The sequence below is a fragment of the Aliivibrio sp. S10_S31 genome (assembly GCF_014694495.1).
Classification (GTDB): Bacteria; Pseudomonadota; Gammaproteobacteria; order Enterobacterales; family Vibrionaceae; genus Aliivibrio; species Aliivibrio fischeri.
Genome location: NZ_JAAUWR010000005.1, coordinates 1 through 57,671, shown reverse-complemented (window position 1 = coordinate 57,671; position 57,671 = coordinate 1). Strand labels below are relative to the sequence as shown.

Sequence of the window (57,671 nt, the reverse complement as noted above, 5' to 3'; positions counted from 1 at the left end):
GGATTTCAGTACCTTTAGATTCTACATCTTGTGAATCTACATACTTAATAGTGACGTTTAGACGGTTTTTCAAGCCCGCATGTTTTAATGCTTCATTTACTGACTTGTAAGCGTCTGGTAATTCAATGTATTTACCAACCATACCGATAACAACATCACCAGTTGGGTTAGCTTCTTCATAAATTACTTGTTCCCACTCAGAAAGATCAGCTTCAGGAGCTGTAATACCAAAGCGTTGACATACTAAATCATCAGTACCTTGTGCTTTAATAAGTTGTGGGATCTTGTAGATTGAATCTACGTCTTTCATTGAGATAACTGCTTTTTCTTGTACGTTACAGAAAAGAGCAATTTTCTTACGTTCGTTTGCTGGAATAACACGGTCAGAACGACAAACTAAGATATCAGGTTGGATACCGATAGAAAGCAGTTCTTTTACTGAGTGTTGAGTTGGTTTAGTTTTTAGCTCACCAGCAGCACCTAGGTAAGGTACCAGTGTTAGGTGCATGAACATTGCACGCTCACGGCCTAATTCTACTGCTAGTTGACGAATCGCTTCCATGAACGGTAGAGATTCAATATCACCAACTGTACCACCAACTTCTACGATTGCGATATCGTGGCCTTCAGCGCCAGAGATAACACGTTCTTTAATCGCATTAGTAATGTGAGGGATAACTTGGATAGTAGCACCTAAGTAATCGCCGCGACGTTCTTTACGTAGAACATCTGCGTATACTCGACCAGCGGTAAAATTGTTACGCTTAGTCATCTTGGTGCGGATGAAGCGCTCGTAGTGACCTAAGTCTAGATCCGTTTCTGCGCCGTCTTCCGTGACGAATACTTCACCGTGTTGAGTAGGGCTCATTGTGCCTGGATCAACGTTGATGTATGGGTCAAGCTTCATCATAGTGACTTTTAAGCCACGAGCTTCAAGAATAGCTGCTAATGATGCTGCTGCAATACCTTTACCTAGTGAGGATACAACCCCGCCAGTTACAAAAATGTAATTCGTCGTCATACGTTACCTGAAATTGGTGTAATGAGGAATAAAAATGGATTTCATCTGGACGGGAAGTGAATATACCAGAACCGCTTTATCGCCACAACGTGAAAAGTATCACAGTTAATTGATTTATTTTTTGCTCCAAATCAATTCCGCTCACTTCGCTTAATTTTTTCCCACTCAGAATCTAGCTCATTTAAATCACATTGCTCTATTTTTTTACCTTTTTTGGCGACGTTCGCTTCAATTTGACGAAAACGACGCTCAAATTTGTTATTTGCTTTGCTTAAAGCTTGCTCTGGATTTTTTTCTAAATGACGCACTAGATTTACCGTAGCAAAAAGTAGATCGCCTAATTCTTCTTCTACTTTTTCTTCATTTCTGGGTACTTTATAGACTTCTTCTAGCACTTCTGCCACTTCTTCATTTACTTTATTTGCAACAGGTTGTAACTCATCCCAATCAAAGCCGACTTTGGCGCACTGCTTTTGTATTTTATTTGCTCTTAGTAAGCTTGGTAAAGCCGTTGGAATTGTATCTAAGATGCTTTCTTGAACTGGTGTTTGTTGATTGTTTTTCTCTTTATCTAAACGTTCTTGTTGTTTTACTTTATCCCAATTGGCTGCAATTTCAGCATCAGATGAAAAATTATCTTCGCCAAAAACATGTGGATGACGGCGAACCAATTTTTCATTTAAAGTTTCTAGTACGTCATTAAAATCGAACAATTGCTCTTCTTTAGCGATTTGCGCGTAGAAAACCACTTGAAACAGTAAATCTCCCAACTCTTCTTTTAAATTGCTCCAGTCCTTTTTATGAATCGCACCCACCACTTCGTATGTTTCTTCTATGGTGTGTGGAACAATAGAATCAAAGGTTTGTTTTTTATCCCAAGGGCACCCTTTCTTTTCGTCTCTTAGTTGAGCCATGATAGAGAGTAACTGTTCAATATTATTTGGGGTGGTCATATTTATTCCCTGTGATTGGTATAAAAACAAAAAAGCTGTGACCATTATAGTCACAGCTTTCTTAATCTCGATGAATTTTAATTTTTTGACAAATTAGCCTAATAGACTTACTGCCGCATTTGGCGCTTGTTTAGCTTGTGCCAAAATAGATGAGCTTGATTGGCTTAAGATCTGGCTCTTAGTTAAATTTGTTGTTTCTTTAGCGAAATCCGTATCTTTAATCTGGCTATTAGAGTCAGAGATATTTTCGTTGATGTTCGTTAAGTTTTTAATTGCACTATCAAAACGGTTTTGAATTGCACCTAATGAAGCACGGTTACTATCTACGTATTCTAGAGCTGCATCGATAACGTCAATTGAACGCTGTGCGCCGCCAACAGTAGTTAAATCCATTGATGCTACTGTATCATCAGATTCGCCACCCATTTTTAGTTCATTAGCTAATGAACCGCTAAATTCTAATGGAGAAGAGATCGTCTCACCTGACATGAATACTTGAAGTACACCATCTTCAGTAACAGATGCGCTTAGCTCATTTGTTTGACCGTTAATGTAAGTTGCTAACTCTTCAATATCATCACCTGTTTTTGCTGTGATATTAATTTCTTGAGCATTACCATTCTTATCATTGTAAGACACATTGAATTGCGTATTCTCTGCACCTACTTTCCAGTTAATGTCACGACCTTCTTCAGCAAAGTAAGATTTACCGCCCATTGTCGCTTCATCAGCACGCATGCTATTAAGTGTTACTGCAACGGCTTCACCAGAATCTGCACCAATTTGGAATGATTTAGTACCAAATTCGCCGTTAATTAAGCGTGTACCCGCAAAAGATGTTGTTTCAGCAATACGGTTTAATTCATCAGTTAATGAACTTGCTTCTTCTTGCATTGCAGCACGATCAGCATCAGTGTTTGAACCGTTCGCAGATTGAAGAGATAAGTCACGTAGGCGTTGAAGAACGTTAGTTGTTTCCTTCATTGCACCTTCAGCAGTTTGCGTAATAGACATACCTTCATGTGCATTTCGTACTGCCACGTTTAGACCACGACTTTGCGCAGTCATACGGTTTGAAATTTGTAGACCAGAAGCATCATCAGCAGCACTGTTAATTTTCGAACCTGAAGACAATTTTTCCATTGAATCAGTTTGGGCAGCAGTTGCATTGTTCATATAACGTTGTGCTGTCATTGCCGAGATATTTGTATTTACTGAAATTGCCATTGTATTTGCTCCGGTCAGGCTTCATTTATTGTTATAGGGTTGAAGCCTATAATTCATCGTTGATACACATATTTACGGCCTACAATTTCAGAACTTGAGATTTTTTTTCAATAAAAAAGCCGAATATTTTAAAAAATATCCGGCTTTAATCTATCTTATTGATAAAACAGTTAATTTATTTTATCTATGGCGGTTATGACAAGCGAATGGCTTCCATTACATCTTTAACTTGTTCAACTCGTGTAATCAATCGACCGACAATATCGGCATTAAAGACCTCAAGATCAAAGTCCATGATCGTTAACTGCTTCTTGTAATCATTGCGGCTCTTCATGCCTGACACTTTAACTTTTTCATTAGCAAACAGAGTCGTTAGATCCTTTAACAGCCCAGTTCGATCCATTGCTGTAATACGTAAAGTCAGGATATAAGAGCCAACAAAACCACTTCCCCATACCGTATCAATAATACGTTCTGAAGCATGATGACGAAGCTCGTTTAGCTGATCACAGTCACTGCGGTGAACTGAAATACCACGGCCTTGTGTAATATACCCTGCAATTGGGTCACCCGGAATTGGCTGACAACAACGCGCTAAATGCGTCATTAAGTTATCAACCCCTTCAACAACAACTGCATCTTTACGTTGTTTGCTCTGTGCTTGTGCCTGAGCTTGCGCTTTTGCTTCTGATTCTTGAAGTTGCTCAAGCGCCTTTTGATCTTCTTGCTCTGCCGTTGGTTTATTTACTAGCGCATTGATGTGATTTACGATCTGGTTAATACGAAGATCACCACTACCAATCCCAGCAAAAAGCTCATCGGTTGAATTTACATTGAAACGCTTAAGAGCATAACGCTCAGCATCTTTCAATGTTCCACCAATTTTAGCTAATTCAACTTCAAGGATCTCTTTACCTGCATCTAGGTTTTTCTCACGACTTTGCTTTCTAAACCACGCATTAATCTTAGCGCGAGCACGACTCGAGTTAACAAAACCCAATGTTGGATTTAACCAATCTCGTGATGGATTTGGTTCTTTTTGAGTGATAATTTCAACTTGATCACCCATTGATAATTGATGCGTGAAAGGAACAATACGTCCACCAACCTTAGCACCAATACAACGATGTCCTACTTCTGAGTGAATATGATAGGCAAAGTCGAGTGGCGTTGCTCCCATGGGTAAATCGACCACATCACCGCGAGGGGTAAAGGCATAAACACGATCATCAAATACTTGGCTACGAAGTTCATCCAGCATTTCACCCGAATCAGACATCTCTTCTTGCCAATCAAGTAACTTACGTAACCATGTGATTTTTTCATCATAACCACTACGGCTGTTACTACCCGGACCTTCTTTGTATTTCCAGTGAGCAGCAACTCCTAACTCTGAGTCTTCATGCATGTCCTTAGTACGGATCTGAATTTCTATGGTTTTGCCTTCAGGACCAAGAACAACAGTATGAATAGATTGATAACCATTGGGTTTTGGGTTTGCTACATAGTCATCAAACTCACTTGGTAGGTGCTTAAATTTGGTATGAACAACCCCCAAAGCCGCATAACAATCTTGCAGTTTATCAGCAATAATTCGAACCGCTCGAACATCAAAAAGCTCATCAAAGGCCAAGCTTTTCTTCTGCATTTTTCGCCAAATACTGTAGATGTGTTTAGGTCTACCGCTTACTTCAGCATTGATATTACATACTTTCATCTCATCACTTAAATCAGTGACAAAATCATGGATGTATTGCTCACGAACAATTCTTCGTTCTGAAAGTTGTCTCGCGATTTTTTTATAGGTATCCGGTTGTTGATAGCGGAAAGAGTAATCCTCAATTTCCCACTTTAATTGACCAATACCTAGACGGTTGGCAAGCGGAGCATAAATATTATTACACTCTTTCGCAGCAGCACGACGCACTTCATCTGGTTCATTTTTCACTTCACGTAGATTACAAATACGTTCAGCTAGTTTAATGATCACACAACGAAAATCATCCACCATAGCCAGTAGCATACGGCGAATATTATCGACTTGGTTTGATGCTGACTCAGGCCCTACGGTTGCATTTAATTGTCCAATTGAGTCCATCTCTTCGACGCCCTCAATGAGTTTTTCAATTTCTTTACTGTAATGCTCTGTGAGGATTTCTTTATCTAGAAGACCACTCGACACCAATGGGAAAAGTTGTGCAGCAACCAAGGTGGCTTTATCCATACTCAGAGTGATTAAAATTTCAATCATCTCTCGGCCACGCCATAACAATAGCTGGCCATTTTCATGGGACGCCACTAATTCCTGACAATGCAGGTAAACTTCTGTCAGTTTTTTTGAAGTGGGTTTATCTTGTTCGAGGCTGTCTATCCATTCAGCTAACTCGAACGTTTCATTTTCCTTTAGATGTGCTCCGCGAACTGCGACCATGTCCGTTTCCTATTAATTCTCTAATCTGTAATTCTTTTGATCCCGCCTAACGAACTCAAGAATGAGTTAACGTTCAAACAATGCCATAGATTCCAAATGCCCTGTATGAGGGAACATATCAAGCATACCTAGCCTAGTAAGCTTGAAACCGTGTTGAATAAGTAATTGGCTATCGCGCGCAAGTGTTGCTGGGTTGCACGAAACATAAACCACGGTTTGAGGCTTTAATTTTGCCACAGTTTCCATCACACCTGCAGCCCCTGCTCTGGCAGGATCCAGTAAAATTTTTGTAAACTTTGTGCTAGCCCACACTTGATCGCTAGCCTCTTCTTCTAAGTTAGCTTGATAAAACGACACATTAGAAAGATGATTTCTTTCGGCGTTCAATTTTGCACGTTGAACCATGTCATCAACCCCTTCAATCCCCACTACTGTTTTTACTTTTTTAGCTAATGGCAGACTAAAGTTTCCTAACCCACAAAATAGATCCAATACGCTGTCGTTTTCATTTAAGTCTAACCAAGATAAGGCTTGCTCAACCATTTGCTCATTGACTTTGCGATTTACTTGAATGAAATCTTTCGGCGTAAAATAAATTTTGGTTCCATCAATAAGATAAAATGGTTCTTCTCCACGAACATGATTTAATACATCCGCTTCAGGCATTAGGTATAGGATTAAATTGCGTTCTTCACAATAATTAACTAATGCTTGGTGATCCTTCTCATTAAAATCTGCCACATGACGAATAAGTAAAACACTGCCATTATCTGCCTGTACAAGCTCAACATGACCTAGGTTTTTCTTACCTTTTAACTGGTTTAATAAAGTAAATAATGACTCTAAATGTTGATCTAACTCTTGAACAAGAACAGGGCAATGGCGAACATTTACAATTGCCTTACTCTGTTTTTTACGAAAACCGAAATCAAGCTGATTGGTTTGTTTATTAATCATTAAGCTGATGCGAGCTCGACGACGGTAACTTAGTTCTTCACCCATAATAGGCTGAACCATCTCACATTGTGAGACACCTTGCTTTTTCATCAGTTCTTGTAGCTTTTCATTTTTCGCTACAATTTGTTCTTCATGTTGTAGATGCTGTAAATTACACCCACCACATTCATGATAATGCTGACAAATCGGTGTTTGGCGCTTTTCACTTTTCTGCGCTAACTTGATCAGTTTTGCACGAGAAAATTGCTTCTTTTGCTCAATAAACTGAATGATCGCTTTTTCACCAGGCAATGCTCCCTCAATAAACACGGGTTTCTTATCAACAAAAGCAATTCCAGCTCCGTTGTGATCTAATCGAACCACATCAACTGATAGATGTTTTGTGTTTACAGAAGCTTTCTTTTTCGGTTTGAAGAATTGCGCCATTATTACTGCCTGGTTTACAAAAATTAGCTCCATTATACCGAAACCATATGAAGATGCAGTCTTGATTTACGTTCTATCTTGCGCTTTCGACAGAGAATAATTGAGCTTAGCCTCTAAGTTGATTAAGCTACGCCCTCAAGGAAGTTAAACGAATCGAATTTATATGAAAAAATACGGCCTACGTGCACGAGTCATAACGCTAACATTAGCGCCTACATTAATTATCGGGTTACTGCTGAGTGGTTTCTTTACCATGAACCGATACAATGACTTAGAGAATCAATTAATCTCTAGTGGCACAAGTATTATTGAACCTCTTGCTATCTCTAGTGAATACGGAATGACAGGAAAAAACCGAGAAGCGGTTCGTCGTTTAATTAGTTACGCTCACAGAAAGCATTCCAATATTGTTCGTAGTATTGCCGTATTTGATGAGCATCATGAGCTTTTTGTTACTTCTAACTTCCATCCAAACTTTGAAAGCTTAACGTTTCCTAAAGATAAACCCATTCCATTACTTCTTGATATTTCCTTTCAAGAAGAATCTCTGATTTTAAGAACCCCTATTCTTCCTGAAGGTAAGTTCTCAGCTAACTTCGACTCATCTCATATCAATGAGCCATTAGGTTATATCGCCATTGAACTTGATCTTTCTAGCTTACGCTTACAGCAATACCAAGAAATATTCTCAGCATTACTCGTTCTTGCTTTAGGTTTGGGCTTGTCTGGTGTTTTTGCTTATCGGTTAATGCAAGATGTGACTCAGCCTATCTCACACATGGTTAGTGTGGTTGATAGGATCCGTCGTGGTCACTTAGATGTTCGTATTGAAAATAAACTGCACGGTGAATTGGATACTCTAAAAAATGGTATCAATGCCATGGCAATTTCTTTATCTGAATACCACGTTGAAATGCAGCAAAGTATCGACCAAGCAACCTCTGATCTTCGAGAAACCTTAGAACAGTTAGAGATTCAAAACGTTGAGTTAGATATTGCGAAAAAACGCGCTCAAGAAGCTGCGCGAGTGAAATCTGAGTTCTTAGCAAACATGTCACACGAATTAAGAACACCGCTTAATGGTGTGATTGGTTTTACTCGACAAATGCTAAAAACATCACTGTCTGAGAACCAACAAGATTACTTACAAACTATCGAACGTTCAGCCAATAACTTACTGACAATCATCAACGATATTTTAGACTTCTCTAAACTGGAAGCGGGTAAATTACTGCTAGAAAACCTGCCATTTGATTTCCAAGATAGTCTTGATGAAGTCGTTAGTTTATTAGCACCAAGTGCTCATGAGAAAGGATTAGAGATCACCCTAAAAATTGATCAACGTGTACCATCTGGCTTAATCGGCGATCCACTACGTATTCAACAAGTTCTCAATAATTTGGTGGGTAATGCGATTAAATTTACTGAAAAAGGCAATATTGATATCTCGGTTGAGCTCAAACATTTAGCTGACGATTATGTTGATTTGCAGTTCGTGGTTCGTGATACTGGTATTGGTATTTCTGAGCGTCAACAAGCGCAACTTTTCCAAGCATTTAGTCAAGCAGATGCTAGTATTTCTCGTCGTTACGGTGGTACAGGTTTAGGCCTTGTTATTACCCAAAAACTAATTTCTCAAATGGGCGGTGAGATAGGCTTAAGTAGCCGTCTTCACCAAGGTTCTACCTTCTGGTTTACGATCAGAATGCACCCAACAGATCTACCTATGCTGAATGATCATGACATTACTCAGCTAGAGAAGAAAAAGCTGTTACTTATCGAACCAAATATGCAATCGGCTTCTATTTTGCAGCAACAATTTATTAGTCATGGTGTCTTTGTTACTTATCGCTCAACACTACCTGAAATTATCGAGCCACATGACTACGCGTTGATCAGTTTAAGCTCGAACTCAAAACCGAGTATTGAAACGATCCAAGAGATGACATCTCAACTTTCAGCTAACTGCTCAACGATCATCGTTGGTCTACCAAGTACCGAGCTTGCTTTAACTGACGAACTAAACCAGTTCTCGCATATTACGTGTCTATCTAAACCGTTTGCGAAGAAAAAACTATTAGACGCTCTACTTGTTGAGAAAGATCTGCAACCCGTTCCTGAGTTGCCTGATTTAATGGCTCATGCTTCTGAAGAGCAAAAATTACCAATTAAAGTCATGGCTGTTGATGATAACCCAGCTAACTTGAAACTGATTTCAGCACTATTAAGTGAGCAAGTAGAAACCGTTATTACCTGTGATAATGGTTTAGATGCGGTTCAACAAGCCACAGAGCAACACTTCGACATTATTCTTATGGACATCCAAATGCCGAAAATGGATGGGGTAATGGCATGTAAAGAAATACGTAAAACAGCACTGAATGCACAAACACCAGTTGTTGCTGTTACTGCCCATGCAATGGAAGGTGAGCGTGAACGCTTAATTAGCGAAGGGATGGATGACTACTTAACTAAGCCAATCGAAGAACATGTTTTACAACAAGTGATCATTCACTGGAGTCCATTAACGGACAATAGCGATGTTGAAAAAATCACAATATTAGCGGATGCAATCCCTGAACTTCATGTTGAAGAAGCCAATGATAAAGTCATGGGCAGTATCGATTGGGAAGCGGCATTAAAACAATCAGCAGGTAAAGAAGACCTTGCACAAGAAATGCTACAGATGTTGATCGACTTCATTCCTGAAGTAAACGAATGGATTGATAAGGCGTTAGAAAGTGATATTTCTGAAGAAGAACTTTGCCATTATATTCATAAGCTACATGGCAGTAGCTCATATTGTGGTGTCCCACGCTTGAAGCAACTTTGTAATTTAATTGAAACGTCATTGCGACAACATCAAACTATCTCTGATATTGAACCAGAGCTGTTTGAGCTGCAAGATGAAATGGAAAAAGTAACTAAAGATGCAAACCTGCTATTAAGCAATAAATAACTGAACGTCTGATTAAATGATAAAACCAATCTAACCGTAAGTTAGGTTGGTTTTATTTTAAGATTCGAAGATTACGGTTGCTACTGCATAATGACGTTCATCAGAAATAGTAAGATGAATATTCGCAATATGACTTTTTTGGGAAAGCTCTAACGCCTTTCCTGACAAGGTTAACATTGGTTTTCCATTTTCATCATTTGAAATCGTAAAATCATGAAAAGTAACACCATGAGCAATGCCAGTGCCTAATGCTTTTGATGCCGCTTCTTTAGCAGCAAAACGCTTAGCTAAAAACCGCCCTTTCTGTTTTAACTCTTGATATATTTCAAATTCAGACTGACTTAAAATGCGTTCTGCAAATGCATCTCCTGAGCGTGAAAGGGCCTTCTCAACCCTTTCAATCTCTGCAATGTCAGTACCTAAACCAACAATTGCCATTACTTACGAGCACCTAGCATAATACGGTGCATATCCGAAACCGCCTTTTCTAAACCATCAAACATCGCTCGTCCCATAATTGAGTGACCAATGTTTAGCTCGTAAATTTCAGGCAGTGCAGCAATGGCTTCTACATTATGATAAGTCAAACCATGACCAGCATTTACAATAAGCCCTTTACTTGCTGCATAGCTTGCACCAGCTGCAATCTTCTTCAGCTCATCTTGCTGTGCTTCTTCTGTTTCAGCATCAGCATAAGCACCTGTATGAAGTTCGATGAAAGGAGCACCACACTCAACAGCCGCATCAATTTGCTCTTTATCAGCATCAATAAACAAAGATACCTTAATGCCCGCCTCTGTTAGCTTTTGAGTTGCAGCTTTCACTTTTTCTAGCTGACCTGACACATTCAGGCCACCTTCTGTTGTTAACTCTTCACGTTTTTCAGGAACAAGACAAACAAATTCAGGCTTGGTTTCTAAAGCGATTCCAACCATTTCATCTGTAACAGCCATTTCTAAATTCATTCGAGTTTGCAGCGTTTCACGCAGAATACGTACATCTCGATCTTTAATATGACGGCGATCTTCACGTAGGTGAATCGTAATACCTGCAGCACCAGCACGCTCAGCGATTTCTGCTGCGTGTACAGGATCTGGATATTTAGTACCTCGCGCATTTCGAAGGGTTGCTACGTGATCGATATTAACGCCAAGTAAAATTGAACTCATTTTAGAATACTCCTTGTTCTAGGAAGAAACAGTTCCCTACTTTTTAGGGGCTTACCGCCAAGATACGGCTTTAAGGCTATACGTGTAAAGCGTTTTGCCGCTTTTAATTGTTCTGGTGTGGTAAATCGTCGCTCACTAATGGCAATAAGCTCATTACCTTTAAAGCTCATTAAAGGGTCATGACGAATGGACGCCATGAAACCTTGTTGCTCACGGTAACGATAAGTCATTTCAGGAGAGACCATTTCACCACTGCCTGCACAATGTAAGAAATCAACGCCGTAACCCATTGCTGATAATAAAGCCAATTCAAAACGTCGTAGTGCGGGTTCTGGGTTGGTACTCTGAGCTAATTCAGTTAAAGCGGTGAGGTAATCAAGAAAAAGGGCTGGATATGGGGTTTCTTGCTCTACAACTCGCACCAATAATTCATTGATGTACATTGCTGAGTAAAGATTAATGCCAGTAAGAGGAATGCCTAAGCTGATGGTTTCAGCTTGTCGCAGCGTACGCATGGATCCTTTACCTGACCATTTCATCAGCAATGGGGTAAAGGCTTGTAGTACACCTTTTAAATTAGAGCGCTTACTTCTCGCCCCTTTGGATATAATAGATAAACGACCATACTCTTCGCTAAACACATCTAAAATTAGACTGCTTTCACTATATGGTCTACGGTGCAGGACAAAACAGCGTTGTAAGCCTTCTTCCACGTTTCTTACCCATTTAATTAACTATACGCTTCGCTAACGATAAAGCTTTGCTTCTAGAGACTATAAAAGATCTCTTTCGTTATAACAAAAAATCCCAAACAACTTAAAATAATCTGATTAAGTTATTCGGGATCCTGCTCTCGCTCTTATAGTTTCTAGTTTCTAGTTTCTAGAAATTATAAATCGTCGATGTAACCTAGAGAACGAAGTGCTCGCTCATCATCAGCCCATCCAGATTTCACTTTAACCCAAAGCTCTAAATACACTTTACGGTCAAATAAACCTTCCATATCGATTCGAGCTTCGCGGCCAATAGTTTTGATCTTTTCACCGTTCTTACCGATAACCATTTTCTTCTGGCCATGGCGCTCAACAAGGATCAAACCATTGATGTGGAAACCATCCATTTTTGGATTGTAATCAAAACGCTCAATTTCAACGGTTACTGAATAAGGCAATTCTTCACCAGTAAAACGCATCAATTTTTCACGAATAATTTCTGATGCCATGAAACGTTGAGAACGGTCCGTTACGTATTCCTCAGGGAAGTGGTGAACCGCTTTAGGCAAGTGCTCACGAACTAACTTATGAACCACATCTACGTTAGAACCTGTTTTTGCTGAAATTGGCACAACATCAACAAAATCCATTTTATCCGTCATCTCTTGTAAGTGAGTCATAACGTCTTTTTTATCTTTAACGTTATCAACTTTATTCACTAACAATACTGTTGGGAATTCAGATTTTTTCAGTTTGTTTAGAACCATTTCATCGTCAGGAGTCCAGTGAGTACCATCCACAAGGAATAATACTAAATTCACATCACTTAACGATGAGTTTGCAGCACGGTTCATTAAACGGTTAATTGCTCGTTTTTCTTCGATATGAAGGCCCGGAGTATCAACATAAATCGCTTGATAATCGCCATCAGTATCAACACCCATAATACGGTGACGAGTCGTCTGAGGTTTACGTGAAGTAATCGAAATCTTCTGACCTAAAATTTGGTTAAGAAGCGTTGATTTACCTACGTTTGGGCGGCCAACAATAGCAATGAAACCACAATGTTGGTTGTCACTTACTGCTTCTGACTTTCCTTCTGATGCGAAATACGCGTCTAAATCAAATTCTTTTTCATCTGACATTAGTTAAGTTGTCCTAATGCAATGTCAGCAGCCGACTGTTCTGCCTTGCGGCGACTGCTTCCTTTTCCGATAACCGGCTTATCCAAGCCAGCCACGATACATTCAATAGTGAACTCTTGATTATGAGCTTCACCTTTAATTTTAGTTACTGTGTACGTTGGTAATGGCTTACGACGACCTTGTAAGTACTCTTGAAGACGTGTTTTCGGGTCTTTTTGAGATACGCCAGGTTCAATTGATTCAAGGCGAGTGTTATACCAAGATAAAATAATGCCACGTACTGTTTCAGTATCACTATCTAAATAGATAGCACCGATAATTGCTTCTACCGCATCCGCTAAAATAGAGTCACGACGGAAACCACCGCTTTTCAATTCGCCAGGGCCTAAGTATAGGTAATCACCTAGCTGAAACTCACGACCAAGCTCTGCTAATGTATGACCACGAACTAATGTTGCACGCATACGACTCATATCACCTTCATCCACTTTAGGGAAACGGTGGTACAAATCATCTGCAACAACAAAACTCAAAATCGAGTCGCCTAAAAACTCTAGACGTTCATTGTGTGTACCATTAGCGCTACGGTGAGTCAGTGCTAACTTAAGAAAACTTTCATCTTTAAATTGATAGCCAATTTTCTTTTCTAAGCGTTGTAGTGAAGAATTCATATATTTTTAATCAGTCTATGCCACCGATGCGATTAAAACGAACACCAGTAGGAATAAAGGAAGGCAGCATGCTATCGCTACCACGGTCAAATTCAAAGCTGATCCAGATCCCGACCGCTTTACCAACCAAGTTCGCTTCAGGAACAAATCCCCAATAACGACTGTCAGCGCTGTTGTCACGATTGTCACCCATCACAAAGTAGTTACCTTCTGGTACTACCCATTCGTTGTAACCAGGTCGAGGTTGATACATCGACACACGATCTGAACGCATAGGGTTAACCAAAATATCATGCGTTGTATCTTTCGCTAATTGCTCAGTATATTGAACTAAATTAGTGCGATCTTGCATGAATTCACTGTCTTTCATATTCGTTAATGGAATGATGTTACATTGGCTTTCGCCTTTTGGTTTCACACACAATTGCTTAGATGAGCTATAGATAACCGTATCACCAGGTTCACCAACTACACGTTTAATATAGTCGATATTTGGCTGTGGTGGGTATTTAAATACCACAATATCACCACGCTCAGGCTTACCCGTTTCTACAAGTTGTGAACGCCAAACAGGGTCTTTAATTCCATAAGAGAATTTTTCAACCAAGATAAAATCACCCACCAATAACGTCGGCATCATCGAACCGGATGGGATCTGGAACGGCTCATAAATAAATGAGCGCAACACTAAAACAATACCAATTACAGGAAAAATAGAGACAGACTGCTCAATCCACGCTGGTTGTGGGGCTACTTTTTCAAGTGTCGCCTCATCAACTTGTCCATTCGCTTGTTCACGTGCTGCTGCAATTTTTTGCTTACGCTTTGGTGCCCATACGAATTTATCAATTGCCCAAATAACACCAGTAAACAGGGTTACTAGAACCAATATCAGTGAAAAAGTGTTAGCCATTACATTCCCTTCGGTTGTTAAGTGTTGCATAACAAAGAAAGCGAAGACCATGGATCATCGCTTTCTTTGAGTTGTAATAAAGCTTAAATTTACAGAACTCTGAAGATTCAGAAATCAGAAAATTAATCTTTACCTACATGAAGAATCGCAAGGAAAGCTTCTTGTGGTAATTCAACATTACCAATCTGCTTCATACGTTTCTTACCTTCTTTTTGCTTCTTCAACAGTTTTTTCTTACGGCTAATATCACCACCGTAACATTTTGCAATTACGTTTTTACGTAGTTGCTTAACTGTTGAACGCGCAATAATGTGAGCACCAATTGCTGCTTGAATCGCGATATCAAACATTTGGCGAGGGATGAATTCTTTCATCTTCTCAACCAACAGACGACCGCGACCTTGTGCATTATCATGGTGAGTAATGATAGCTAATGCATCTACTCGATCACCATTGATTAATACGTCTACGCGAACCATGTTTGATGCTTCGTAACGCTGGAAGTTGTAATCCAGTGATGCATAACCACGAGATGTCGATTTCAGACGGTCAAAGAAGTCCAAAACAACTTCAGACATTGGAATATCGTAAGTTAGTGCAACTTGGTTACCGTGATAAACCATATCAACTTGTACACCACGTTTTTCAACACATAGACTAATTACGTTACCTAAATAATCTGCTGGTACTAAGATGTTACAACGAGCAATTGGTTCACGAATTTCATCTAAATCGTTAACTGCTGGCAGTTTTGATGGACTATCTACGTACAGTAAATCGCCGTTATTTAGTACCACTTCGTAAACTACTGTTGGTGCTGTAGTGATTAGATCAAGATCGTATTCACGCTCGAGACGCTCTTGAATGATTTCCATGTGAAGCATACCAAGGAAGCCACAACGGAAACCAAAACCAAGTGCCGCTGAACTTTCTGGTTCATAGAAAAGTGATGCATCGTTTAGGCTTAATTTACCAAGAGCATCACGGAAGTTTTCATAATCATCAGAAGATACAGGGAATAAACCTGCATATACTTGTGGTTTTACTTTTTGGAAGCCAGGTAGACGCTCTTCACACCCGCCTTTCGCGTGTGTCAATGTATCACCTACAGGAGCACCAAGAATATCTTTGATACCACAAACAACCCAACCAACTTCGCCAGTATTCAACACATCAGTATCGATTTGTTTTGGAGTGAAGATACCAATACGGTCGATACCCCAAACTTGGCCAGTGCTCATTACTTTGATCTTGTCATTTTTCTTCAGTGAACCATTTTTAATTCGAACTAAAGAAACAACACCTAAGTAGTTATCGAACCATGAGTCGATAATAAGTGCTTGTGTTGGTGCATCAGGATCACCTTCTGGTGCAGGAATAGATTTAACAATAGTTTCAAGAACTTCATCAACACCTAAACCCGTTTTTGCTGAACAGCGCGTTGCGTCTGTTGCATCAATACCAACGATCTCTTCGATTTCTTCAGCTACACGATCTGGATCTGCCGCAGGTAAGTCAATCTTGTTTAAGATTGGTACTACTTCTAGGTCCATTTCTATAGCTGTGTAACAGTTTGCTAGAGTCTGTGCTTCTACACCTTGACCCGCATCGACAACCAATAGCGCACCTTCACAGGCAGCAAGTGAACGCGATACTTCATAAGAGAAGTCAACGTGTCCAGGTGTGTCGATAAAGTTTAGTTGATAAGTCTCACCATCTTTAGCCGTATAGTCGAGCGTCACACTCTGGGCTTTAATAGTGATACCACGTTCACGTTCTAGATCCATTGAATCAAGAACTTGCGCTGCCATTTCACGGTCTGACAGGCCACCACAAACTTGGATTAGGCGGTCAGATAGTGTCGATTTACCGTGATCGATATGGGCAATAATAGAAAAATTACGAATGTGCTTCATGAATGATGTGACAAACTCAATTAGTTAATAGGATTGGATCGTGAGATCAAGTTGTGGGATTCTACCCAATTTCTGAGCAAGTCGCTATCTTATCGTGCAGCATTTCCCAAGTTTGTGTCGGAAAGTGGCTCTCCTAGCACTCTAAGTAAGCTAACTTGTTGTTCTGTTTTTTGCTCAATATGATGAGAAAGTCTTTTTGCTAATTGGTAACCACCAAGGGAAAATAAAGCCGATACAACAATTGTTGTGAGCTCTCCAACACCAATCATTGGGCTTAAAAACCACTCAGACAATAACGCACCAAGCAATAAAAACAGAAGTGGCGTTAAATAAACAATAGCAGCGGACTGCAATAAATTCTTCTCAGGTAGGCCAATTTCAACCAATTGACCTACTGATAACTTTTTCTCAGTATGAAATGCCCAATGATGGACTTTTCCAGGTAGTGCTTTAGAAACAATCCCTGTTCCACAAGAGTCTTTTGATGAGCAGTGGTTACAACTTGTTTTTTGTTGGCATCCCACTACTACAATATCTTCTTGTACTTCAAGAACGGTAGCTAATGCAGTCATCATTTTGATTACTTATCCTCAATAATTGGTTTTGATTCACTAAAAACCACTGATTCAGCAATACGCTTAGCTGTTAATGCTGGGATGTCACCAACAACACTGATTTCATAATCGCCTTTAATATAACTATGTAATGAACGACGACCTTGGCGAACAAGCTGTTCTTTATGACTGAGTTTATCGGCTTCTGAGATATAAACCGAAAAATTAAATAGACCATCAGAATACATCTGACTTTCCACCGCTCTTTGGTTCATGGCTAAACGATAACGATTAAAGTGAATATTTTTAAATCCACTCGGTATCCATGTTACTTCCCACGTCGCTTTATCATTTGTTGAACTCGGAATCGAAATTACTTTAGGTAACTCAGCATCACCTAATCGTTGTGTCATATACGTCGCAATTTGGTCATTTACGGTATAAGAAATCACACGATACTGTTCGATAATGTCACCTTCTCGACTAACTAAGTCAGTACGCATAGGGAGATGACTACGTTCATCAATCCAAACAATATAAGAGTATCTATTACCGTCTTTTGAAACAATTCGCACCACTTGAGATGCTGTACCCGCTTCTCTTGCTCGACCTACCGATACAAAATCATAATATTGCTTTAATTTCGCAATATCTTTATGCAAAAGAGGAATAATAGGCGCAACAATCGCCTCTGATTTAATCGTAAACGGCTTGCTGCCTTGCTCTAAGTAACTGATCTCATTATTTCTACGTATAACCTCACGCATTGAACCACTAAGATAAACTAAGTGAGACAGTGTCATATTCTCTGAATGTGAGTGACGATACATAAAAGGTTCTATGCTACTTTTCTTAACTAAAATATAAGAAAGCTCATAATTTAAATTATGGCTAGCCTCTCCCATCAGATGCAACAAAGCCTCAGCAGAAGGTTTTTCTTCAGCTGAGGCCATTATTGGAAAGAAGCTGACCAATGCAATAAAGCTGATCAGGATACGTTTCATCTATTCTGCCAATGTTGAATTTTGTTCTAATAGCTCTCTATCAATCGAACCATCGTGAGCATTCAAACGAAGTTGTAATTCATAATCTTGTAGCATCGCATTAATACGTTTACGTTGCTCCATTACATCCGCTTCACTTGAGGTTTTATTCACTAATGAATCACGCGTTAAACTCACTGGTTCAGCACTGCCACTAAATGGAATGGTATCAAGTACTTGAATATCCCCACTTGCAGGAATGGTACTTGGCTCTGAACCGTTATACTGCTGAACACCAACAATAACAACCAATGAGAAGCAGGCTGCCATGGCTACTTGGCCAAATTGAGTTAACCAACTAGGTAATGTCTTCTTTACTTCACTTGGTGTAGGTTGCGACGGCATAAACTCCGTCACCGTATCATTCATAGAATGAGCGGGTTCATCCTCAAGAGCGAGAGCAACGTTGGCAGCAATATTCCATTCTTTGCTGTCAGGTGCATCGCCTCTCATAACATCACCAATTAAATGGTAATTTTTCCAAGTCTCTGCATTTTCACTGTTTGATAAGGATTCAATGAACGCATTGTCCATTTCTTCATTATCTATAAACGCAGATATTTGTTCTTTATCAGTCATTGTCTTCACCGTTTGACCGTTGGAAATAATTAACGCTGCATTAGCGGTTGGATTTTTTTCTCAACAACTTCACGAGCTCGGAAAATACGCGAACGAACCGTACCAACCGGACACTCCATTACAGCAGCAATTTCTTCATAACTTAAGCCCTCTAGCTCTCGTAATGTAATTGCTGTTTTTAAATCTTCTGGCAATCCATCAATTGTTGAAAAGACGATTTCTCTTAACTCTTCTGACAACGATAAATTCTCTGGGTTCGTGATTTCCTTTAATGCACTCGCCCCTTCATAATATTCCGCCTCTTCTGCATCTACATCTGATGCTGGCGGCCTGCGTCCTTGAGCAACAAGGTAATTCTTAGCTGTATTGACTGCTATGCGATACAACCAAGTATAAAATGCACTGTCCCCACGAAAGGTTGGTAACGCACGATACGCTTTAATAAACGCTTCCTGGGCTACATCAGGCACATCACCACTGTTCTTTACGTAACGAGCAACAAGGTTACATACTTTGTTTTGATATTTTACAACAAGATGATTAAATGCTTGTTTATCGCCACGTTGAACACGCTCAATTAAAACTTGATCTGTTAACTGCTCACTCATTGGAGCGGGTACTCCCATGTTATTCTTCTTAGATGCGCATTAAGTCTACATAACGCAATAGCTTATAATGAACCAGCTATACCACGATTAACTTGAGCACTATGTATGAGTTTCTAATTCTTAGAAAGTTCCTTTATTATTACATTTTTTTATCAATTTAATATATCTATATCAATCCATGAGGTTTTAAAATCCTTTTTGCTGATATTTACGAACTTTTATTCTTGATATTTAAGATTCCATTCCAAAATGTGACGCAACCGGATAGATTCTGGTAAAATGATCGGATTATCACAGGAAAATGATGAATATATGAACATAACCAATGAACACAGTTGTGACGTTTTAGTCATAGGCAGTGGTGCTGCTGGTCTTTCTCTTGCCCTTAGAGTCGCACCACATGGAAAGGTGATCGTCTTAAGTAAAGGCCCTCGAAATGAAGGCTCAACCTATTACGCTCAAGGCGGTATTGCTGCTGTATTTGATGAAAGTGATACGGTTGAATCACATGTTGAAGATACCCTTGTGGCAGGTGCACACATATGTGACCGAGATGTCGTTACATTTATTGCAGAAAACGCAAAACATTGCGTTCAATGGTTAATTGATGGCGGCGTTCCTTTTGATCACGATGATGAAAAAGAAACCGATATCTCCGATCCTAAATTCCATTTAACTCGTGAAGGTGGACATAGCCACCGTCGTATTTTGCATGCTGCAGATGCGACAGGTAAAGCAATGCAGAATTCACTGCAAGAAAATGTGCTTAACCACCCAAATATTACTATTTTTGAACGCCACAATGCGTTGGATTTAATCACCGAAGATAAAATTGGTGGTGATGCGGATAAAGTTGTTGGTGCTTATATTTGGAATCGTGATGCAGAACATGTTGAAACGGTTCGTGCCAAATTTGTTATTTTAGCCACTGGCGGTGCATCTAAAGTATACCAGTATACATCAAACCCAGATGTATCTTCAGGTGATGGTATTGCAATGGCATGGCGTGCAGGTTGTCGAGTTGCTAACTTAGAATTTAACCAATTCCACCCAACCTGTCTTTTCCACCCTGACGCACGAAACTTCTTAATGACAGAAGCATTACGTGGTGAAGGCGCTTATTTACGCCGTCCAGATGGTACTCGTTTTATGCCAGATTTCGACGAGCGTGGTGAGCTTGCTCCTCGTGATGTTGTTGCTCGAGCTATCGATTACGAAATGAAGCGTTTAGGGGCTGACTGCATGTATTTAGACATCAGCCATAAACCTGAAGACTTCATTCACCATCATTTCCCTACCATAAATGAAAAATTGCTTTCATTTGGTATTGATATGACAAAAGAACCAATCCCTATCGTACCGGCTGCTCACTATACGTGTGGTGGTGTTATGGTTGATAAACAAGGCCAAACCGATATTGATGGTCTATTTGCCATTGGTGAAGTAAGTTACACAGGCCTTCATGGTGCAAACCGTTTAGCGTCAAACTCATTATTAGAGTGCGTTGTGTATGCGTGGTCAGCGGCTGAATATATTATTAAAGATATGGATAAACGCGAACTGCCACCAACGCTACCAGCATGGGATGAAAGCCAAGTTGAATGCTCTGATGAAGAAGTGGTTATCCAGCATAACTGGCACGAATTACGCCTATTCATGTGGGATTACATGGGTATCGTTCGTACTGACAAACGTCTAGAACGTGCACTGCGTCGTATTCAGTTACTAAAACAAGAAACTCATGATTATTATAGTAATTTCAGAGTTTCGAATAACTTAATTGAATTACGAAATCTTTTAGACGTATCTGAACTGATGGTACGTTGTGCAATGAAACGTAAAGAAAGTTGTGGTTTACACTATACGCTTGACTACCCAGAAGCATTGGAAGAGTCAGGCCCAACGATTTTAGTGCCAACCAACTTTAAGTAGGCGCGAATAAGCTTTACTTAATAACGACAACACGACTACTTTAAGAGCACCATTAATTGATGGTGCTTTTTTTTATCTATCGCATCTGAGAACAAATAAAAGAACTGCTTAGTGTAAGCATTTTCAGCATAGATGATGCTTAATGAGCGACTGCTCCACAGCATCCGTTTAACAACCCAATCACGATGATCATCGGTTTCTTTCTTTGAAAAAGTATAGCGGCCTTGCAACTCTAATAGCTGATGGTAAGTAGCACTCACTTGTTTATAAATGAAGTAAAAAAACAGAGGAAGAAGTGGAAATGGGACTATTCCCATCAATAATATCGCCCATCCAAAGCAGAAGTAACTACCATTAAGGAAAAGATAGGCGATATAAGAGAAGTTCAGCGTTATTTTAACGTAACTTGCTGAGGTTGTGCTCAACGATTTTATCTACCATAGATGCATGAGCAAGATTATCACTGCGACCATGCCCCATAATCCATGTAAATAAATCAGGATCATCGCACTCTAACAATGAAACAAAAGCTTGTTGCTCTGCTTCTGTAAGCTCTTCAAAACATTCATCAAAGAATGGCATTATTACCACGTCTAATTCCAGCATTCCACGACGGCAAGCCCACTTAACTCGTGCTTTTTCTTCGGCACTGTACATACTGTCCCCTAGCGTAAAAAATAAAATAACGGCCTTGAGTTTATCAGTCTATTTCAACGACAACCATGATCTAAAGTCATAAGATGAAGAAGATGCGACATGAAACTACTTGTTTCTTTTTACTGACATTTAAAATTTAGACATTTACTATAAAGAACATAATCTAACTTAAATAAGAATTTTATGATGAGTACTCTATTCCCTACATTAAATTTAAATAAAGATGACCAGTTACCAAACTTCACGGTCTCTGAATTAAATGATTGGGCATTAATCACAATGATTGGTGCAGATAAAAAATCATACCTACAAGGTCAAGTTACTTGCGATGTTGTTTCTTTAGCTCAAGATGAGATCACCTTTGGTGGACATTGTGATGCAAAAGGGAAGTTATGGAGTATCTTCCAACTCTTTCATCATAATGATGGCTACGCTTTATTTCAGCGTAAAAGTGCTATCGAAACAGAATTAACTGAAATAAAAAAATACGCTGTATTTTCTAAAGTAGATATTTCAATCAGTGATGATATTTTACTTGGCTTTACTGGTGATAAGGCTCTTGAGTGGATAAATCAACATACTGATTCAAATGCCAATGTCCGAGTATCTAAATTTGGTACGTTTGCCAAAGTTAGCGATACACAATGGCTACTAGTAACAACCGATGATAAAAAAGAAGAACTTCTTTCTTTATTATCAGAAGCCACATTATGCGATGAGGCTATATGGTCTCTGCACCACATTAAACACGCCTTACCACAACTAGATGATCAGCTATGTAACGAACATATCCCTCAAGCATTAAATCTACAAGCCATTAATGGTATTAGCTTTAAAAAAGGGTGCTATACAGGCCAAGAAACCGTAGCAAGAGCAAAATATCGCGGTATAAACAAACGTGCTATGTACTTACTTTCAGGTATCTCTGAAGCACAACCATCTGCCGGCGATGCTATTGAGCGTAGTGTGGGCGAAAATTGGCGTAAAGGCGGAACCATTGTTTCGGCATACCGCTTTGAAGATGGCTATACCCTTGCTCTAGCAATCCTCCCGAATGATTTAGATGAAGATACACAATTCAAACTTCAAGAATCTATCTGGGAAAAAGTAGAATTACCTTACACACTTAATGATGAGTAAATTGCAAACATCTGTGACGGGTCTGCTTGATAAAGAGCAGATCCCTTATCGAATACTTCCACATAAAACCCCCGCAATCAGTGTTCAAGATGCAGCTGAACAACGTGGAGTCTCTCCATCTCAGATGGTTAAGACGATTGTTTTACGAGATATGGGTGGGCGATTGGCTCTCGCTTGCGTTCCTGGAGATCAACAAGTAGATCCAAAAAAAGTACGACAATTATTAGATTGCCGACGCATGACCTGTGTTTCACCTGATGAAGTAAAACTGATTACAGGCTTTGAGATTGGTACGATAAACCCAGTAGTAACCGCGACACCTATGCCTGTTTTTCTAGATATTCATTTCCAACAATATCAATACATTAATATATCCAGCGGCGATAGAATGGCAGGAATTGAATTAACGCTCTCTGACTTATGTCATTTATGCCAACCAACTCTAGCTTCTTTGTGCCGAGAATTGGATTAATTTACATTCTTACATAACGAACTTGATCCATTACTCATTTCGCCACATCAAAAGATGAATTATTATTTATTTTTTATGAATAAGTAGCATTTTGGTTAATTTTTAGTTATTTTAATTATGTTCTTTTCTTACGAAAGAGCGCATAAATTGTTTAACTCCAAACAATTTACTCCAATATACCTATATATATTGGAAATGCATCTGTGACTGTTTGCCCGAACTCTGTTTCGGGCTTTTTTTTAATATTTTTATCTAGATAAAGATCAAATATCAGCATATTAAAATATTAATAATATGCACCTCCTCACCTTATCCCTGTTTTGCAACATATATGTCACATAAATTTGGTTATAATACTATCCAGAGTATAAAAGCTCGTTTGTTTTAATCACTGAAGGATAATGTGATGCGATTTTTTAAGCACTATGCACCGAGCATGATTGCGAAACATATTAGTCGGCTATTTAATGGAAAGATTCATATTCACGGCATTGGCGAGTTTCGATTTAAAGATGGTCGATTAGTTGCTCCTACAGAAGCGGAGCGTGAACACTATAAAATGGTAAAAGAAATTAACTCAGAAATAACTCGGTTGAAAATGGCTTATTAAAAATAAAGGTAGCATTGCGCTACCTTTTTTGTTTTTAGCTAAATATTATTTTTTTGCTATTTCTGGTAAATGCCCAGATAAGCCTAGCGCTCTTTTTAAGCATTCATCTTTAACAGGCGATAGCTCATTCGTTAATGACATTCCCACCCCTCGAATGAATTTCTTAACTGGATTACTTCCAGAAAATAACTCTTTAAATCCTTGCATAGAGGCGATCATTTGAGCGGCTTCTGCTTTTCTCCATCGCTCAAAAGAACGTAAATGAACTTTTAAACCGATGTCTTTACTTTCATTTTGTAACGCTAAAATCGTTTCAGCTAATGCAGCAGCATCGGCAAGTCCAAGATTCACACCTTGCCCTGCTAAAGGATGAATAGTATGCGCTGCATCACCGACTAATACCGCTCGATCACGTACGAAATCTTTGGCATAACGCATCTTTAATGGAAAAGCTTGGCGAGCACCTTCAACAGAACATAACCCAAGCTGATTATCAAATGCCGTAGTTAAACGTTTATTGAAATCGTCTTCAGGCATCGAAACTAAATCTTCAGCTTGTAAAGGATCAAGGGACCATACAATAGAGCTTAAATTCGGTTCACCTAATGGTAAAAATGCAAGCGGTCCTTCTGGTCTAAATATTTGTCGAGCGGTTGCATTATGAGTATCTACAGTTCGAATATTTGCAACCAGAGCGCTATGACCATAATCCCAATGTGTTAAAGGAATATCTAACTGATTACGTAACCATGAATTTGCACCATCCGCACCAACCACCAGCTTTGCGGTAATGGCTTTACCTGATTCTAAATTAATCCAAGCCTCACTTTCGCCAAACATAATATTAGTGCATCGTTCTGGCGCTAATAATGTAACGTTTTCTTGTTTTGAAATTTTATCCAAAAGAGAAAGTTGTATAACTCGGTTTTCGACAATATGTCCTAAATTATGCTGAGCGATATCCTCTGCTTCAAATTCAATCTTAGCAAAGCTGTCTTGCTCCCATACTCGCATCGATGTGTATGGTGCTGCACGACGTGACAAGACTCCCTGCCATGCTCCAACATTATTTAAAATATTTTCACTTGCTCGACTGATCGCTGAAACTCGAATATCAGGTAAAGAGGCTAATTCCTCTTCAGGCAGTTGGCTTTCAATGACTGCGATTCTTAATCCACTGTTTTCTAATGCAGCGGCTACGGTTAAACCAACCATACCGCCACCAATAATCGCAATATCTACACTCTGCATCATAATTATCTTTTCACTCTACCCATTGCTCGTAATGTCACGGGTTTTAATAAAAAACGGAAAGTATCAACCGCATACAAACCAATATTTCGTCCAATTACCATTGGGAATGAATGAGTTGCAAAGATAGAAATTAATCCTGCAGTCATCGTTATGGTTTGCTGTTGATCTGGTTCTCGTCGATTCTGATACTCAGCTAGCACCGAATAATCACCAATATCTTGACCATTCAAAGAAGCTTGAGTAATACATTCGCTTAATGAAAATACATCTCTTATTCCAAGGTTAAACCCTTGGCCTGCTATCGGATGCAGAGTTTGAGCTGCATTACCAATAGCAGCAAAACGATGGGAAACATGCTGTTTTTGACGACGAAGTAACAAAGGATAATGTGCTCGCTTACCCGTTTTTATTAGCTTACCAAGGCGCCAACCAAATTCACTTTGTAAATGCGCTAAAAATTGCTCATCACTGTACTCTAATATTTCCTGCGATGCTTCAGGAGTAACACACCATACAAGTGAGCTACGACCATTAGACATCGGCAAGAGAGCGACAGGACCATGCTCAGTAAAACGCTCAAATGCTTTTCCTTGAGGATGAAGCTCTGTTGTCACATTAGCAATGATAGCGACCTGCTCAAAATCAAACACTTCAGATTCTAATTGCATGCTTTTGCACGTGGCAGATTCAGCGCCATCTGCTGCAACAACCAAAGATGCAGAAATAACCTTTCCTGTAGAGAGCGTTATCTTAGTCAGTGCTAACTCTCGCTCAAGATGAGAAACCGATGCAGGGCAAATAAGTTCTATATCTGAAGAGTTTATTAATTTTTTATGATAAAAGTCACCAATATCAGCAAGCTCAACAACATAACCAAGATCATCAACATTCAATTCTTTTGATGTTAACTCTGTTATTCCTGCGTGTTGCTGATCTGAGATGTGAATATGCTTTATTGGTGTTGCTAACGGGGCGATATCAGACCACAAAGCAATATCTTTCAATAGCTGCGCAGTTCCATTAGAAAGAGCAATACTTCGAGAATCATAGCCTGGGTGAGAATCAAGTTTTGGTTCGACAGCTTCAATAACCGCAATCGAAAGACGCCCTTGATTCATTTTTTCTAATGCTAAAGCGAGTGTTGCTCCCGCCATCGCACCACCAACAATAACTACATCATAATGTGTCATTCTAGAATCCATTAATGCACTGTTTTAGATGCATCAGTATGTATTTGCTGACCTAATTCAGCATGAATAGTAAGAACACAAATACGTACATGCTCTACTATTTGTTCAAAGAGACTTTCTTGTTCTTCAAGATCATCATCTTCATCAATACCTAAGCGTGCAATTTCTTCTAAATCAGCTAACGCTTCTTTCAATGCATCAGATGTTTTATCTAATTTAAGCTCAACTAAACCTAAACCAGAGATAAAATGGTTAACCCACTCACTTAACCCATCAGCTCGATTCATTAAGCTCTCTTTCTCACTAGGAATTAGTAGCTCTAAAGCCAACTTCTCAGCCGTTAATTCAGCAACTGTGCATTGAAATACCGCACTTCCTACTTTAATTGCACTGTCTGGCCATCCCATCCCATCGTTAGTGTAATCATAAATCAATGGCTTCCAGGTTTGATCGTCAAGAGATAGACCACCGCTTATCATGCCAACTAATAAACCATGCAATTCTGATGGTGTAACTGCAAGTCCACTGTCTTTTAAAGCTGACTCAACGGTTAAAAACTCTGGCATTTTAATTTCGCTCATATTTGACGATCTCTAGATTAGGATTAATATCTCCATGCTACCACTTCATGCATTTTCAGAAAACTCACTATCTCTCGCAATTGAGTATCTTTTCATCAGATTGTTGTTTTATTAAGAATATAGTTAACCACCATCAACAAAGCGATGCGAAATACTTGAATCTTTTTACATCATTTCTTATAGTTTCATTCACTTATCACTGGTTATTTATGAAGTCAGTGAATCTTATAGTTTAACGATGAGTAATGTATTGATGACAAGCCAAGCCGTGCAAGTCCAAATATTAGGACGAGCCATCAAGGTTAACTGCCCTGCTGGTCAAGAAGCTGCATTAAAAGAAGCCGCTCAAGATTTAGATAATCGTGTAAATGAATTATCTGAACGAACCAAAGTAACCAATACTGAACAGTTATTGACTATTACGTCGTTAAATATCTGCTACGAACTTCATGCGGCTAAAAAAGAGGCAAGTAAACACTCTTCTGATGTTTATGAACGCATGGGATTGCTTGCAAGCGCATTAGAAGCTGCAATTTCTACAGTTAAGCCTAGCCAAACAGAAGAAAGTACGGCAGAATAGAAACATCGCTAAGGATAGCAAAAGAATAAAATTTACCCTGGAGTGTTTGTAGGCGGATCTATGTCCCTGAGCCGATAAGCACAAATTAGGGTTAGTACTTGTTTGCTATTGAGCATGCTCGGCTTGTACTGAGAAGCCTACGGTAAACTTTGCTGATCCGCCTTGAACCTAGGGTTCAAGGGCTACGACCACTACGGCACTTTGGGGTATTCCATGACATCTCGTCGACTCATTCGACAATCTACACGTCAACGTCGTAACGCTTTATCTCCTATTGAACAATCTCAAGCAGCCAACGCTCTTGTCCAGCAGTGTTCTATCAACCCTGTAATTCAAAAAGCACACTCTATTGCAGTCTATTTATCTTCCGATGGTGAAATTGATACCAATCCACTCATCACTTGGTTATGGGCACAGGGCAAACAAGTCGCTTTACCTGTAATACACCCATTCTCAAAGGGGCATTTATTATTCCTTGAGTACACTGAAAACTCACCGCTTGTTCATAATAAATATCAGATCCTAGAACCCAAACTAAACAAAACTAAAATTATACCGACCTCTGAATTAGATCTAATTTTGACGCCGTTAGTTGCTTTTGATCATACTGGTAATCGTTTAGGTATGGGCGGAGGATATTATGATCGAACCCTCTCTAATTGGCACTCCCATCAGCAAGGTCCAATGCCGATAGGGTTATCACACACTTGCCAGCAAGTTTCATTGTTACCGATTGAATCTTGGGATGTAGCACTTCCTCAAATCATCACACCTCAAAAAACATGGCACTGGTAAATAGTTAGCCGAAACCGTTTGCTTTGCTTGTATTTTATTCATTTTTTACGCTTTACTGACTTATTTTTTCTGACGAAGAAAAAACTCTACGCTATAATCACGCCGCTTTCATTTGCACATTATATTTCTAGGAGAAGGTCATGACTCAAGACGAGATGAAAAAAGCAGCTGGTTGGGCAGCGTTAGAATACGTAGAAGCTGGCAGCATTGTTGGTGTGGGTACAGGTTCAACCGTAAACCATTTCATCGACGCACTTGCGACCATGAAGAATGAAATTAAAGGCGCAGTATCAAGCTCAGTAGCTTCAACAGAGAAGTTAAAAGAACTGGGTATTGAAGTTTTTGATTGTAATGATGTTGCAGGCCTTGATGTTTATGTTGATGGTGCCGACGAAATTAACGGCAAGAACGAAATGATTAAAGGCGGCGGCGCAGCTCTTACTCGTGAAAAAATCGTTGCTGCAATTTCTGATAAATTTATCTGTATTGTTGATGACACAAAGCAAGTTGATGTTTTAGGTCAATTCCCACTTCCTGTTGAAGTTATTCCAATGGCTCGCTCTTATGTTGCTCGTGAGTTAGTTAAATTAGGTGGCGATCCTGCATACCGTGAAGGCGTAATTACCGATAATGGTAATGTGATCCTTGATGTTCACGGTATGAAAATTACAGATGCAAAAGATCTAGAAGATAAAATCAATGCTCTTCCAGGCGTAGTAACTGTAGGTTTATTTGCACACCGCGGTGCAGATGTCCTATTAGTAGGAGCTCCAGAAGGCGTTAAGAAGTTCGACTAAATAACTACCTTAACTTAATGTTCCCTTATTTAAGAGGGAGCAAAAATGTTATTTCATTACAAACGGTGCTCATTAGCACCGTTTTTTATTAACTATTCCGTAATTTTCTTACCCAAACTGATTATTTTTTGATACTTTATAATCAGCAAGCAATAAATCACATCATAATTTTGTTTTTAAGGATAAGAACGACCATGGCAAAAGTATCTCTGGAAAAAGAAAAAATCAAAATTCTTCTTTTAGAAGGATTGCACCCATCTTGTGTTGAAGTTTTCCAAGCAGATGGTTACACCAATATTGAATACCACAAAGGTTCACTCTCTGAAGAAGAACTCTTAGAAGCAGTAAAAGACGTTCATTTTATTGGTCTTCGCTCCCGCACTCAATTAACACAAGAAGTATTTGATGCTGCAAACAAATTGGTTGCTGTTGGTTGTTTCTGTATCGGCACAAACCAAGTTGATTTAAAAGCAGCCGCAAAGCGTGGTATTCCTGTATTCAATGCTCCTTTTTCTAATACTCGAAGCGTTGCTGAATTAGTTTTAGGTCAAATTCTACTATTACTTCGTGGCATCCCAGAAAAGAATGCATTAGCACACCGTGGTATTTGGAAAAAAAGTGCTGACGCTTCTTTTGAAGCTCGAGGCAAACGTTTGGGTATCATAGGTTATGGACATATCGGTACACAATTAGGCATTTTAGCTGAAAACCTAGGTATGCGAGTTTATTACTACGATATCGAAAATAAACTTTCTCTAGGTAACGCAACTCAAATCCCGACCATGAGTGAATTATTAAATAAGTGTGATGTGATCTCTCTACATGTTCCTGAAACTGCTGGAACAAAAGACATGATGGGGGCAGAAGAATTTGCTCGTATGAAACCAGGAGCTATCTTTATTAACGCTGCACGTGGAACTGTTGTAAAAATTCAAGATCTATGTGACGCATTAGAGTCTGGGCATTTAGGTGGCGCAGCGGTTGATGTGTTCCCTGTAGAACCAAAAACAAACGCTGACCCATTTGAGTCACCATTACAAAAGTTTGATAATGTAATCTTAACGCCGCATGTTGGGGGGTCTACTCAAGAAGCTCAAGAAAACATTGGAGTTGAAGTTGCAGGTAAACTAACAAAATACTCAGACAATGGTTCAACATTATCATCAGTTAACTTCCCTGAAGTGTCACTTCCTGAACATACTGATACATCACGTTTATTGCATATCCATGAAAACCGTCCAGGTATTCTAACTCAAATAAACAGTATTTTTGCTAATGAAGGCATTAACATTGCAGCTCAATACTTACAAACATCAACAGATATGGGCTATGTTGTTATTGATGTTGAAACCGCACGAGCTGAAGAAGCTCTGGTTCAACTAAAAGCAATTGAAGGCACTATCCGCGCTCGAATTCTTCATTAAGATAAATAAAAATGGGCAGCTTAATTAGCTGCCCATTTTATTCATATTAAATAATGTAATCAGTTAAGTCGATATACAACAGATACAGAGTCAGAAATTACCATTTGGTTATCCTGATAACTTTCAGCTGTATTTGCAGCGCTATCCATCGCCATGCTTCTCATTAGCACAGGTTGGCTGTAATTATTATGATATGAAACCTTCCAAACCCCTTTAACAGAAGTTCCAAATCCTTTAGCTAAAGATGCCGCTTTTTCATTCGCATCTTTAATCGCTTCTAAACGAGCCGCTTCAATGTATTGCTTTTCTTTACTTGTTTTTAATTCAATATGGTTAATACGATTAATCCCCTCACCCAAGGCTTTATCTAAATAACCATTCAATTTATTCAAATCCATTACAGTAACGGTAATATTTCGAGTGGCTTTGTAACCAACAAGCTCTGGCTTTTTACCTTTTGGATAACGGTATTCAGGGGTTAAACGAATATTACCACTATTAATATTCTCACGTTTAACGCCTTGTACTTCTAAGCGAGCTAAAAATCCAGTTACTGCTTTATCCGCAGCCTGTTTCGCTTTTTCTGCTGTTGCCTTACTTTCAACGACATCAACTGAGAACTGAGCCATATCAGGTACAACAAACACTTCACCTTTCCCTGATACTTCAAGATGAGGAAAGTCTGGTGATGCAGCCATTGCAACAGGAGTTAAGAAAGCTGATAAACACAAAACACTTATTATTTTTTTCATTTTTTATTCTCAAGATAATGTCATATTTCTATGACTCTAATAACAGCAAATAATTCCTTATCATTATGCATGTTAAGGCAAAAAAAATGCTACCCGAAGGTAGCATTTAATATTTTGATTTAAATAAAAAATTAATCTACTTTATTTAAATGAACATCCATTTGTGGGAATGGGATCTCAATACCTTCGTTATCTAGGCCTTCTTTAATCGCTTGAAGCGTATCAAAGTAAACATCCCAGTACTCAGCAGTTTTACACCATGGACGAACAACAAAGTTCACTGATGAATCAGCTAGAGCAACAACACCAACCGTTGGAGCTGGTGTTTTCAATACACGAGGATCTGACTCAAGTACTTTTGTAATGACTTCTTTTGTTTTCTTCAGATCCGCACTGTAAGAAACACCAATAACATGATCTACACGACGCGTTGCATGGCGAGAATAGTTTGTAATTGGACTACCAATAACACCACCATTTGGTACTACAACCATTTTGTTATCAGGTGTAGTTAGGATCGTTTGGAAAATTTGAATTGAATCAACTGAACCCGCAACACCACCAATCTCAACATAATCGCCAGATTTAAATGGACGGAAAGCAACAATCAATACACCAGCTGCAAAGTTTGATAGAGAGCCTTGAAGCGCTAAACCAACCGCTAAACCAGCCGCACCAATCACAGCAACAACCGATGCTGTTTGTACGCCAACTTTACCTAATGCAGCAATTAATACGATGATGAATAAAAGGTAACGAACAAGAGTGTGAACAAAGTCAACAACCGCTTTATCCATCTTTTTCTTTTTAAGTACGTTACTTACACTGTTCGCTACTTTTTTAACGATAATGTTACCGATAAAAAGAATCGCGAGAGCTGAAATAATGTTTACACCATAAGTAATAAACAATTCAGTATTATCTGTTAGCCAATGCTCTAAATTAGCTACACCAGTTGTAGCTAAATCAGTTACAGCGCCTTGATCTGCCATTTGATTTGTCCTTTTATAGTTATTCTCAAAAAATTGAGAGGGTTGCCATTATTTTGACATTACGCCGATTTTAACACTTTCTATGTTAACTTGGGGGTAAAATCCATTTAAAAACCAGATTATTTCACGACTTTCTCTTCTATAAGAAGCTGAAAAAGTTTAAATTACAACCACCTAGTTAATATAACTAGTTAGGTACAAATATGAAACACTTTGTTGACATTTTATTTGTTGAAATATGGGGTTATTTATTCTGTTCTTCTCGCTTAAAGACTAACGTAGTCGCCGTAGATTCCGCCTCAACAAAATAATATCCATCACTATCAAAACTCTTTAGCTCTTCAACATTAGAAATCTTATTTTGAATAATAAAGCGAGCCATTAATCCTCGAGCTTTTTTCGCATAAAAACTAATAATTTTATACTGCCCATTTTTACAATCTTTAAAGACAGGAGTAACAATATCGGCTTTTAGCTCCTTTGGCTTAACCGATTTAAAGTACTCATTAGATGCTAAATTAACTAATATTTCAGAATCTTGAGCTTCTAACTCTTGATTAAGTTTATTAGTAATTAAACTCCCCCAAAATTGATACAGGTTTGAACCTCGTCCATTTTCAAGCTTAGTTCCCATTTCAAGACGATACGGCTGCATTAAATCCAACGGCTTTAATAACCCATACAAACCAGATAACATTCTCAAATTGGTTTGGGCGTATTCAATCTCACTTTCGCTCAAACTGTTTGCATCTAAACCAGTGTATACATCCCCTTTAAAAGCAAATAAGGCAGGTCGAGCATTCTCTTGAGTAAACGTCGTTGACCACTCTTCAAAGCGAACAGCATTTAGACTGGCAATTTTATCACTTACTTTCATTAACTTAGCGATATCAACAGGCGTTAATGTTCTACATGCTTTAATTAACTCAGCCGAATCTGAAATGAAATCAGGTTGAGTAAAAGCAGATGTTGGTAGCGGTGTTTCATAATCGAGTGTTTTTGCTGGAGAAACCACAATAAGCATGAGCAAGATATCCCTGTGTATTTTTATATATACAAGATATTAACGATTCAAATAAAAAAAAGCCACGCTCGAATGCATGGCTTTATCTATTTATTTGATGGGCAAAAACAATGACTATTTTTGCTCTTTTGTATTATCCCAAATCCCTTCCTCTAATTGCGAGTGAAGCTCTGGATAATCTTTACTATCAAAGGTAGGTAATTTACCTTCTTTAAGTTGCTTATTATAGTCTTTAGCAAGCTTAATCACGGTTCCTGACAGCAATGCGATAGCTATTAAGTTTACAATTGCCATTAATCCCATTGATACATCCGCTAATGCCCATACCGTAGGTAATGAGGATAACGCACCAAACATTACCATACCCAGAACGATCACTCGGAAAATACCAATGCCTGCTTTATGATTATGCTCTAAGAAGATTAAATTCGTTTCTGCATAAGAGTAGTTGGCAATAATCGAAGTAAAAGCGAAAAAGAAAATCGCTACAGCAACAAAAATACCACCCCAATCACCAACTTGACTTGTTAATGCTAACTGAGTTAATTCAATACCCGTGACTTCACCATGAGGAACATACTCACCAGACATTAAAATGATAGCTACTGTCGCAGAACAAATCACAATTGTATCCATGAATACACCTAGCATTTGCACATAACCTTGAGATGCTGGGTGCGGAGGATATGGTGTCGCAGATGCTGCAGCATTCGGAGCTGACCCCATACCGGCCTCATTCGAGAACAAACCACGCTTAATACCATTAATCATAGCTTGAGCTATTGCATAGCCTAAACCACCAGCGGCAGCTTCTTGTAAGCCAAATGCACTCTTGAATATCAAGCTAATGACACTTGGTAGCTTTTCAATGTTGGTAAACATGATAAAGAAAGCAATTGCCAAATAAGCTAAAGCCATTACTGGAACAACAATTTCAGCAGTACGTGCAATTGTTCTAAATCCGCCAAAAATAACAACGGCAGATAAAATGACAATCGCAATACCAACATACAAAGGCTTCCACCCAAATGCAGTTTGCATTGCACCAACAATAGAGTTGGCTTGAACAGCGTTAAATACAAGACCAAATGCGATGATTAAAAATACTGAAAAGAGCACGCCCATCCAGCGCATGCCAAGTCCCTTCTCCATATAATAGGCAGGACCACCACGATAATTACCGTCATCGTCTTTGGTTTTATATAATTGCGCTAATGTGCTTTCTGCAAATGATGTTGCCATACCTAACATCGCAATCAACCACATCCAAAAAATAGCACCAGGTCCACCTGCGGTAAGCGCAACAGCGACCCCTGCCATGTTCCCTGTACCAACTCGAGCCGCTAAGCTCGTACATAATGCTTGGAATGATGAGATACCTGATGTGTCTGACTTTCGACTGTCCTTCAATACCGAAAACATATGTCCAAAATGACGGAATTGAATAAAACCCAATCGAACAGTGAAGTAGATACCGATAGCAACTAATAAATATACAAGTACTGAACCCCATAATAGGTCATTCAATAAATTAATAAGACTTGCCACTTTTCCCCCTCAGTTACATTCGTAAAAACACATACACACTTAATATCATTAAGTGTCCCCTTCTCGTCCCAACCTTAAACTATCATTCTATTAATTATGGGATTACCCCTTTATTCACTTTCATGAATTATTTATGCATTTAATGATGCTTAAGATTGGCGTGCTGAATGATGATCAGTATTTAATAAAAAATCAATAGAAAACACATGTTCTGAAGGTGACACTTTTTCTACAATTTCAGAAAAAAGCGCTATCAAAGCAACAAATAATACGCATATTAATGACATTTCAATCAACAAAATTACAAAATTAGATTGGAATAATGAACAGTAAATAAAGGTAATTAAAAATAATGCCTAAGAGAAAACAACAAGATACTTACTACTATATTAGATATTGTTTTTTAATCGGCATCTTCATACCAAACCAAACGTTTGCTAATAAACCGAATGATGACAGATAACCAATGGCACTCCCGTTAACAAAAAACAAACACAAAAAAATTAGCTATCTTTTAATTTTTTATTCCTTTATGACGCTCATTTTGAGTATTAATTATCTATATATTGCATTTAAGTGATCGTTATCTCATAAAAAATTCATAAAAAATCAACAAATGAGAAACAGTTCAAGGTCATAATCTATTCTCTATGATACTTAATAGCATGCTAAATGGATGGTTTTACTCTTTGTAATAATTAATAAAATGAGGTGCTTATGGATGGGTACACACTAAACGATATATTAGCAACGAAAACAACAACGACAAAAAAGAAGCAAGCCAAACGTCTATGGCGTGAGATTGAAGAGATTCAAGATCGTCGTCAATTATTACATGAACTTAAAGAGCTCGACCCTTTTTTCAACGGCAATCTAGACGATGTTTATCTAAAATAATCAATAAAAAAGGAGAGTCTAGCGCTCTCCTTTTTTATGAAATGACCTTTACCTAACTTTTTTCGCTAATTCTCGATAACGTTTATCAACGGTCTCACCAAAAACAGGGTCATCTATTTCTTTCCATCCTTTCTCAAGGGCATCCCAATCGTCCGTTGTTAAGTGCGCTTTTAAAAAAGGAAAAATCTCTTGCTCTTCTTGTGTTAAATGATCTTTTATGCGTTTAGTAAATGCCTTCAAATGAGCTTTAAATATGTCTTTAGGCACAATGGCATCATTTAGAATCATATCAATCGTAATTGAGAAATCTTCAGTATCTTGTGAAAGAGTATGGTGCGCTTCAAGCAAGTCACTTACCCCCTCATGTTTACCATAATGATCAATGTAATATTGATAAATCATATCTTCTTTAGGATGATGAGTTTTTTCAGCAAAAGAAGATAAATAATCAACGCCTTCACGAATTACATTATAGTTAACTGTTTTTTCATCCTCTAATCGTTCCAACTTACTATCAAGTAATTGCACAATACGATTTATGTATCCATGCTCCTTATAAATACTTTCAATAAGCATCCTGTCCTCCTTTACTTTGTAAACCATTACAATAGATAAGTGTATATCATCAGTATGAGAGCACAGGATTTAGTTCAAATTTTATCCAGTTAACTTAATGTAACCGATCCCCAATTGATTTCAGATAAGTTTTGTTGGCGTAACAATTCATTCGTTTGTGAAAAATGCTTACAACCAAAAAAACCACGATGTGCTGATAAAGGAGATGGATGTGGAGCCTGAAGAATAAAGTGACGACTTGTATCAATATTCGCTCCTTTTTTCTGTGCGTGAGCCCCCCACAGTAAAAAGATAACGCCTTCCATATCCTCATTGATTTTTTTGATAATGGCATCAGTAAAGGTTTCCCAACCAAACTTGGCATGAGAATGAGCTTTTGCTTCCTCAACAGTCAGAACCGTGTTCAACAACAGCACTCCTTGTTCTGCCCATGTTTTTAAGTAACCATGCTCAGGAATAGTAAAACCAGGAATATCCTCAGCCAGCTCTTTATACATATTACGTAGAGAGGGAGGGATTTTGACTCCAGGTAACACAGAGAAAGACAATCCATGTGCTTGCCCCTCTCCGTGATAAGGATCTTGACCAAGAATAACCACTTTAACGTCATTAAAAGGAGTTAAATCAAACGCAGTAAAAATATGATCTTCTTTTGGAAAAATATGTTTTCCAAGAGAGCGCTGGGCATCAATCTTTTCCGACATAGATTGATAGTAAGCCTTCTTTTTTTCAGCTGATATAATAGAGTCCCAAGTTAATCCCATTACTTTTTCTCACTTAGCGTTCTTAATTGAGCTATCTCATCTTTCCAAATATCAGGATCAATCGTTTCCAAAACTAACGGTATATTATTAAATCGGTCATCCTGCATAATATATTCAAAGCAATCCCAACCGATCGTTCCTTGCCCCAACGAATGATGACGATCAACTCGACTGCCTAATTCGATTTTTGCATCGTTAATATGCATACCTCGTAAATATTGAAAACCAACAATACGTTCGAATTCAGCGAAAGTATGTTCACACGCTTCTTTTGAACTTAAATCGTATCCAGCAGCAAACGTGTGGCAAGTATCAATACAAATCCCTACTCGAGATTTATCTTCGACTTGTTCAATAATTTGAGCAAGTTGTTCAAATTTCCATCCAAGATTAGTTCCTTGCCCTGCCGTATTTTCAATAACAGCAACAACATCAGGAACCGCTTGATGAGCAAGATTGATCGATTCAGCAATTAAAGATAAACATTCATCTTCTGAAATTTTCTTTAAATGACTCCCTGGGTGAAAGTTTAATAAAGTTAAACCAAGTTGATGACAGCGCTCCATTTCATCAATAAAAGCCGCTCGTGATTTTTCAAGCTTCTCAGTTTCAGGCGCACCTAAATTAATTAAGTATGAGTCATGCGGTAGTATTTGCTCACTACTAAAGCCAAATCGCTTACAGTTAGCCTTAAAATCAGAGATGATTTTCTTTGTTAATGGTTTTGCTACCCATTGACGTTGGTTTTTTGTAAATAAAGCAAAGGCATTAGCACCAATTTGATAAGCGCGTTTTGGCGCTTGATCAACACCACCAGCAGCAGATACATGCGCACCAATATATTTCATCTCTGTTATTTCCTTTCAAAATTTATTTCGTCTTATTATTACGGTAAACACTTTATTTGTCAGTACTTCTCTGCCCTACCCATAATTAGCTATATAAATCACGAATGAGGTAAATAGCTAATTTTGTAGTAATTTTACTACAAAATAGAAAAAGACAAACAAAACCAATAACCATAAAAAACGTGCCACAAGCAAGATATATGGAACTTTATTGATTTAGGACAAGATTTTCAATCTGAACTAATTGAAAGTTTTTGTAGTTTTTTGACATATATCAATATACAAAGTAAGGGTATCATGTATATAATGTGACCCATAAGATATTTAGAAAATAACCACAAAGTGGACTAGGAGAAAGTAAAATGATCACAGGTATCCAAATTACTAAAGCTGCAAATGACGATCTTCTTAACTCAATCTGGCTACTAGATAGCGAGAAAAACGAAGCACGTTGTGTTGTTGCAACAGCAGGTTTTGAAGCTGACCAAGTTATCGCAGCAAGCGAACTAGGTGAGTACGAAAGCCGTGATGTAGCTATCGAAAAAGCACCAAAAATTGAAGGTGGTCAGCACCTAAATGTTAACGTTTTACAACGTGACACTCTAGAAGATGCTGTTAAACACCCAGAGAACTACCCACAACTAACTATCCGTGTATCTGGTTATGCTGTGCGTTTTAACTCTCTAACAACAGAACAACAAAAAGACGTTATCGCACGTACTTTTACTGAATCTCTATAATTTTATAGTCGATTTAAAAATACGAAACGGCACTCAATGCTCATGAGTGCCGTTTTTTTTATGCCAATCACAGTAAGTATTTAACTGCTAGGGTGCTCAATTATTTACTACGATTGATATTATTACTTTAGCCATATAAAAAAAGTCCCTTTGATCATTAACCAAAGAGACTCATCTATTTCAACCTTAGTGCTTATTGAACTTTTCTTAATACTGCTTTAAGTGCATCAAAATCATTATCTAAATCTTCAGATAACAATTCCATCGCATTATGCTTGGCTAATGGAGCAGGTAGCTCAATATCATTGCCTAGGATATCTTCAACTACTTCTTTAAACTTAGCTGGATGTGCTGTACATAAGAAAAGGCCAGTTTCACCGTCAGAGAGTTGCTCATTCAATATACGATAAGCAATGGCACCATGAGGCTCACATAGATAGCCAGCTTGATTCATCTCTTTTAATGTTTCAGCACTTTGCTCATCAGTAACTGCACCTTTACCAAGCGTTTCTAATCCCCATCCTAAACGCTGACATAGCTCTTCAATACGAGGCCAGTTATTTGGTTGACTTACATCCATTGCATTTGAAATCGTTGGGATCGTGACTTTAGGTTCCCATTGACCCGTTTCAAGATAACGAGGAACGGTATCATTAACATTCGTTGCAGCAATAAAGCGTTTTACAGGTAAGCCTAATGATTTCGCCAATAATCCCGCAGTCAAGTTGCCAAAATTACCACTTGGCACTGAAATAACGACATCATTACGTTTTTCTTTTGGTAGTTGAGATACCGCCTCAAAATAGTAACAAATTTGTGCCATCAAACGGCTAATATTGATTGAGTTTGCAGAGTTTAATCCAACTTCTTTACGCAGTTCTGCATCATCAAAAGACTGTTTTACTAATGCTTGGCAATCATCAAAATCACCATCAACAGCAACGGTATGGATATTCTTACCTAATGTACAAAATAACTTCTCTTGCAACGGGCTGATTTTACCTTTCGGGTAAAGAATGACGACCTTAATATTGTCCATACCATAAAATGCATGAGCAACAGCCGCACCGGTATCACCCGATGTTGCCGTTAAAATAGTGATTTGTTCATCGCTATCAGTCACAGCACCTAGAGATTGAGCCATAAAACGGCCACCAAAATCCTTAAATGCTAATGTTGGTCCATGAAATAATTCTAACGCATAGACATCATCTTTAACGGCTTTAATCGGTGCTGGGAATTGAAATGCATTCTCAACCATACTTCTTACGGTATCTTGAGGCAGCTCCTCTTTGATAAAAGCAGATAAAATTTTAGTACTACGAGAAATAAAATCCTCAGCAAGAAGTGCATCAACATCATCAAATTTAGGTAATTCTGATGGAAAAAATAGTCCTTGATTGCGACCTAAACCTTGGCGAACCGCTTGGCCAAAAGAGACCTGCTCATCATTTTCTTTTATGTTATACAGCTTCATAGTTTACTTCCTGTCACTTGTGATCCTTGCTTATCTAAACGACAAACATGAACAAATCCTTCATTATTTTGAACGTAATTTTCTTGTAGCCAACGAGATACCCTATCCGCTACATCTTTATCTGTGCATATACTAAAAAGTGTCGGTCCTGAACCTGAAATCCCTGTCGTTAATGCACCTGCTGATGCTGCGTATTCACGAGCTTTAGCAAAGTTTGGTAGCAAGCGCTCTCTATAAGGTTCAGCCACCACATCTTTAATCATCTTTGCTGCGAGTTCTGGTTGTTTTGAGTAACAAGCATGAATAAAACCAGCAAGGTTACGACCATGTGCAATCACATCTTGACGACGGTATTGAGAAGGTAAAATCTCACGAGCTTCAGCGGTTGATACTTTAATTCCAGGATAAGCCATAACCCAATACCATTCATCAAAGCATGGAACTTCTTGACTAATAATACCAAGCTCTTCCACCATTAACTGTAAGCCACCAAGGTAACATGGAGCTACATTATCATAGTGAATACCACCTGATATCTGCCCTTCCATTTCGCCCATTAACGCCAATAGTTCCACGTCATTTAAAGGGTTATCGTGAAATTGGTTTAATGCATCTAACGCCGCAACAATAGAACAAGCACTAGAACCAAGGCCTGAACCAATTGGCATATTTTTCTCTAAAATCATGTGAACATTCTTTAATGCCACATTTTTTTTATTCAATTCACGAGAAAATACAAACCAACAGTCGTAAACAATATTGTCTTTAGGGTTTTCAGGTAATTTATCCACAAAGCTGCCAGCGGTAGCTAATGTAAATGCCTCACTTCCAAGCTCAACTAAAACACGATCACCCAATAGTGTACCGTCAATAGGTGAGACTGCTGCGCCTAATACATCAAAGCCAACACTGACATTTCCTATTGATGCAGGAGCATAAACAACAACACTCATTTTACACTCCTAATTTCCAACCAAGCGTACGCATTAAATCAGAGAACACGCCAGCAGCGGTTACTTCGGTTCCTGCGCCATAACCACGCAATACTAATGGGATAGGTTGATAATAACGGCTATAGAAAGCCAATGCGTTTTCACCATCTTTAATCTTAAACATAGGATCATCGCCATCTACTGCAACAATTCTTACTTTACATTTGCCATCTAAGATCTCACCAACATAACGCAATACCTTGCCATCTTCTGCTGCAATAGCCGATTGCTCAGCAAAATACGCATCCGCTTCAGGAAGTCGAACCATAAACTCTTCAACCGTACCTGAATCGTCAAAGCCCGGAGGTAATGCTTGCTCAACTTCTACATCATCCAGCTCAATTTCAAGTCCAGACTCACGAGCTAAAATTAATAATTTACGTGCAACATCCATCCCTGAAAGATCATCTCGAGGATCTGGTTCTGTAAAGCCATTTTCTTTTGCTACGTTTGTCGCTTCGCTTAATGACATACCTTCATCTAACTTACCAAAGATATAAGAAAGAGAACCAGACAAGATACCGTTGAACTTTTCAAGCTCATCACCTGCTGCAATCAAATTCTGTAAGTTTTCGATAACAGGTAAGCCAGCACCAACCGTTGTTTCATACATAAATTTACGACGAGTACCACGCGCAGCGTTACGTAACTGATGGTAATAAGCCATTGAATCCGTATTGGCTTTCTTATTCGGTGTAATAACGTGAAAACCAGCTGATAGGAAATCAACGTATTGAGCAGCTATACCATGATCTGATGTACAATCAACAATAACTGGGTTAATGATATGATTACGTTGAACCAAAGCAATTAAACGAGCTAAGCTAAATTCTTCAGACGTATTGCTCATGCGATCACGCCAATCCTCTAGCGGAATACCTTTGCTATCCAGTAGCAACCCTCGGCTGTTTGCCAAACCACATACTCGAATTTCAATGCCTTTCTCTGCCAGTTTTGACTGTTGGCGTTTGATTTGATCAACTAGTTCACCACCAACACCACCAACACCAACAACAAAGACATCTAAGAAATGTTTACTATTGAATAGGTTTTCATGACATGCTTTTATCGACTCAGATACTTTATCTTCAGGAATAACAGCAGAAATCGCACGCTCAGAAGATCCTTGTGCGATGGCAATAATATTCACATTAACTTCAGTAAGAGAAGTAAAGAATTGAGAGGCTACGCCTTTCGATGTACGCATACCATCGCCAACCAAAGTAACAATGGCAACATTATCTGTAAATTCAACCGGCTCTAATAAGCCATCTTTAAGTTCTAATTCAAACGCTTCTCTTAGTACTTGCTCAGCCTTGCATTTGTCTTCAGCTTCAATACAAAAACTTATACTGTATTCTGATGAGGATTGAGTAATAAGGACAATTGAGATACCTGTTGCCGACATAGCTCCAAATACACGGCTTGCCATACCAACCATGCCTTTCATACCCGGCCCACTAACATTAACCATGGTTAAATTATTGAGTGTAGTGATGCCTTTAATAGCCAGATTATCTTCACCAGTATCTTGACCGATTAGAGTCCCTGCACCTTGAGGGTTAAAGCTATTTTTAATTAGACAAGGAATGTGGAATTGAGCAATAGGAGCGATAGTTTTCGGGTGAAGAACAGAAGCACCAAAGTAAGAGAGCTCCATAGCTTCTTGATAACTTAATGATTTTAATAGACGAGCATCATCAACTAAACGTGGGTCACAATTATAAACACCATCTACATCAGTCCAAATTTCACAACATTCAGCTCGTAAACATGCTGCAAGTACAGCTGCTGAATAATCAGAACCATTACGACCAAGAGTTACCAACTCTCCTTTCGCATTACCAGCAGTAAAGCCAGGCATAATATTTACATGACCTTGCGGCAATGGTTCATTCTTAAAGTTTAATGTTGATACATCAACATCTACCGCACCTTCAAGGTAATCGCCTTTCGCATATAAATACTTAACAGGATCAATTAAGCTTGCTGGTTGACCTTTTGCTTCTAATACGGCTTTCATCATGACAATAGAAATGCGTTCACCTTTACTGATGATTTTTGCATATACATTATCAGGGCACATACCAAGCAAGGTGATCCCATGAGCATATTGACGTAATTGAGAAATAGAATCTTTCAGCTTATTTTCAAGTAATTTAAGATCAACTTGTGGAAGGGTGTTAGAAATACCACTAAATAATTGAGTAAAAACAGATTCTAGTTCTGAGATTTGTAATTCTGCTTCACCATTGGTAAGAAGATTATCAACCACTGAAACTAATTTATTTGTTACTTTTCCAGGCGCTGATAATACGACAGAAACTTCTTGTTGCTGTGCATTATTGGCAATAATGTCTGCGGCACGTAAAAAACGATCTGAATCAGCTAATGACGAACCACCAAATTTTAATACTCGCATTTCTTCCTCCCTAAAAACGAGTGTTACTGCAATATCCTTACTGCATAACTAACATCATCATAACCTTTTCGTTTGATAATAAAAGAATACAATTAAGAATTAGTAACAAATTTGCAAAAAAAAAAGCCTGCTCTGGTAATCAGAGCAGGCTTTTTCATATACTTATACGTATCAGCCCACCCCAGCAACCATGGTGCCGGTAATTGTTGTGGTAATAATCATAGAGCTGATAATAAACATATAATAAATTCTAAAGTAAATTGTTTTTCTTATGTAACATTTACCTTACTTAGAGCTAATAAGTCAATGAAAAGTTTATTTATTTACTCAATAAAATATACAAACTAATCACCAAGACCTTGAATAATAAAAACAAATATTTTATTTATTTATAAAATTTATTTAAATTAATAACTCTTTACTCATTAATAACCCATTGAGATCTGCATAAATATAATCTCCTGGAGAAATCATTTTTCCATTAATAGTGAGAGAAACGTGTTGCTCTCCTGCACCTCTTTTCTCTGTTTTGAAAGGTGAGGTTCCTAGTGCCTTTAGGCCTAATGGCATGGTTTGTATTGCACCGACATCACGTACAACACCATAGACAATCACTCCCTCCCACTGATTTTCAACAGCTAAGGTAGCAACTTGATCACCAAGTAACGCTTTTTGGCGCGATCCATTTCCATCTATGAATAATACTTTGCCCTTTCCATTCTGCTGGAGCACTTCTCTAACCAAAGAATTATCTTTATAACAACGAACCGTTACAATCTCGCCATAAAAACACGCCTTCCCGCCAAAGTTTTTAAAATCGATATCAACTAACTGCACTTTATCTTCAAACTGATCACAAATATCAGGTAATAAATCCATTTTATGTTCTCCTTGTTTGTAAAATCGACTATACAATAACAACATTTTTCAAATTACTTAGTTAGTATTCGCATAGATATTTACAATTTCAATATAGATATGTTGCCTTATTTATTACTACACTCTATTGTTATCGGTTGCTATTGATATAAATCAATAAAATGTATGGAAATAAAAATCGCTTATTGTTAGAGTGGTGTTAAAGGATTAAAATCCTGCTTCTAATGGAGTTTCAGTAAGTAGCTCACTAAATTAGAGCTTTATCTTGTTATTGACTTTATATTCAATAACAACCACCAAGGATGGCGTACCGTTTAGGTTTGAATTCTTCTATATTACTTTTTATTAACTATTGAAGAATCTATTTTCCTATTTGTAAATTTTTTATTATAGAATTAAAATTTGTTAATTCTACTTTTGACTTTAACCAGTTAGTTAGGTACCGCCCATGCAAACCCCACAGATCCTAATCGTTGAAGATGAACACGTAACTCGTAATACGTTAAAAAGCATTTTTGAAGCTGAAGGCTACAATGTTTTTGAAGCTAGCGATGGCGAAGAAATGCATAAAGTGCTTTCTGAACAGCAGCTTAATCTTGTGATTATGGATATTAACCTGCCAGGTAAAAATGGCCTTCTTCTTGCTCGCGAACTTCGTGAACGAGGCGATATGGCATTAATGTTCCTAACAGGCCGTGATAATGAAGTTGATAAGATTTTAGGTTTAGAAATTGGCGCTGATGATTACATCACAAAACCATTCAACCCACGTGAACTAACTATTCGTGCACGTAACTTATTAACTCGTTCAATGAACCAAAACACAGTTGTTGAAGATAAGAAAATGGTTGAGCGCTATGTGTTCAACGGTTGGACTGTAGAAATCAACAGCCGTTCTCTTGTTAGCCCAAGCGGTGAGAGCTACAAGCTTCCACGTTCTGAATTCCGTGCTCTGCTTCACTTCTGTGAAAACCCAGGCAAAATCCAGACTCGTGCAGATCTACTGAAAAAAATGACTGGTCGTGAGCTTAAGCCACACGATCGTACAGTAGACGTAACTATCCGTCGCATCCGTAAACACTTCGAATCTGTAACTGATACTCCAGAGATCATCGCTACAATTCACGGTGAAGGCTACCGCTTCTGTGGTGACCTAGAAGAGCTATAAGAATCTCTTCTATCTAACTTTAAATAAAATGCCCAGCTATCACTAGCTGGGCATTTTTTTATCTATATAACATAGTATTAATATACTGTATCAACACTCACGTTGGTTTCAATAATCCACTCACCACTTGCTTTAATTGCAATATCTACTTTTTTGCTTGCGTCTAAGGTGTGGAATGTCTGGCCAGCCACTTCCCAATTATGATTATCTTGAACCCGTACTTCATATTCCTCTTCGGTTACTTCCCAAGAGTCATCACCTTGACGTAGTTCAACACGTTCAATATTCAATTCAGGTGCTATGACTTGTTTTGAGCTCAAACCTAATGCAAAGTTAACTTTGCTCTCATCGCTGTCTTCACCAATAGTTGGCATTTGATCTATCCAAATAGCTGAATTCAATTCAATTTTGGCATTCATCATTTCAATTTTATTATCTTGTTTCCAATCCGCTTCTGATTGATTCGTCATTTGACAACCAGATAAAGCTGTTATTAGTGTTGCGGCAAATAGTACCTTCTTCATATTATTCCTTACTTATCTTGCTGCTCTAACCAGCTTTTTAAAATTTGGATATCATGTTCGTATTCATTTTTGATTTCTTCAACCCAATCATCAATATTTTCCCACCACGCAGGTAAATCTGGTGATTGTGCTTTCTGTGCGACTTGTTGGATATGCTTTAACCCAATCGAGCCTGCTGCACCTTTCATTTTATGCGTTTCAAACACAATGCCATCTTGGTCTCTGGCCGTCATGTTTGTATCAAGTATTTGAATGTATTCTTTCATACTTTTTTCAAACATTTCGATATTCGCATAAATAGGTTTTGTTCCTACTATCTCAATATAAGACTCTAACATTTCTAGATCGAGTAAACATTCAATTAGCTGATCATTTTCAGTAGGCTCAGAAGACGCTTCTTGTTCTTGTGGTACCCTTGGAGTTTCTGTCTTCTTCTCTGACATTGAAAATTGCTCAAGTACCTCTGTTAACGCTTTAACACTTAGTGGTTTACTTAATGCTTCATCCATTCCATTTGTAAAGTACTCATCTTTTTCTTTAAGTAAATTAGCCGTTAATGCAATTAATGGTGGTAAATTATCAAACTTATCGCGTAATGCTTTAGCAACATCAAACCCAGTCATATCTGGTAATTGAATATCTAAAAGCGCTAAATCATACTTAGTTGGATCAAATTGCTTTATTGCATCTTCACCGCACATAGCAACATCAACGGTATGACCTAAACTTTCTAATAAAGAACACGCAACAGTGACATTAAGTTCAATATCTTCAAGCATAAAAATGCGTAATGATTTTGAGCTTTTGGTTTCCGGCATTGCCTCTTCTTCTTCAACATGATCTACGAGTGGTACATTAATGGTTACCATGAAAGTACTTCCAAAATCGACTTCACTAGTAACCGTGATATCACCACCCATTAAATTTATCAGCTCTTTTGATACCGCTAGCCCAATCCCGGTACCTACAGCATGTAAATTATCCTTGCCTTGCTTAACTTGATAATACATAGCAAAAACATTTTCTAACTCTTCTTCAGGAATACCGATTCCGGTGTCTTCTATCTCAAAGGTGATCTCTGCGCTATCCTGATGTATATCCGCACTCACAGACATAACAACCCCACCTTCTTTGGTAAATTTGGTGGCATTACCAACAAGATTCCATAACACCTGTCTTAATCGAGTGCTATCTACACTGATATGAGGAGGTAAGTCGGTCAAGCGCTCAAGATCAAAACGTAACCCTTTTTGTTCAGCCATAAGCCCCGAAATATTTTCCATTTCAGTGACAAAACTAATGAAGTCTAGCGGTTTAGGAAAAAGCTCTAATTTACGACGATCGAACTTATCCATATCGATAATATCGTTAAAAATATTACCTAATGTAATGGCGCTGACATTAATGGTTCTCATGTAGTTATGTTGTTCATCATCTAAACGAGAGTCCAACAACATTCGGCTTAAACCGACAATACCATTTAATGGCGTACGTAATTCATGACTGATGGTTGAAATAAAGGTCGTTTTATCACGGCTCGCTTTTTGTAATGCATCTTCATATTCTTTACGTTCAGTAATATTTCGTCCAAAACCAACCAAGCCTAAACGACGGCCATCTTTGCTATAAAATGGAATTTTACTCAATTCAAAACACGCTTTACGACCATCAGGGTAATCAAGCCATTGTTCATAGGTTAATGCTTGGTTTTCTTGTAAAACTTGCCTATCCGTATCAATAACTTTTGCAGCAACTTCGGCATCGTATACATCTTTAGGAGAGAGGCCAATCAGCTCTTTTTCTAACTTGCCAGTCAGCTGCTCCATGGCTTTATTACAGCCAGAGAATAGACCAAGATCGTTTCGGTAATAAATAATATCGGGAGAGGTATCTAAGTAAGATCGTAATAATGCGGTTTGTTCTGCTAATTCTAATTGTGCTTTCTCACGTTGGAATACTTCATTTTCGAGATCTTCCATCGCTTCTTGTCGTGCTTCTTCTGCTTTTTCACGTTCTTCAATTTCTTGATTTAGCTTTTTAACATTTCCTTTAAGCTTTTTATTTAAATCAAGATCTCGAGTACGCATCTCTTCAAGCTTACTCACCAATTTAGATAATCGTTGACGAGAATCTTCTAAATGTTCAACCACTACAGATAAAAAGAACACTGCCCAAGGCGTGATCAATAAACCAAAGAATACAGAACGAATAATATCGAGATCATTCACTTCACCGCTCAGAACAAGCGTCACACCAACTTGAACAATGACGGCGAGTGCAACTAAGGCAATGGCAAGTAATAGACTAAAACGGACAATGCCGAGCCTTACCATAAGGTCGACATAAAATTGCGCGAGAATTTTTAACTGCTTCATAAACATACCCTGATAATATTCACATAAATAATATCAGGGTTAGATGCATTTGAGTTATTTTTTCAGCACTGGGGCAGTATATTTGAAAGGTTGATCAATCAATGAACCTTGAGGACCACTATTATTTAATGCCATACCGACATTGGTTAATCCTAACCATCTTGGTTCACACCATAATGGCGATAATAGTGTTGGTTGACGTGCGGTTGCTGACACTCGGTGATAAACCACTTCAGGTGGCGTTAAACGAATAAGCTCACAAGCAATATCAACATATTCATCCATTTCTGGCGCATCGAGCTTGCCTGCACGCCATGCTTTCGCCATTGTGCTACCTTCAACGATATGCAAAGGATGCAATTTAATACCATCAGTTCCTGTCGCTAATACTTTATCTAACGTTTGACGGTTATCATCTCTAGTATCACCAGGTAATCCAATAATTAAATGCGTACAAACTTTAATACCTAAAGAGCGAGCTTTACGAGTAATGGCATCATAACAAGCAAAATCATGTCCACGATTAATACGTTTCAATGTTTTATCATTCGCAGTTTGTAGGCCTAACTCCAACCATACTTCATAGCCATCATCGACATACCCTTTGAGTAAATCTAATACCGCATCAGGAACACAATCAGGACGAGTACCAACACAAAGCCCGACAATATTGGCAGCTTTTAATGCCTCTTCGTACATATTTTTTAAAACTTGCACTTCAGCAAAAGTACTCGTGTAAGCTTGAAAATAAGCCAAATACTTTTTCGCACGCTGAACTTCACCCGCTCTATCGGTCAATTGATCATGAATCGATTTAAATTGTTCTTGTTCATCAGCAAATGAAGCAACATTACAAAATGTACAGCCACCTTTACCTATTGTGCCATCTCGATTCGGGCAGCTAAATCCACCGTGCAACGTCAGTTTATGTACTTTTTCGCCATATCTGCGTTGTAAATCTTGTCCAAAAGTATTTGCTAATTCGTGAAGTTGCATTGGAGTAACCAGTATTAAATCAAGCACTTACTTTACAAATAAAAAGAAGTTTTCTTGTTATTTATGAAAGTTGCTAACTCGTTTGTAAAAAAAGACCGTAAATAATAACGATATTCCGCTATCTCTATTCTAATTTATATCAATAAAAGTCGCATAAACTGGCAATTATTAGAGAAAAACACCGTTTTATATTAAATATTTATTCATTTTGATGAAAAAAAGTGAAATTTACGTGCAACTTTAGTTGGTATTTAATATGACAAAAATGTAGGATAGTTACATCGTTAATTAGTTCAATTTGCCACCAATATGGTTATTGGGGCGTTTCGATAGTGATATCTACCCTCTTTAAACAAGTACTACGGATAAAAGTATTTGATGGATATCACAATGGATTGGTTAGTTTGCACGTCACAATAAGTGATGCCAGTAAACACCAGAATGGATTCAAACTTGCAACCTCTTGAGACTAACTCACTGCAAGTTCGATTTGAAAATTAGCAAAGGACTAGACAGAAACTTACGTAGAGAAGTTGTGTCTGCATTAAACTGGAAGGAAGTATCTATGGTAGATAGAGAGCAGAATGCACAAGGCATGTATACTCCAGAACTGGAGCATGATGCGTGTGGTATCGGTTTTGTCGCTCACCTAAAGAACCGCAAATCTCATGATGTGGTAACTCAAGCACTTGATATGCTAGCTCGAATGGAGCACCGTGGCGGTCAAGGCTGTGATCCATGCAGTGGTGATGGCGCGGGTATTCTTTTACAGAAGCCACATGAGTTTTTATTAGAAGAAGCCGTTAAACTCAGCATTAAATTACCTTCTTTTGAAAAATATGGTGTTGGTGTTGTTCTATTCCCTAAAGATGAACACAAACGTCAACAATGTAGAGATATTTTAGAGCGTAATGCACAACGCTTGGATTTAGAAATCCTTGGCTACCGCGTTCTTCCTGTCGATAACTCAATGCTAGGAGATGATCCTCTAAGCACAGAACCACAATTTGAACACGTATTTATTTCTGGTGGCCCATCAATGAGCCCTGAAGAACTAGAACGTAAATTATATGTTTTACGTAACTATACAGTTCGTGTGTGTTTAGAAAGCATTTCAAATATCGGTGATGATTTTTACATTAACTCTCTATCGTACAAAACCTTGGTATATAAAGGTCAATTAACGACTGAACAAGTACCACAGTACTTCTTAGATTTACAAAATCCAACGATGGTAACAGCCTTAGCGTTAGTTCACTCTCGTTTCTCAACCAATACTTTCCCACGCTGGCGTTTAGCTCAACCATTCCGTTACATTGCACATAACGGTGAAATCAATACAGTTCGTGGTAACTTAAATTGGATGAAAGCGCGTGAAGCGATCATCGAATCTGATTTATTCACTCAACAAGAAATTGATATGCTACTGCCTATCTGTCAAGAAGGCAGCTCTGACTCATCTAACTTTGATATGGCTTTAGAGCTTCTGGTTCTTTCTGGCCGTAGCTTGCCACATGCACTAATGATGATGATCCCTGAAGCATGGCAAGAAAATAAAAATATGGACCCAACGCGTCGTGCATTTTACCAATACCATGCAAACGTAATGGAACCATGGGATGGCCCTGCTTCTGTTTGTTTCACCGATGGTGTACAGGTAGGTGCAACGCTTGACCGTAATGGTCTTCGCCCTTCTCGTTATACTGTGACAAAAGATGACTTCCTTGTCATGGCTTCAGAATCAGGTGTTGTTGACATTGCACCTGAAAACGTAGAATTCCGTGGTCGTTTACAGCCAGGACGTATCTTTGTTGCTGATTTAGAGCAAGGCCGCATTATTTCAGATGAAGAAGTAAAAGATGGTATTGCTAACGCACAGCCTTATCAAAAATGGGTTGAAGAAAACCTATTAAGTTTGAATAAACTACCTGAAGCAACAAACCAATTCAGTCAACCATCTCCTGAACGTCTACTAAACCGTCAACAAGCGTTTGGTGTGACATCAGAAGAAGTAAACGAAATTATCCTGCCATTAGCAAAAACGGCGTATGAACCCTTAACTGCAATGGGTGCCGATTGGCCATTAGCGATTCTTTCACATCAATCTCAGCATTTATCTAACTACTTTAAGCAATTATTTGCACAGGTCACTAACCCGCCGATCGATCCGATCCGTGAGCGTATGGTGATGTCTCTGAATACCTATTTAGGTAAAGATCAGAACTTACTGACTGAAACACCTGAACACTGTCAAAAAGTAGAGCTTGAATCCCCTGTTCTTTCTAACTCTGAGTTAGAAAAGCTTCGTGCGATTGATAACGAACACTTACAAGCTAAAACGCTTGATATCGTTTTCCAAGCAAATGAAGATGCTGGCAAACTTGAGCGTGCACTTAAACGTATCTGTCAGTATGCAGAAGATGCCGTCGTTGATGGCTACTCTATCATTCTACTAACAGACCGCGCAGTAAACTCAAACCATGCTGCGATTCCTGCAATGCTTGCTGTAGGTGCTGTTCATCATCATCTAATTCGTAAAGGTTTACGAGCTAAATGTGACATCGTTATTGAAACGGGTGACGCTCGTGAAACTCACCATTTTGCAACACTCGTTGGCTATGGCGCTAACGCCGTAAACCCATACCTTGTTATTGAAACCATTGTTGAACTGCAGAGAACAAAGAAACTTAATCCTGAAGTATCAACAAAAGAATATTTTGATAACTACCGTAAAGGGGTTAATGGCGGCCTACTTAAAATTTTCTCTAAAATGGGTATTTCAACACTGCAGTCTTATCATGGAGCTCAAATCTTTGAAGCGCTTGGTATTAGTAAGCCAGTTGTTGATAAATACTTCACAGGTACCGTTTCTCGTATCCAAGGTCTAACGATTGATGATATCGCAAAAGAAGTACTTATCCGTCACCGTGTAGGTTATCCAACTCGCGAAATCCCAGTGCAAGTTCTTGATGTTGGCGGTGTGTATCAATGGAAACAACGTGGTGAAAAACACCTGTTTAACCCTGAAACGATTTCACTACTACAAGAATCAACTCGTAATAAAGATTACGGACAATTTAAGAAATATGCGAAAGCGGTAGATGACCAAGGTGATGATGCGGCAACACTACGTAGCCAACTCGATTTCATTAAAAACCCAGCGGGTTCAATCCCTCTAGAAGAAGTAGAACCAATTGAGAACATTCTGAAACGTTTTGCGACTGGTGCAATGTCGTTTGGTTCGATCTCTCATGAAGCTCACTCAACACTTGCAGTGGCAATGAACCGCATTGGTGCTAAATCTAACTCAGGCGAAGGTGGTGAAGACCCTATCCGTTTTGAGAAGAAAGATAATGGTGACTGGGAACGTTCAGCTATCAAACAAGTCGCATCTGGTCGTTTTGGTGTTACCTCTTATTACCTAACTAACGCTGATGAGCTGCAAATTAAGATGGCTCAAGGTGCAAAACCAGGCGAAGGTGGTCAACTACCAGGTGATAAAGTCGATGATTGGATTGGTGCAACACGTCACTCTACACCAGGAGTTGGTCTGATATCACCGCCGCCACACCATGATATTTATTCAATCGAAGATTTAGCACAGCTTATTTACGATCTGAAAAACGCCAACCGTAAAGGTCGCGTTAACGTTAAGTTAGTATCTGAGGCGGGTGTTGGTACTATCGCTTCTGGTGTAGCCAAAGCAAAAGCAGACGTCGTTCTTATCGCTGGTTTTGATGGTGGTACGGGTGCATCGCCAATGTCATCTATCCGTCATACAGGCCTTCCATGGGAACTTGGTCTAGCAGAAACACACCAAACACTACTGAAAAATGGATTACGTAACCGTATCGTTGTTCAGTCAGATGGCCAAATGAAAACACCTCGAGATCTTGCAGTAGCAACGCTTCTTGGTGCAGAAGAATGGGGTGTAGCAACGGCTGCTCTTGTCGTTGAAGGCTGTATCATGATGCGTAAGTGTCATAAAAACACGTGTCCTGTAGGTATTGCTACGCAAAATAAAACACTTCGTGAGCGCTTTGACGGACGTGTTGAAGACGTGGTGACCTTCTTCCAATATATGGCAGAAGGCCTACGAGAAGTGATGGCTGAACTTGGTTTCCGCTCTATCGATGAAATGGTAGGTCAATCTCATAAACTGAAAGTTCGTGATGATATCGGCCACTGGAAATATAAAAACCTAGACTTAACACCAGTTCTTCATATTGAGCAACCGCGTGCTGAAGATGGTATTTATAACCAAATTCAACAACAGCATAATCTTGAAGATGTTCTGGATCGAAAACTTATCCAAGCCGCAATTCCAGCATTGGAGCGAGGCGAGGCTGTTACTGCTGAATTTGACATCATTAATACAGACCGAAGTGTCGGTACTATGCTGTCAAACGAGATTTCAAAAGTGTATAAAGACCAAGGTTTACCTCAACCGATGAACGTTAAATTCAACGGTTCTGCTGGTCAAAGTCTGGGTGCATTTCTAGCGAAAGGGGTTAAATTTGAAGTTGAAGGCGATGCGAACGATTATTGGGGTAAAGGCTTATCAGGCGGTACGCTAGTACTTTACCCAGATGCGAAATCAACCATTGTCGCTGAAGATAACATTGTTGTTGGTAACGTTTGTTTCTACGGTGCAACTTCAGGTGAATCTTATATTCGTGGTATGGCTGGTGAACGTTTCTGTGTTCGTAACTCCGGAGCTAAAGTGGTCGTTGAAGGTGTTGGTGATCACGGTTGTGAATACATGACTGGTGGTGTTGCACTAATCCTTGGCTCAACGGGTCGTAACTTTGCGGCAGGTATGAGCGGTGGTGTTGCCTATGTTTGGGATAAGTCAGGCGATTTTGAATCCAAACTAAATCCTGAACTTGTTGATTTAGACCCTATTGAACAAGAAGATAAAGATCTTCTATTAGAAATGCTAACCAAGCATGTTGAATTCACAGGAAGTGAAGTTGCTCAGTCTTTCTTAGATAACTTTGAAGCTAACTTAGCCTCTTTGGCTAAAGTAATGCCGCGAGATTACAAAGCGGTACTTCAAAAGCGTAAAGCTGAAGCACAACAAGCACAAACGGAAGAAGTGGAGGCAGTATAATGGGTAAGCCTACTGGTTTTTTAGAGCATGGTCGTGAACTTCCAAAGAAGATCGACCCTAGTGTTCGAATTCAAGACAATAAAGAATTCGTCTTAAACGAAGAGTTTGGCGACAAAATTAATACTCAAGCATCTCGCTGTATGGATTGTGGTGTACCGTTTTGTCATAACGGATGCCCTATCGGTAACATTATTCCTGAATTTAACGATGCCGTTTATCGTGATAGTTGGGAAGAAGCATGGAAGATCTTAAGTTCAACAAATAACTTTCCAGAATTTACTGGTCGAGTATGTCCAGCTCCTTGTGAAAGTGCCTGTGTTCTTGGTATCAACCAAGATCCAATCACAATTTGTAATATCGAGAAAACAATTGTAGAGACGGCATATCGTGAGGGCTACGCACAACCGAAAAAACCTCGTTCACGAACAGGTAAAACGGTAGCCATTGTTGGTTCAGGTCCTGCTGGCTTAGCAGCAGCAGAGCAACTTAATAGTGCAGGCCATTCAGTCACCGTATATGAGCGTGACGAAAAAGTAGGTGGATTACTTCGATTTGGTATTCCAGATTTTAAATTAGGCATGGACATTATTGATCGTAAAATCAATTTAATGGCTGATGCCGGTATTAAGTTCGAAGTTAACGCTCATATTGGTATTGATGTTAATGCACAGCAACTACGCCAAGATTTTGATGTCGTTCTACTTACTGGTGGTTCTACCGTGCCACGAGACCTGCCTATTCCTGGTCGTGACCTCAATGGGGTTCACTTTGCAATGGAGTTCCTAGGTCAAAATAACCGCCGTGCTAATAACATGGATTTAAAAACCAAAGAAATCCACGCTAAAGGCAAACACATTGTGGTTATTGGCGGTGGCGATACAGGTTCTGACTGTGTTGGTACTTCTAATCGCCATGGTGCAGCAAGCATTACTCAGGTAGAGATCATGCCGATCCCACCAGAAAAACGCCCTGCAAATATGCCTTGGCCTCAATATCCGATGATCATGAAAACAACCACTTCTCACGAAGAAGGTTGTGAGCGTCATTGGAATATTTTAACCAAAGAATTTATCTCTGATGATGCTGGTAATGTAAAAGGTCTTCGTATTGCAGATATCGTTTGGCAAGATGCGAAGCCAGGTGAACGCCCAGGCTTTGATGAAGTTGCAGGCAGTGAACGAGTTATTCCTTGTGACCAAGCCTTCTTAGCTATGGGCTTCTTACATCCAGAACCAACGGGTGTATTAGCACAATTAGACATCAAGTTAGACGATCGTGGTAATGTGGCTACAGAGGGCTTTGCGACAAATCAGAAAGGTGTTTTTGCGGCAGGAGATATGCGAACAGGACAATCTCTGGTTGTTCGTTGTATTAATGAAGGTCGTGAATGTGCTCGTGAAATAGATAGCTATTTAATGGGTGGCTCTAATTTAGAAGCAAAAGCGGATTCATTAATGCTTTCTGCTTCATAATTTACTAAATTCAGGTTTCCTTCCAAACCTTTGGCCAACATTTCGATGTTGGCCTTTTTTCTGCTTCATAGCTAAAAACCGACAATTTAAATACGATTTTTAGTTATTTTGTACTTATACTTCTTTAATAAACACCTAAATCTATAATAAAAAGTGGTTAATTATATTTATGAAAAAAATACTTCTCACTCTAGTTAGCACTTCATTACTTGTCGCTTGTAGTCAAAGGACTGAATCAATGGAAGATAAATCAATCGCTCCTTGTGGAGATAAACCCAACTGCATATCAACACTCGACGAGCGTGAGGAGTTTACTGCAAAACCCTTTATATTAACTAGTTCAGCAAATATGAAAGCAATCAGCCATATTGCCAGCCAATTAAAAGGAGCTAAATTAGTCGATATTAATAATGATTATGCTCGCATTGAATGTACCAGCTCTGTATTTCGTTTTGTTGATGACTTAGAGCTACGAATTTACGGTAATACTCTAATTGTTCGCTCTGAATCACGAACAGGTTATTCAGATTTTGGCGTAAACCGTAAGCGAGTGGAAAAACTAAGAGCATTATTAGAAGAAAAGGGACTTATTTCCCAATAAAAAGCCTAACCAACTGAACTACCGCTTCGCAGTATCCAACTTCACTCATTCCTGTTTCTACAAATGTAAAAAAGCCCTAATCTTTCGATTAGGGCTTTTTCAAATAAGTGGCTACGCTCACGGGACTTTCTATCAACCTTGAAAGCAACACGTCCCCCGGCGTGACAGGCCGCTAAGCTCTCCAATAAAAAGCCTAACCAACTGAACTACCACTCCGCTCTGCTTATCTCATTCTATTTTCTACAAACGTAAAAAAGCCCTAATCTTTCGATTAGGGCTTTTTCAAATAAGTGGCGGAGTGGACGGGACTCGAACCCGCGACCCCCGGCGTGACAGGCCGGTATTCTAACCAACTGAACTACCACTCCGCAGTGTCTATTCAGCATAATGCTATTTTTGATTTTACTTTTATTAAAAAGTAAAAATAAATAGGAGCCTGGCGATGTCCTACTCTCACATGGGGAAACCCCACACTACCATCGGCGCTATTACGTTTCACTTCTGAGTTCGGCATGGGATCAGGTGGGTCCATAATGCTATGGTCGCCAAGCAAATTCTTTCTATCTACCTCAATAAGAGATAAATAATAATCTGGAAAGCTGTTTCTCTATATAAAGAGCTGTTCTTAATCACATTCAATTTGTTTCTTGCAACTTCAAATCCGTTCAAAACCCCTTGGGTGTTGTATGGTTAAGCCTCACGGGCAATTAGTATCAGTTAGCTCAATGCCTCGCAGCACTTACACACCTGACCTATCTACGTCGTAGTCTCCAACAACCCTTTAGGATACTTAA

General features: G+C 38.8%; 50 protein-coding genes, 1 tRNA gene, 2 rRNA genes, 1 other RNA gene and 1 other annotated feature (1 of these 55 running past the window's edge). Of the genes, 16 read left to right on the top strand and 38 right to left on the bottom strand.

The window, feature by feature from the left end; translation table 11 throughout:
- The 5 genes from HC728_RS05870 to rlmD form a co-directional block, all read right to left on the bottom strand.
- Window positions 1-1,021, bottom strand: partial view of a CTP synthase gene (locus HC728_RS05870; protein WP_005420701.1) — the 5' portion only. 620 nt of this gene lie to the left of the window's left edge; the window shows 1,021 of its 1,641 coding nt (coding positions 1-1,021); its start codon is at window positions 1,019-1,021; its stop codon lies off the left edge, out of view.
- 131 nt (window positions 1,022-1,152) lie between these two features.
- Window positions 1,153-1,974, bottom strand: coding sequence for a nucleoside triphosphate pyrophosphohydrolase (gene mazG, locus HC728_RS05865; protein WP_190395199.1), 822 nt, complete (start codon window positions 1,972-1,974; stop codon window positions 1,153-1,155).
- Between the two features lie 93 nt (window positions 1,975-2,067).
- Window positions 2,068-3,201 carry a flagellin gene (locus HC728_RS05860; protein WP_005420704.1) on the bottom strand — a complete coding sequence of 378 codons (1,134 nt, stop codon included), beginning with the start codon at window positions 3,199-3,201 and terminating at the stop codon, window positions 2,068-2,070.
- Between the two features lie 193 nt (window positions 3,202-3,394).
- A complete protein-coding gene (gene relA, locus HC728_RS05855; RefSeq protein WP_190395198.1) occupies window positions 3,395-5,632 on the bottom strand; it encodes a GTP diphosphokinase in 2,238 nt (745 codons plus the stop codon).
- 66 nt (window positions 5,633-5,698) lie between these two features.
- Window positions 5,699-7,015, bottom strand: a complete 1,317-nt coding sequence (gene rlmD, locus HC728_RS05850) for a 23S rRNA (uracil(1939)-C(5))-methyltransferase RlmD (RefSeq protein WP_065597570.1) — start codon at window positions 7,013-7,015, stop codon at window positions 5,699-5,701.
- A gap of 163 nt (window positions 7,016-7,178) precedes the next feature.
- Here rlmD and barA point away from each other — a divergent pair, with 163 nt between their 5' ends.
- The gene (barA, locus tag HC728_RS05845) at window positions 7,179-9,974 is read left to right on the top strand and encodes a two-component sensor histidine kinase BarA (protein WP_012534280.1); all 2,796 of its coding nucleotides are present in this window, start codon (window positions 7,179-7,181) and stop codon (window positions 9,972-9,974) included.
- A 57-nt stretch (window positions 9,975-10,031) separates the two neighbouring features.
- Here the strand turns inward: barA and acpS are convergent, their stop codons facing one another.
- The 11 genes from acpS to rpoE all read right to left on the bottom strand — a co-directional run bounded on the left by acpS (window position 10,032) and on the right by rpoE (window position 19,285).
- Entirely contained in the window at window positions 10,032-10,412 is a 381-nt protein-coding gene (gene acpS / locus HC728_RS05840) for a holo-ACP synthase (RefSeq protein WP_012533282.1), read from the bottom strand.
- Complete coding sequence (pdxJ, locus tag HC728_RS05835; RefSeq protein ID WP_017019056.1) at window positions 10,412-11,143, bottom strand: pyridoxine 5'-phosphate synthase; 732 nt, start codon at window positions 11,141-11,143, stop codon at window positions 10,412-10,414. Before pdxJ ends, acpS begins: the two co-directional genes overlap by 1 nt.
- The gene (gene recO / locus HC728_RS05830) at window positions 11,140-11,856 is read right to left on the bottom strand and encodes a DNA repair protein RecO (protein ID WP_005420710.1); all 717 of its coding nucleotides are present in this window, start codon (window positions 11,854-11,856) and stop codon (window positions 11,140-11,142) included. The genes pdxJ and recO overlap by 4 nt, the downstream gene beginning before the upstream one ends.
- Before the next feature lie 176 nt (window positions 11,857-12,032).
- Entirely contained in the window at window positions 12,033-13,001 is a 969-nt protein-coding gene (era, locus tag HC728_RS05825) for a GTPase Era (protein WP_017019057.1), read from the bottom strand.
- Window positions 13,001-13,672 carry a ribonuclease III gene (gene rnc, locus HC728_RS05820; protein ID WP_005420714.1) on the bottom strand — a complete coding sequence of 224 codons (672 nt, stop codon included), beginning with the start codon at window positions 13,670-13,672 and terminating at the stop codon, window positions 13,001-13,003. The genes era and rnc overlap by 1 nt, the downstream gene beginning before the upstream one ends.
- A 10-nt stretch (window positions 13,673-13,682) precedes the next feature.
- Window positions 13,683-14,585 carry a signal peptidase I gene (gene lepB / locus HC728_RS05815; RefSeq protein WP_005420716.1) on the bottom strand — a complete coding sequence of 301 codons (903 nt, stop codon included), beginning with the start codon at window positions 14,583-14,585 and terminating at the stop codon, window positions 13,683-13,685.
- A 122-nt stretch (window positions 14,586-14,707) separates the two neighbouring features.
- Window positions 14,708-16,501 carry a translation elongation factor 4 gene (gene lepA, locus HC728_RS05810; protein ID WP_005420718.1) on the bottom strand — a complete coding sequence of 598 codons (1,794 nt, stop codon included), beginning with the start codon at window positions 16,499-16,501 and terminating at the stop codon, window positions 14,708-14,710.
- 89 nt (window positions 16,502-16,590) lie between these two features.
- Window positions 16,591-17,076: a SoxR reducing system RseC family protein gene (locus HC728_RS05805; RefSeq protein WP_065597572.1), complete on the bottom strand. Its 486-nt coding sequence runs from the start codon at window positions 17,074-17,076 to the stop codon at window positions 16,591-16,593.
- Window positions 17,077-17,081: 5 nt separating this feature from the next.
- Complete coding sequence (rseB, locus tag HC728_RS05800; protein ID WP_017019059.1) at window positions 17,082-18,059, bottom strand: sigma-E factor regulatory protein RseB; 978 nt, start codon at window positions 18,057-18,059, stop codon at window positions 17,082-17,084.
- Window positions 18,060-18,677: an RseA family anti-sigma factor gene (locus tag HC728_RS05795; protein WP_054775660.1), complete on the bottom strand. Its 618-nt coding sequence runs from the start codon at window positions 18,675-18,677 to the stop codon at window positions 18,060-18,062.
- Window positions 18,678-18,706: 29 nt separating this feature from the next.
- A complete protein-coding gene (gene rpoE, locus HC728_RS05790) occupies window positions 18,707-19,285 on the bottom strand; it encodes an RNA polymerase sigma factor RpoE (protein ID WP_005420724.1) in 579 nt (192 codons plus the stop codon).
- 312 nt (window positions 19,286-19,597) lie between these two features.
- Here rpoE and nadB point away from each other — a divergent pair, with 312 nt between their 5' ends.
- Window positions 19,598-21,217 carry an L-aspartate oxidase gene (gene nadB / locus HC728_RS05785; protein WP_005420727.1) on the top strand — a complete coding sequence of 540 codons (1,620 nt, stop codon included), beginning with the start codon at window positions 19,598-19,600 and terminating at the stop codon, window positions 21,215-21,217.
- Between the two features lie 35 nt (window positions 21,218-21,252).
- Here nadB and HC728_RS05780 read toward each other — a convergent pair whose 3' ends face one another.
- Both HC728_RS05780 and HC728_RS05775 read right to left on the bottom strand, forming a co-directional pair.
- Window positions 21,253-21,642 carry a protein YgfX gene (locus HC728_RS05780; RefSeq protein ID WP_081301016.1) on the bottom strand — a complete coding sequence of 130 codons (390 nt, stop codon included), beginning with the start codon at window positions 21,640-21,642 and terminating at the stop codon, window positions 21,253-21,255.
- On the bottom strand, window positions 21,614-21,874 hold the full coding sequence (locus HC728_RS05775) for a succinate dehydrogenase assembly factor 2 (protein ID WP_012533480.1): 261 nt from the start codon (window positions 21,872-21,874) through the stop codon (window positions 21,614-21,616). Before HC728_RS05775 ends, HC728_RS05780 begins: the two co-directional genes overlap by 29 nt.
- Window positions 21,875-22,057: 183 nt before the next feature.
- Between HC728_RS05775 and ygfZ the strand changes: the two genes are divergently transcribed.
- The 3 genes from ygfZ to HC728_RS05760 all read left to right on the top strand — a co-directional run bounded on the left by ygfZ (window position 22,058) and on the right by HC728_RS05760 (window position 24,096).
- Entirely contained in the window at window positions 22,058-23,014 is a 957-nt protein-coding gene (ygfZ, locus tag HC728_RS05770) for a tRNA-modifying protein YgfZ (RefSeq protein WP_012533067.1), read from the top strand.
- Window positions 23,004-23,486: an aminoacyl-tRNA deacylase gene (locus HC728_RS05765; protein ID WP_041941376.1), complete on the top strand. Its 483-nt coding sequence runs from the start codon at window positions 23,004-23,006 to the stop codon at window positions 23,484-23,486. The genes ygfZ and HC728_RS05765 overlap by 11 nt, the downstream gene beginning before the upstream one ends.
- 406 nt (window positions 23,487-23,892) lie before the next feature.
- Window positions 23,893-24,096, top strand: coding sequence for a DUF1107 domain-containing protein (locus HC728_RS05760; RefSeq protein ID WP_005420739.1), 204 nt, complete (start codon window positions 23,893-23,895; stop codon window positions 24,094-24,096).
- 45 nt (window positions 24,097-24,141) lie between these two features.
- Here HC728_RS05760 and HC728_RS05755 read toward each other — a convergent pair whose 3' ends face one another.
- From HC728_RS05755 to HC728_RS05745, 3 genes are read right to left on the bottom strand one after another with little or no spacing between them, the layout of a single operon-like run.
- Window positions 24,142-25,350, bottom strand: coding sequence for an FAD-dependent 2-octaprenylphenol hydroxylase (locus HC728_RS05755; RefSeq protein WP_190395197.1), 1,209 nt, complete (start codon window positions 25,348-25,350; stop codon window positions 24,142-24,144).
- 2 nt (window positions 25,351-25,352) lie between these two features.
- Window positions 25,353-26,540 carry a 2-octaprenyl-6-methoxyphenyl hydroxylase gene (gene ubiH / locus HC728_RS05750; RefSeq protein ID WP_065604902.1) on the bottom strand — a complete coding sequence of 396 codons (1,188 nt, stop codon included), beginning with the start codon at window positions 26,538-26,540 and terminating at the stop codon, window positions 25,353-25,355.
- 11 nt (window positions 26,541-26,551) lie between these two features.
- Entirely contained in the window at window positions 26,552-27,121 is a 570-nt protein-coding gene (locus tag HC728_RS05745) for a YecA family protein (RefSeq protein ID WP_054775656.1), read from the bottom strand.
- A gap of 253 nt (window positions 27,122-27,374) precedes the next feature.
- Between HC728_RS05745 and zapA the strand changes: the two genes are divergently transcribed.
- The 5 genes from zapA to serA all read left to right on the top strand — a co-directional run bounded on the left by zapA (window position 27,375) and on the right by serA (window position 30,717).
- The gene (zapA, locus tag HC728_RS05740) at window positions 27,375-27,701 is read left to right on the top strand and encodes a cell division protein ZapA (RefSeq protein ID WP_005420743.1); all 327 of its coding nucleotides are present in this window, start codon (window positions 27,375-27,377) and stop codon (window positions 27,699-27,701) included.
- Between the two features lie 31 nt (window positions 27,702-27,732).
- Window positions 27,733-27,913: non-coding RNA, 6S RNA (ssrS, locus tag HC728_RS05735), on the top strand.
- A 1-nt stretch (window position 27,914) separates the two neighbouring features.
- The gene (locus tag HC728_RS05730) at window positions 27,915-28,496 is read left to right on the top strand and encodes a 5-formyltetrahydrofolate cyclo-ligase (RefSeq protein WP_065604903.1); all 582 of its coding nucleotides are present in this window, start codon (window positions 27,915-27,917) and stop codon (window positions 28,494-28,496) included.
- A 140-nt stretch (window positions 28,497-28,636) separates the two neighbouring features.
- Window positions 28,637-29,293: a ribose-5-phosphate isomerase RpiA gene (gene rpiA / locus HC728_RS05725; protein ID WP_005420746.1), complete on the top strand. Its 657-nt coding sequence runs from the start codon at window positions 28,637-28,639 to the stop codon at window positions 29,291-29,293.
- A gap of 194 nt (window positions 29,294-29,487) precedes the next feature.
- Complete coding sequence (gene serA / locus HC728_RS05720; protein ID WP_065604904.1) at window positions 29,488-30,717, top strand: phosphoglycerate dehydrogenase; 1,230 nt, start codon at window positions 29,488-29,490, stop codon at window positions 30,715-30,717.
- A gap of 59 nt (window positions 30,718-30,776) precedes the next feature.
- On the opposite strand, the gene HC728_RS05715 is transcribed toward serA, so the two are convergent.
- The 4 genes from HC728_RS05715 to HC728_RS05700 all read right to left on the bottom strand — a co-directional run bounded on the left by HC728_RS05715 (window position 30,777) and on the right by HC728_RS05700 (window position 35,033).
- Window positions 30,777-31,469 (bottom strand): oxidative stress defense protein, encoded by a 693-nt coding sequence (locus tag HC728_RS05715; RefSeq protein WP_005420748.1) that lies wholly within the window; start codon window positions 31,467-31,469, stop codon window positions 30,777-30,779.
- A gap of 131 nt (window positions 31,470-31,600) precedes the next feature.
- The gene (mscS, locus tag HC728_RS05710; RefSeq protein ID WP_005420749.1) at window positions 31,601-32,461 is read right to left on the bottom strand and encodes a small-conductance mechanosensitive channel MscS; all 861 of its coding nucleotides are present in this window, start codon (window positions 32,459-32,461) and stop codon (window positions 31,601-31,603) included.
- A 244-nt stretch (window positions 32,462-32,705) separates the two neighbouring features.
- A complete protein-coding gene (gene yaaA / locus HC728_RS05705; RefSeq protein WP_054775655.1) occupies window positions 32,706-33,485 on the bottom strand; it encodes a peroxide stress protein YaaA in 780 nt (259 codons plus the stop codon).
- Window positions 33,486-33,599: 114 nt separating this feature from the next.
- A complete protein-coding gene (locus tag HC728_RS05700; RefSeq protein ID WP_065597575.1) occupies window positions 33,600-35,033 on the bottom strand; it encodes a sodium:alanine symporter family protein in 1,434 nt (477 codons plus the stop codon).
- Between the two features lie 717 nt (window positions 35,034-35,750).
- Here HC728_RS05700 and HC728_RS05695 point away from each other — a divergent pair.
- Complete coding sequence (locus HC728_RS05695) at window positions 35,751-35,930, top strand: DUF3545 family protein (protein ID WP_005420756.1); 180 nt, start codon at window positions 35,751-35,753, stop codon at window positions 35,928-35,930.
- 48 nt (window positions 35,931-35,978) lie between these two features.
- Here HC728_RS05695 and HC728_RS05690 read toward each other — a convergent pair whose 3' ends face one another.
- The 3 genes from HC728_RS05690 to nfo all read right to left on the bottom strand — a co-directional run bounded on the left by HC728_RS05690 (window position 35,979) and on the right by nfo (window position 38,118).
- Entirely contained in the window at window positions 35,979-36,506 is a 528-nt protein-coding gene (locus tag HC728_RS05690) for a hemerythrin domain-containing protein (RefSeq protein WP_065597576.1), read from the bottom strand.
- Between the two features lie 89 nt (window positions 36,507-36,595).
- Window positions 36,596-37,270, bottom strand: coding sequence for a uracil-DNA glycosylase (gene ung / locus HC728_RS05685; RefSeq protein WP_065597577.1), 675 nt, complete (start codon window positions 37,268-37,270; stop codon window positions 36,596-36,598).
- Window positions 37,270-38,118, bottom strand: coding sequence for a deoxyribonuclease IV (gene nfo, locus HC728_RS05680; protein WP_065639998.1), 849 nt, complete (start codon window positions 38,116-38,118; stop codon window positions 37,270-37,272). The genes ung and nfo overlap by 1 nt, the downstream gene beginning before the upstream one ends.
- Window positions 38,119-38,480: 362 nt before the next feature.
- Between nfo and grcA the strand changes: the two genes are divergently transcribed.
- Window positions 38,481-38,858, top strand: coding sequence for an autonomous glycyl radical cofactor GrcA (gene grcA, locus HC728_RS05675; protein WP_005420764.1), 378 nt, complete (start codon window positions 38,481-38,483; stop codon window positions 38,856-38,858).
- Between the two features lie 193 nt (window positions 38,859-39,051).
- Here grcA and thrC read toward each other — a convergent pair whose 3' ends face one another.
- From thrC to HC728_RS05655, 4 genes are all read right to left on the bottom strand, one after another.
- Complete coding sequence (gene thrC / locus HC728_RS05670) at window positions 39,052-40,335, bottom strand: threonine synthase (protein WP_017019070.1); 1,284 nt, start codon at window positions 40,333-40,335, stop codon at window positions 39,052-39,054.
- On the bottom strand, window positions 40,332-41,288 hold the full coding sequence (gene thrB, locus HC728_RS05665; RefSeq protein ID WP_190395196.1) for a homoserine kinase: 957 nt from the start codon (window positions 41,286-41,288) through the stop codon (window positions 40,332-40,334). The genes thrC and thrB overlap by 4 nt, the downstream gene beginning before the upstream one ends.
- Before the next feature lies 1 nt (window position 41,289).
- Window positions 41,290-43,749, bottom strand: coding sequence for a bifunctional aspartate kinase/homoserine dehydrogenase I (gene thrA, locus HC728_RS05660; RefSeq protein WP_190395195.1), 2,460 nt, complete (start codon window positions 43,747-43,749; stop codon window positions 41,290-41,292).
- Window positions 43,750-43,865: 116 nt separating this feature from the next.
- Window positions 43,866-43,982, bottom strand: a sequence feature (Thr leader region).
- A gap of 169 nt (window positions 43,983-44,151) precedes the next feature.
- Window positions 44,152-44,628, bottom strand: a complete 477-nt coding sequence (locus tag HC728_RS05655) for a putative 4-hydroxy-4-methyl-2-oxoglutarate aldolase (protein WP_065597581.1) — start codon at window positions 44,626-44,628, stop codon at window positions 44,152-44,154.
- A 448-nt stretch (window positions 44,629-45,076) separates the two neighbouring features.
- On the opposite strand from HC728_RS05655, the gene arcA reads away from it, so the two are divergent.
- Window positions 45,077-45,796: a two-component system response regulator ArcA gene (gene arcA / locus HC728_RS05650; protein WP_005420775.1), complete on the top strand. Its 720-nt coding sequence runs from the start codon at window positions 45,077-45,079 to the stop codon at window positions 45,794-45,796.
- Between the two features lie 77 nt (window positions 45,797-45,873).
- Here arcA and HC728_RS05645 read toward each other — a convergent pair whose 3' ends face one another.
- The 3 genes from HC728_RS05645 to HC728_RS05635 are packed head-to-tail and all read right to left on the bottom strand — an operon-like array spanning window position 45,874 to window position 49,691.
- Window positions 45,874-46,320, bottom strand: a complete 447-nt coding sequence (locus tag HC728_RS05645) for a membrane lipoprotein lipid attachment site-containing protein (protein ID WP_005420777.1) — start codon at window positions 46,318-46,320, stop codon at window positions 45,874-45,876.
- An 8-nt stretch (window positions 46,321-46,328) separates the two neighbouring features.
- Window positions 46,329-48,695 carry an aerobic respiration two-component sensor histidine kinase ArcB gene (gene arcB / locus HC728_RS05640; RefSeq protein WP_017019073.1) on the bottom strand — a complete coding sequence of 789 codons (2,367 nt, stop codon included), beginning with the start codon at window positions 48,693-48,695 and terminating at the stop codon, window positions 46,329-46,331.
- Window positions 48,696-48,749: 54 nt separating this feature from the next.
- Entirely contained in the window at window positions 48,750-49,691 is a 942-nt protein-coding gene (locus tag HC728_RS05635) for a TIGR01212 family radical SAM protein (RefSeq protein WP_017019074.1), read from the bottom strand.
- Window positions 49,692-50,256: 565 nt separating this feature from the next.
- Between HC728_RS05635 and gltB the strand changes: the two genes are divergently transcribed.
- The 3 genes from gltB (at window position 50,257) to HC728_RS05620 (ending at window position 56,877) form a co-directional block, all read left to right on the top strand.
- Entirely contained in the window at window positions 50,257-54,804 is a 4,548-nt protein-coding gene (gene gltB, locus HC728_RS05630; RefSeq protein ID WP_190395226.1) for a glutamate synthase large subunit, read from the top strand.
- Window positions 54,804-56,276 (top strand): glutamate synthase subunit beta, encoded by a 1,473-nt coding sequence (locus HC728_RS05625; protein ID WP_190395194.1) that lies wholly within the window; start codon window positions 54,804-54,806, stop codon window positions 56,274-56,276. Before gltB ends, HC728_RS05625 begins: the two co-directional genes overlap by 1 nt.
- 169 nt (window positions 56,277-56,445) lie before the next feature.
- A complete protein-coding gene (locus HC728_RS05620) occupies window positions 56,446-56,877 on the top strand; it encodes a DUF1499 domain-containing protein (RefSeq protein ID WP_026029297.1) in 432 nt (143 codons plus the stop codon).
- A 291-nt stretch (window positions 56,878-57,168) separates the two neighbouring features.
- Here HC728_RS05620 and HC728_RS05615 read toward each other — a convergent pair.
- From HC728_RS05615 to HC728_RS05605, 3 genes are all read right to left on the bottom strand, one after another.
- Window positions 57,169-57,245, bottom strand: a tRNA-Asp gene (locus HC728_RS05615).
- 66 nt (window positions 57,246-57,311) lie between these two features.
- Window positions 57,312-57,427, bottom strand: a 5S ribosomal RNA gene (rrf, locus tag HC728_RS05610).
- A 136-nt stretch (window positions 57,428-57,563) separates the two neighbouring features.
- Window positions 57,564-57,671 (bottom strand): 23S ribosomal RNA (locus HC728_RS05605); the annotation flags it as partial.

Coding starts and splice junctions, on each gene's coding strand:
- mazG (WP_190395199.1), bottom strand. CDS start 1,974: ATGACCACCCCAAATAATATTGAACAGTTACTCTCTATCATGGCTCAA.
- HC728_RS05860 (WP_005420704.1), bottom strand. CDS start 3,201: ATGGCAATTTCAGTAAATACAAATATCTCGGCAATGACAGCACAACGT.
- relA (WP_190395198.1), bottom strand. CDS start 5,632: ATGGTCGCAGTTCGCGGAGCACATCTAAAGGAAAATGAAACGTTCGAG.
- rlmD (WP_065597570.1), bottom strand. CDS start 7,015: ATGGCGCAATTCTTCAAACCGAAAAAGAAAGCTTCTGTAAACACAAAA.
- barA (WP_012534280.1), top strand. CDS start 7,179: ATGAAAAAATACGGCCTACGTGCACGAGTCATAACGCTAACATTAGCG.
- acpS (WP_012533282.1), bottom strand. CDS start 10,412: ATGGCAATTGTTGGTTTAGGTACTGACATTGCAGAGATTGAAAGGGTT.
- pdxJ (WP_017019056.1), bottom strand. CDS start 11,143: ATGAGTTCAATTTTACTTGGCGTTAATATCGATCACGTAGCAACCCTT.
- era (WP_017019057.1), bottom strand. CDS start 13,001: ATGTCAGATGAAAAAGAATTTGATTTAGACGCGTATTTCGCATCAGAA.
- rnc (WP_005420714.1), bottom strand. CDS start 13,672: ATGAATTCTTCACTACAACGCTTAGAAAAGAAAATTGGCTATCAATTT.
- lepB (WP_005420716.1), bottom strand. CDS start 14,585: ATGGCTAACACTTTTTCACTGATATTGGTTCTAGTAACCCTGTTTACT.
- lepA (WP_005420718.1), bottom strand. CDS start 16,501: ATGAAGCACATTCGTAATTTTTCTATTATTGCCCATATCGATCACGGT.
- HC728_RS05805 (WP_065597572.1), bottom strand. CDS start 17,076: ATGATGACTGCATTAGCTACCGTTCTTGAAGTACAAGAAGATATTGTA.
- rseB (WP_017019059.1), bottom strand. CDS start 18,059: ATGAAACGTATCCTGATCAGCTTTATTGCATTGGTCAGCTTCTTTCCA.
- HC728_RS05795 (WP_054775660.1), bottom strand. CDS start 18,677: ATGACTGATAAAGAACAAATATCTGCGTTTATAGATAATGAAGAAATG.
- rpoE (WP_005420724.1), bottom strand. CDS start 19,285: ATGAGTGAGCAGTTAACAGATCAAGTTTTAATTGAGCGTGTTCAACGT.
- nadB (WP_005420727.1), top strand. CDS start 19,598: ATGAACATAACCAATGAACACAGTTGTGACGTTTTAGTCATAGGCAGT.
- HC728_RS05775 (WP_012533480.1), bottom strand. CDS start 21,874: ATGTACAGTGCCGAAGAAAAAGCACGAGTTAAGTGGGCTTGCCGTCGT.
- ygfZ (WP_012533067.1), top strand. CDS start 22,058: ATGATGAGTACTCTATTCCCTACATTAAATTTAAATAAAGATGACCAG.
- HC728_RS05765 (WP_041941376.1), top strand. CDS start 23,004: ATGATGAGTAAATTGCAAACATCTGTGACGGGTCTGCTTGATAAAGAG.
- HC728_RS05760 (WP_005420739.1), top strand. CDS start 23,893: ATGCGATTTTTTAAGCACTATGCACCGAGCATGATTGCGAAACATATT.
- HC728_RS05755 (WP_190395197.1), bottom strand. CDS start 25,350: ATGATGCAGAGTGTAGATATTGCGATTATTGGTGGCGGTATGGTTGGT.
- ubiH (WP_065604902.1), bottom strand. CDS start 26,540: ATGACACATTATGATGTAGTTATTGTTGGTGGTGCGATGGCGGGAGCA.
- HC728_RS05745 (WP_054775656.1), bottom strand. CDS start 27,121: ATGAGCGAAATTAAAATGCCAGAGTTTTTAACCGTTGAGTCAGCTTTA.
- zapA (WP_005420743.1), top strand. CDS start 27,375: ATGACAAGCCAAGCCGTGCAAGTCCAAATATTAGGACGAGCCATCAAG.
- HC728_RS05730 (WP_065604903.1), top strand. CDS start 27,915: ATGACATCTCGTCGACTCATTCGACAATCTACACGTCAACGTCGTAAC.
- rpiA (WP_005420746.1), top strand. CDS start 28,637: ATGACTCAAGACGAGATGAAAAAAGCAGCTGGTTGGGCAGCGTTAGAA.
- serA (WP_065604904.1), top strand. CDS start 29,488: ATGGCAAAAGTATCTCTGGAAAAAGAAAAAATCAAAATTCTTCTTTTA.
- HC728_RS05715 (WP_005420748.1), bottom strand. CDS start 31,469: ATGAAAAAAATAATAAGTGTTTTGTGTTTATCAGCTTTCTTAACTCCT.
- mscS (WP_005420749.1), bottom strand. CDS start 32,461: ATGGCAGATCAAGGCGCTGTAACTGATTTAGCTACAACTGGTGTAGCT.
- yaaA (WP_054775655.1), bottom strand. CDS start 33,485: ATGCTTATTGTGGTTTCTCCAGCAAAAACACTCGATTATGAAACACCG.
- HC728_RS05695 (WP_005420756.1), top strand. CDS start 35,751: ATGGATGGGTACACACTAAACGATATATTAGCAACGAAAACAACAACG.
- HC728_RS05690 (WP_065597576.1), bottom strand. CDS start 36,506: ATGCTTATTGAAAGTATTTATAAGGAGCATGGATACATAAATCGTATT.
- ung (WP_065597577.1), bottom strand. CDS start 37,270: ATGGGATTAACTTGGGACTCTATTATATCAGCTGAAAAAAAGAAGGCT.
- nfo (WP_065639998.1), bottom strand. CDS start 38,118: ATGAAATATATTGGTGCGCATGTATCTGCTGCTGGTGGTGTTGATCAA.
- grcA (WP_005420764.1), top strand. CDS start 38,481: ATGATCACAGGTATCCAAATTACTAAAGCTGCAAATGACGATCTTCTT.
- thrC (WP_017019070.1), bottom strand. CDS start 40,335: ATGAAGCTGTATAACATAAAAGAAAATGATGAGCAGGTCTCTTTTGGC.
- thrB (WP_190395196.1), bottom strand. CDS start 41,288: ATGAGTGTTGTTGTTTATGCTCCTGCATCAATAGGAAATGTCAGTGTT.
- thrA (WP_190395195.1), bottom strand. CDS start 43,749: ATGCGAGTATTAAAATTTGGTGGTTCGTCATTAGCTGATTCAGATCGT.
- HC728_RS05655 (WP_065597581.1), bottom strand. CDS start 44,628: ATGGATTTATTACCTGATATTTGTGATCAGTTTGAAGATAAAGTGCAG.
- arcA (WP_005420775.1), top strand. CDS start 45,077: ATGCAAACCCCACAGATCCTAATCGTTGAAGATGAACACGTAACTCGT.
- HC728_RS05645 (WP_005420777.1), bottom strand. CDS start 46,320: ATGAAGAAGGTACTATTTGCCGCAACACTAATAACAGCTTTATCTGGT.
- arcB (WP_017019073.1), bottom strand. CDS start 48,695: ATGAAGCAGTTAAAAATTCTCGCGCAATTTTATGTCGACCTTATGGTA.
- HC728_RS05635 (WP_017019074.1), bottom strand. CDS start 49,691: ATGCAACTTCACGAATTAGCAAATACTTTTGGACAAGATTTACAACGC.
- gltB (WP_190395226.1), top strand. CDS start 50,257: ATGGTAGATAGAGAGCAGAATGCACAAGGCATGTATACTCCAGAACTG.
- HC728_RS05625 (WP_190395194.1), top strand. CDS start 54,804: ATGGGTAAGCCTACTGGTTTTTTAGAGCATGGTCGTGAACTTCCAAAG.
- HC728_RS05620 (WP_026029297.1), top strand. CDS start 56,446: ATGAAAAAAATACTTCTCACTCTAGTTAGCACTTCATTACTTGTCGCT.